Genomic DNA, 57,671 nt, shown 5'->3' with positions numbered 1-57,671 from the left:
GCGCCAGATAATCTTTACACAGCTCTTCCGCAAGATCCTCCAACTGTGCAGAACTGCTTTCATTCAACGCGGACATAATCTTCACTGTCGTATCTGTAAACGTCAGGTTCTTGCAGCCGGAGAGCATATTTTTCATCGTTTTCGCGGCAAGCGGCGCCCAGGAACCGTTTTCTATCAGGCCGATTGTCCTGTTCTGGAAATTCCGCTCCGTCAGATGATGGATAAACTCTTTCATAAATGGGAAAATATCTGCGTTATAAGTAGTAGTAGCCAGAACAAGCCTGCCGTAACGGAATGCATCTTCTACCGCTTCCGCCATATCACACCGCGCCAGATCGCACACAACTACCTTCGGGCAGCCTTTCGCTTTCAGTTTTTCCTCCAGGACTTCAACTGCCCGCTTCGTATTTCCATAAACCGAAGTGTAGGCAATCACGATGCCCTCGCTCTCCACACCGTATGATGACCAGGTATTGTACAGGTTCAAATAATATCCCAGGTTCTCTGTCAGCACCGGGCCGTGCAATGGACAGATTTTCTCAATCTCAAGACCAGACGCCTTTTTCAGAAGCGCCTGCACCTGCGCGCCGTATTTCCCAACGATTCCGATGTAATACCTTCTCGCTTCGCACGCCCAGTCTTCTTCCACATCGTTCGCCCCGAACTTTCCAAATCCGTCTGCGGCAAACAATACTTTGTCCGTACTGTCATACGTCACGATAACCTCCGGCCAGTGTACCATCGGCGCCGCTACAAACGTAAGCGTATGCTTTCCGAGACTCAGCGTGTCGCCCTCTTTCACCACGATACGCCCGTCGGCAAAATCCGTCCCGAAAAAGTTCTGCATCATCACAAACGCCTTTTCGCTGGAAACAACCGTTGCCTCCGGATAAATTTTCATAAAATTCGCGATATTCGCAGAATGATCCGGCTCCATATGCTGTACAACCAGATAATCCGGCTTCCTGCCGCCAAGTACGGCCGCTATGTTATCCAGCCATTCATGCGTAAAATTGCGGTCAACCGTATCCATCACCGCAATCTTCTCATCCAGAATCACATAGGAATTGTAAGCCATGCCATTTGGCACCACATACTGCCCTTCAAACAAATCCACTTCATGGTCGTTCACACCCACATAACGGATGTCCTTTGTAATCTCCATATTCCGTCACCTCTCTGTTTCATTTATAGTATTTCCCTGAAGAAATCTTCTTCCAGTCCACAAGACCAGACTCTCATAAGGATTATACTACAAACCCTGGAAAAAGTATATTGATTTTCCAACTTTTATGCCCTCTTTTTATTGAATAAAGTCCAACATTCGCTCAATAATTCCTTGTTTCTCCGTCCGGCTCATGATAAAGTATTACCAAAGATAATATTTTCAAGCTTTCATTACCACTACATCCAAAATTATGCAAACCTATAAAGAGGGAGGACTAAAAATGAAGAAAAAATTCATGCTATTTACACTTGCGTTCGGAATCATCCTGAGTGCATTCTCGTTGAAATCCTTTTCAGCAAACGCGGCGGAAACAACGCCTGCAACAGAATCCGCCGACGTCGCTATTGATGCTGAAAACTTCCCGGATGAATATCTCCGAAAAGATATCCAATCATTTGACCTTAACAGGGACGGCGTATTGGATGAGGCGGAAATCGCAAAAGCCACCATGATTTCTATCCCCAATGAAACTTCCACAGTAAAGGGACTGGAATATTTTACTGCCCTGGAAGATTTAAGCGTCTGTCTCAATGACAATCTCTCTGCCCTTGACCTGAGCGATTTCGTCTCTCTGCAGAAATTATATCTTTCAAAAGTTCCCAACCTGGTTTCCATCAATCTGAACGGCTGCTCTTCCCTGCAAAGGTTAGAGCTTTATCATATGGACGGACTGTCCTCCGTTGAATCAAACGGATGTTCTTCCCTGAAAGAACTGAATATTCAGACCTCAACTCTGGCTTCCCTGAATCTGGAGGATACCCCCGCTTTACAGCATCTAGCGATCTATGCTTCAACCATAGGTTCCATTAACCTGCCAAACTGCGCCGCCCTGCAATCTTTAACGCTCTCCGGCGTGAATATAACTTCCCTTAATATGAGCGGCTACACTTCTTTGCAAACAGTAGATTTTGAGAAAGTCACGAACCTGGCTTCCCTCAACCTAAGCGGCTGTACCTCTTTGCAGGAAGTATCCCTCTACTACGTTACAAACCTGACTTCTCTCAATCTAAGCGGATGTACCTCCCTGCAGGAAGTATTTTTCTTAGAAAGTGACGTGATTTCTTTCGATCTAAGCGGATGTACCTCTCTGCAGAAGTTATCTCTCTGGTCGGCTTATCACCTGAACTCCCTGAACCTGAGCGGCGATACCTCCCTGCAGGAATTAACTGTTCACGAAGCAGAGCTTGCTTCCCTCGACCTGTCCGACAATACCGCCCTGGAAAGACTCCAGCTTGACAACTGTGGGCTTCTCTCCCTTGATGTAAGCCATAACACTGCTTTGCAGCATTTAAATTACTACTCCTCAGATATATACCTCCGTTCCATTAACCTGCGTAACTGCACTGCACTGACCGATTTACTTATCTCCAGATTAAACACATTTTCCCTGGATTTAAGTGATAATACTGCCCTAACAACACTAATGTTCGAAGACTCAAAACTCGATGTCCTGGATTTAAGGTCTAACACTTCCCTGGGCAGCCTGACTTTATATGACACAAGCTTAAATTCTCTTGATATAACCCCTAACGTTCCCCTGGCCAGCCTGGATTGTGACGGGACAACTTTAACTTCCCTTAATCTGAGCAACTTCACCAGCCTGTTAGGGCTTCGCCTGGCAGATAAAGAAATTTTAACCTCTCTCAATCTCAGCGGATGTTCTTCCCTGCAAGAACTTTTCATAAGCCGCAATGTGATTTCCGCTGACCTGAGCGGATGCTCTTCTTTGAAAAGCTTGTCTGTCTCACACTCAAACATGGAATCCCTCAACCTCAATGGCTGCTCTTCCCTGCAGTCTTTCACTTGCGTCTATGCTCCCCTGTCTTTTCTCGATTTGAGCGGATGTTCCTCTCTCCAGTACCTGGAATGCATGGAAACAAATTTAACTTCCCTTGATTTAAGCAGCAATACCGCCCTGTTATCCCTGCGCATCACCAACGATGAAATCGCAGACCTGCAGTGGGGGCTGCGCGCAAGGTTTCGGATTGACCCTCCGGGTCCAACGGCGGAAGAACTTTCTCAGGTATTACCTTATCTTCTTATTGGAGATACGCTTTCTGAAGCTGAGCTGCAGCAGCTTAAAAAAGAGTTCGCTGAAGCCCAGGCCGCTTATGATGCATACGAATCTTTCTCTTCCCTTGATTTGAGCAACTGTACCGCTTTACAGTCCTTTGAGTGCCACGGCGCGAAGATTTCAGAGCTTGACCTGAGCCACAACACTGCCTTGCAGTCCCTGTCGCTCTCCTTTACAGGCATTAGTTCCCTTGACCTGAAAAACAATACTGCTCTGCAGTCCCTGAGTATCCTGAATTTAGATAATCTTGTCTCCCTCAATTTAGCTGACTGTTCTTCTCTTTTGGACGCGGAAATTTCATCCAATATAAGCCTTTCTTCTCTTGATTTCAGCGGCTGCTCCTCTCTGCTGGACTTGACAGTTTCAGATATGAACGCCCTGACTTCCCTTACTCTGAACTGTCCTTCCCTGGTAGAGCTGGACATTATCCATAACATGGGACTCACTTCCTTTAACCTGGGACATTGCCCGTCCTTGCAGAATTTAAATGTTACACAAAATTTCTACCTGATTTCTCTTGACGCCAGCAGCTGTCCTGAACTCCGCACATTATCTTGTGTAAACAGTTCCTTGGTTTCTCTTGACGTCAGCAAATATACGAAGCTCCACAGCTTAAACTGCACCTATAATTCCTCTTTGGAGTCTCTTACCCTGAATCCCGGCCTTGAGAAATTAACCTGCTATGAAAATGCTTTAGCTACCCTCAGCGTGCCCGACGGATGCCTGTATGATTCTGATTCTTCCTGCATCCAATCGGTAAGAGCCCGTCCATACCAGCAGGACACCCAGTGGAAATTAAATTTGTCCGGTATCGTTGGACCAGAGAACCTTGACAAAATCACAATCACATCAGATAACGCCCAGCTCTCGAACGGAATCGTCCTGTTTAAGAGCGAAGAAAAGCCCGCTACTTTATCCTATCTATACGACGCCGGTCTGGTTCGGAAATCTGATGTTATCACAGGCTATGATACTGACGGCGCCCCAATATACGGAACAGAAGATATTCCTCTAAAGGTCACTGTTTATCTTGCCTACCCCGAAAGCATCCCGGATTCCATGCTTGCCACAGCGCCTGCGCATGGCAATACCCCCGGTACGCGCCTGTCCGATTTTAGAACAGCCGCATCCTACACCATCGACCCATCAGGGAAAGGCGTCATTTTCACAGGAACTGCCAACAGGAAAGCTTCTTCCATCCGCGTCCCGGATACTGTTACTCTCTCCGGCGTGACTTACAAGGTAACAGGAATCTCCGATAACGCTTTTACTGACCACAAGAACCTAAAGTCCGTAGCCATCGGCAAAAACGTAACCTCTATCGGAGCAAACGCCTTTGCTAAATGTAAGAAACTGACGAAGATAACGCTTCCGGCCAAAATCAAAAAAATAGGGAAAGCCGCATTTTCCGGGTGCAGCAAGCTGAAAACCATTACGATAAAATCTACCAAACTGACTTCTAAAAATGTAGGCGCAAAAGCATTTAAAGGAATCTCATCAAAAGCCACGGTAAAAGTACCCAAGAGTAAGAAAAAAGCCTACGCCAAGCTGCTGAAAGCAAAAGGCGCAGGAAAGAAGGTAAGAATCAAGTAACAATCCCTTGATGGGTAACTGATAAAAGCCAGTCAGATTTTTGTAATCCTGACTGGCTTTCACTATATCAAAAACATTACCTCCTATATCCGAAAACATCCCCCTCCAACAAACTCCCGCAGCAGGGAATCCATCGGGATACTGTCTGCCGGAATCCCCACGAAATAGTCCAGAAACTTCAGCAGCCGCTTAGCTTCCTGATATTCCGGATCGCTTTTTCCGATGCCGAACAGCAGAGGTTCCGCATAGATTTTCAGAGCTGCAAATTCATAAATCAGCGCCGAATTGAACATCACATCCGCTTCCTCCTGGAATGGGAAGATGTAGGACTCCTCGCCTCTTCTCACCGAGTCCCACATGGCAATCGTATTTTTCGCACACGTCCCCCTTGTACGGGCGTCCCGGACAATCCGGCGGAGCAAACGGCCGTCAGTGGTCGGAATCCGGTTATGCTCGTCAATGTTAAGCTGGGTAAGCGCGCTGATATAAATCTTAAATTTGCTTTCATCTGAAAGCCCCTTTGACATCGCAGGGTTCAGGCAGTGAATCCCCTCGATAACGAGAATATCATCCGCTCCAAGCTGTTTGTATTTTCCAAGGTATTCCCTTCTGCCTGCCTTGAAATTATAAGTAGGCAGACTTACCCTTTCCCCGGCAAGCAGCGCCGTCATATCCCGGTTAAACAGCTCTACATCCAGAGCCTCCAGGCATTCGAAATTATAGTTTCCGTCTTCATCTCTTGGTGTAACTTCCCGGTCTACAAAGTAATCATCTACTGCAATCGGATGCGGCTTCAAGCCATGCGCCGAAAGCTGTATGGAAAGCTTATGGGAAAATGTCGTTTTTCCCGACGACGACGGTCCGGCAATCAGAATCAGCTTTTTCTCTCTGTCTTCCGCAATTCTCCTGGCAATCTCTGCAATCTTCTGCTCCTGAAGCGCCTCCTGGATTAAGATTAAATCATGAATATCTTTATGGACAATATAATCATTCAAAGCCCCCACGGTAGGAACTTCCAGCATCTCCCCCCATTTCATGGATTCTCTCTGCACCTCAAAAATCTTGCGCTGGGGAGCAAATTCCGGTATCACCTCCGGTTCTTTTTGGGCAGGCAGCAACAGTACGAATCCCTCGTCATATAATTTCAAATCAAAATATTGAAGATAAGACGTATTCGGCACCATGAAGCCATAATAATAATCCTCAAAATCATCAATGCTGTAAATGTTTACCCTTGATACCCTTCGGTAACGGAAAAGCTTTTCCTTGTCTTTCATCCCATATTTCTGAAACAGCATGATAGCGTCATCTGTATTTACGCTCTTCTTTCTAATCGGAATCCTTTCTTCCACCAGATGACGCATATATCCTTTTACCTGTTTCAGAAACTCCTCATCCGGCACAAGGGAACCTTTTACTGTACAGTACACGCCTCCGCTCACTGCAAAATGCACGCCTACCCTCTCAATATTCTCATGGCCGCCTTCATGGTATACGGCTTTCATCAGCAAATGAACCATACTTCTCCGGTATGTCTGGAAACCAATCTTATCTGCCGTAGTGAGAAAACTGAGATAGCAGTCGCTGTCCACGCAGTTTTGCAGCTCCCGCAGACGCCCGTCCGCCCATGCCAGCACGATCTTATGCGTCATTCTTTCCTGGTAGTCTTTTGCAACTTCTTCATAGGAAATGCCCGCCGGGTATTCCCTCACCTCTGAACCAATCTGTACGGAAACGATTTTACCCTCTTCCATCTGTAATCTCCTGTCCTGTATAAAATGATATCTTCCTATCTAAACTACCCAAAACGGGTTTTCATCCTTCTCTGTATACACCGTCAGCCCTGTAAACGTTTCCCTGATATACCCTGCCATCTGGGAAACAAAGATTTTCTCTATCCCGTAATGCCCGGCGTCAATCACTGTCAGCCCCCTCATCACCGCATCGATCCCGTCATGATGCCCGAAGTCTCCGCTAATCATCACATCCGCGCCCGTTCTCAGCGCCGCATCCACCAGGCTCTTCCCCGATCCCGGCAAAACAGCCGCACGGCTAACCTTTTGTTCCGGATTTCCAAAAAGCCGCACGGTATCCAGCCCAAAAACCTGCTTTACATACCTGCCGCATTCTGCCAGGCTCATTTCACCAGGCAGTTCCCCCGTGCGCCCAAGCCCTTCCTGCCGACTGCCATCGTCATAAGTAACTTCCATAATCTCCGTATCGCGAAGCCGCAGCATCTCTGCCGCCTGCTCCCCCATCGTCACTACATCATAATTTGTATGCATGGCATAATAAGAAATATCACCTCGTATCAGCTCCACAAGCCTTCTTCCGATAAAATCATCTGTATTTACTTTCTTTAATGCCGAAAACACCATCGGATGATGGGTAAGCAAAAGGTCTGCGCCTGCCTTTTCTGCCTCCCCGATAACCCGATCTGTGGCGTCCAGAGCGATATATACTTTCCGCACTTCCTTCTCCCTGCGTCCTGCCAGAAGCCCCGGATTATCCCAGGGCTCCGCCATGAAAAGAGGATATTTCTTCTCCAGCTCTTCTATGATTTCCCCACACTTCATAAAGCTTCTCCTTTCGCACTGCCCTATTTATGCTTTCGCAAAACCGCACACAGCGCTTCTTCTATCTGCCGCAGCCTGTCCTGAAGTTCTGCCCGGCGCTCCTGCGCCTTCTCCGTTCTGTTTTTTGCCAGTCCTTCTTCTAGCCGGCACAGTGTCTGCCTCTCCCTCTCAAGACAAAGCCGCAGACATTCATCCCTGCAGCGCAGAAGGCACGGTCCATACATAGCTTCTATATCAGAAAGCGGCTCCATCTTCCCATGTACCACATGCATCATAGGATAGAACTTCCCATCTTCCAAAACAATCCGCTCTGTATCAATACGGTATCCATTTTCCTGCAGAAATCTCCGCACGTTACAGATATCCGACTGGGGCTGAAGCACCAGCTCTTTCACTGTCTCCAGCACCTCTTTCCCTTCTTTCAAAATCTTCACCATAAGGCTTCCGCCCATTCCGGCAATCACTACACTGTCCGCCTCACCGGGGCGAAGCTCTGCCACTCCATCGGAAAGACGCGTTTTGATTTTTTCTTCCAGCCTATGCCGCCGGATATTTTCCTGCGCCCGTAAAAGCGGCCCCCGATTGATATCCATAGCGACAGCGCTGCGGATTGCGCCTTGTTCTGTCAGCCAAATAGGTATGTATCCATGGTCTGTGCCCACGTCTGCCAGACGGGAGCCGTAAGACACCAGACCTGAAACTTCCAATAATCTTTTTGATAACTGCATGATACATTTACTCCAAATAATCTTTCAAAACCCGGCTCCGGCTGGGATGCCTCAGCTTTCTGAGCGCCTTCGCCTCAATCTGACGGATACGTTCCCTCGTCACATGAAACTCTTTCCCGACTTCTTCCAGGGTTCTGGGACGCCCGTCGCCCAGTCCATACCTGAGGCGTATCACCTTCTGCTCGCGCTCTGTCAATGTTTCCATAACCTCTTCTAATTGTTCCCGCAGCAGCGTGTACGCCGCCTCTTCTGCCGGAACAGGAATATTGTTATCCTGGATAAAATCTCCCAGATGGCTGTCGTCCTCCTCGCCTACCGGAGTTTCCAGCGATACCGGTTCTTGGGAAATTTTCAAAATTTCCCGTACTCTCTCTGCCGGAAGCGACATTTCTTTTGCAATTTCCTCCGGCTTCGGCTCGCGCCCGTACTCCTGGAGCAGCTGCCTGGATACCCGGTGGGTTCTGTTAATCGTTTCTACCATATGAACCGGAATCCTGATTGTCCGGGCCTGATCGGCAATTGCCCTTGTAATTGCCTGGCGTATCCACCAGGTCGCATAGGTGCTGTATTTAAAGCCTTTACGGTAATCAAATTTCTCCACTGCCTTGATAAGCCCCAGGTTTCCTTCCTGAATCAAATCGAGCAGAGCCATTCCCCGTCCCATATAACGCTTCGCAATACTTACTACAAGGCGCAGGTTCGCTTCCGCCAGCTTCTTCCTCGCTGCTTCCTTCTCCTGCTCATTCCCTTCCTCCATCTGTCTGCCCAATTCGATTTCCTCTTCCGGGGAAAGCAGCGGGATTTTTCCGATTTCTTTCAGATACATACGGACCGGATCCTCGATTCCCACCCCCTCAGGAACAGATAAATCCTCCTTTGTGATGTCGATTTCCCCATCATCCGGCGTAAAATCCTCTTCATTCTCATCACTGAGCAGAATATTATCCTCTTTCTCTGACATATCCAGGATATCTATCCCTTTTTTCTCCAGACATTCATAAACCGCATCATACTGCTCTTCCGTGAGCGGCTCATTCTTGAAAAAATCGGCGATTTCTTTATATTCCAAAACGTCTTTCTTCGTCTTTGCATATACCAGTAATTCCTTTAATTTCGTTTCAAAGCCTGCTGCATTCTGTCCCATCCGGTTTCCTGCCTTTCATCCATCTATAAACGTAATTCCTTTTTCAATTTTTACCTTATTCAATGGAAATATGCAGATTTTTCAATTCTGCTAATTCCCTCTCTTCCACAATGCTTCTCTGCAGCCCTGCAATGTCAGTCGGCTCCAGCATCGCGCGCCTGTGGGCAATCCCATGATTCCTGATTCGATACACTGTTTCCCTCAGCGCCTTCTCCATCTCTGCCGGAGTATCCGTCTGAAGGCTCGCATTAAACAGTGCGGCGGCTTCCCGCTGCTGCTCCGGCTCCGTAAAGTGATTGATAATCTTTGCCGGAATCACGCTGCCTTCCTCAAGCTGGGCAAACAGCAGCTCGGCAGTCTCATAATAAAGCCCCTCTGTAAAATCTTCCGTACTGATACGCCCCTTTATCTGCCCATACAGCTTCGGCTTTTCAATCAGCCAAGTCAGCAAAAGTTTCTGAGACTTCTTTATTCCTTCCTCTTTCCCGGCTGCTTTCTTTCCCCTCCTTGGCTCCGTCCGCACTGGCACTGCACCTTTCATGGCGGCACGGTTTACCAGCTTACGCAGACTGTCAAAAGCGATATGATATCTCTCCGCCACTGCTTCAATATAGTTCTCTCTCTCCAGCTCCACTTCAAATTCCACCAGCTTTGCCGCCACGCCATTGTAGAATGCTGTTTTCCCCTCCGGGTCTTTCATATCATACTCTCGTTCCAGCATGGAGATTTCAAACATAAAGCTGTTCTCTGCCTTGTCAATTCGCTCCTGAAACTTTTCAGCCCCCAGCGCCTTAATGAATTCATCCGGGTCTTTATAGGGCTGCATATGAAGCACCTTCGCCGACAGCCCTGCGGCTTTCACGATAGGAATCGCCCGCATCGCCGCCCGTGTTCCCGCATCGTCGCTGTCATAAGTCAGCACTACTTCATCTGTATAGCGTTTCAGAAGCCCCGCATGCTGCGTGGTGAGCGCTGTACCCAGGGAAGCTACCGCATTCCGGAATCCTGCCTGATGCAAAGATATCACATCCATGTACCCCTCACATACCAGAATATTCTTCTTCCTGGAGGTGCGTGCTACATTCAGCCCGTACAGGTTCCGGCTCTTATCAAAAATCGGCGTCTCCGGTGAATTCAGGTATTTAGGCTTTCCGTCCCCCATCACCCGTCCCCCGAAGCCAATTACCCGGCTGTTTACATCCATAATCGGAAAAATCACACGGTTCCAGAACTTGTCATACATCCCCTTCGCTTCATCCACATTCATCAGCCCTGACTCCCTCAAAAGCTCATCGCCGATGCCTTGCTTCTTCATGTAGTTATACAAATCATTGCTGTACTTATTGGCAAATCCCAGGCCAAAACTTTTAATCGTCTCATCCGAAAGCTGCCTGCTTTTCAGATATTCCAGCCCCTGCCTGCCATTTTCCGACCTGAGCTGGTAATAAAAATATCGCGCCGCCATCTTATTTAATTCCAGCAGCCGGGACTTTAAATCCTGCTGCTTCTTCTCTTCCTGGGAATACTCCCGCTCCGGCAGTGAAATCCCCGCCCGGTCGGCAAGCGCCTTGAGCGTCTCCGGAAATGTATAATTCTCATATTCCATCAGAAACGTAAAGACATTCCCGCCCGCGCCGCACCCAAAGCAATAATACATCTGCTTTCCCGGGCTCACGGAAAAGGAGGGAGATTTCTCGTTATGGAACGGACACAGCCCAAAATAGGAGCTTCCCTTTCTCTGCAGTTTCACATAGCCGGAAACCACATCCACAATATCATTTCTTGCTCTTATTTCTTCCACTAATTCTTCAGGATATAACACAACTTACCACCTCTATTTTACTTGCCAGGACTTTGGGATATACAATTCCGAAAACCTGTCCATGGAATACTGGTCCGTCATCCCGGCTATATAGTCACAGATTACCTGTTCCCTCTGCTCCCCGCGCTCTGTCAGGCTCACATACTCCATCGGCATTTCTTCCGGATGTTTCTCATAATGGCGGTACAAAGCCTGTATCATATTCCGCGCTTTCTCCTCTTCTGTTTTTGCTCTGGGATTTTTATAAACATGCTTAAACATAAACTGCCGCAGCTCCGACATCGCCTGTTCCATGTGTGGAGACATCACAATGTCCGGCCGTCCTTCGCTGTTTCTCACGATATCATGAATGATAGAATTCAGCCTCTCTTTCGTGCTGAATCCCAGCACTTCCCGATAGCGCAGCGGAATCTCCGACTCCATCAGTATCCCCGCCCGCTCCGCATCATCAATATCATGGTTAATGTATGCAATCTTATCCGAAAGCCGCACGATTTTCCCCTCCAGGGTAGAAGGTTTTCCCGACGTCCTGTGGTTTGCAATCGCATCCCGGACTTCCCAGGTCAGATTCAGTCCCCTGCCTTTATTTTCAAGCACCTCTACCACGCGGACACTCTGCCGGTAGTGTGCAAATCCCAGAGGACAGATTTCATTCAGAGCATGTTCCCCGGCATGTCCAAACGGCGTATGCCCCAAATCATGCCCAAGTGCAGCCGCCTCCGTCAAATCCTCATTCAGGCACAGCGCCCTGGCAATCGTGCGTGCAATCTGCGCCACTTCCAGCGTATGCGTCAGCCGTGTGCGGTAATGGTCGCCTTGAGGACGGAGAAACACCTGTGTCTTGTGCTTCAGCCTTCGGAAAGATTTCGCATGGAGTATTCTATCCCTATCCCTCTGGTACACCGTCCGTATATCACACAGCGCTTCCTCACGCTCACGCCCTTTTGTCTCAGTGCTGAAAGATGCATAAGGGCTGAAAAACTGCTTCTCCCTCAATTCTGCCTTTTCACGTATCGTCATTGAAAATCCCCCTTTCTGCGCTGTTATCACCTCTAATTATTATATTCTGCATAAATTCATTTTTTTCCTTTATTTTTTACAGATTTTCAGCAGATTTCTCTTTTTACGGCAGGCAGCCCCGAAAATCCCCGGCAAACTTTAAAAATTATCCCAAAAGCACCTCACTTCGAATCCTTTTCCCTCTGATGCTACTGTGACCGCGCCGTTTTCCATCGTCTTATAAACCACGCTCCCGGCGGCTTCCAGTCGCTGTAAAAGCTCCGGCGATGGGTGCCCATAAGGATTCTCCCGTCCACAGGATACGATTGATACTATGGGACGGGTCTGCCTCAGAAAGCAGTCCGGCGTAGAATTCTTTGAACCGTGGTGCGCCGCCTTCAAGACAGACACCTTTCCCGCCCTGCCGCTTTCTATCAACCTTTCTTCTCCTTCGCCTTCCACATCCCCGGTCAGCAGCGCCCGAAATTCTCCATACTGCACGGCGAGCACCAGAGAGTCCGCATTCTTATCTTCTCCCCTCGCCCCTTCTCGCGGAGCCAGGCATTCCAGCCTCGATTTTCCTGTGTCAATTTCCATCCCTTCATGAAACCGTACCACCGGAATTCCTCTTTTTTCTGCAGCAGCTATCACCGAACAGTATCTTCCATCCTGCTTTACAATCTCCGGCATCACCAGGCATCCTACAGATATTCCGGTATCCCCCTCCAGAATCTCCTCTGCTCCATTTACATGGTCGCCGTCCATATGGCTCAGAAACAGATAATCCAGCTTTGAAATCCCCTGGCATTTCAGAAATGGAATAATACGGTATTTCCCCACTTGTTCTACACCGCTGCTTCCGGCATCGCATAGAAAGTTTTTTCCATCTGCTCTCCAAAAAATGCTGTCTCCCTGCCCCACATCCAGGAACACCATTTCCAGCCCCTTTCTGTCATGGACAGAAAGCCCAAAGACAGCCGCAGACAGAGAACATCCATATAGCACTGCCCCGAAAATTTTCTTACTCTTGTCCCGCCGCTGCAGCGCAGCAAATACCAAAACTAAAATTCCATAATACAGAAAAATGCTTACAGCTTCGGGTTTCCCCCATATCTGCTCCGCCCCCGGTATCTCCAGGCTCAGCCTGCATAGCCTCTCCACAAACCACAATATATAATGGCAGGGCGCAAATACAAGAATTCCCGCTGCCGGAACGAAAATCCCCAACGCACTGCCTGCCAGCCCCGCTAGAAGCAGCACGGACATCAACGGCAAAACCAGAAGATTCACAAAAATCCCGGTCCATGAAAACTGATAAAAATGATATAGAATACATGGAAAAATCATAAGCTGTACGGACATGCTGATTAGAAGCCCGTCCGCCGCCTTCCCTTTTATTTTCACACGCTTTTTCAACACTGGATATAAATACGCCAGTCCCGCAACCGCCAGCACTGAGAGCTGGAACCCGCCCTGAAACAGAAGCTGCGGATTCTGGAATAAAATCAAAATCACTGCCAGCGATAAACTGTTTTTCAAATCATACGTCCTCCCAAAGACCTGCGCCCCCAGATAAACCAAAAACATCACAAATGCCCGGACAGCCGGAACACCCAGTCCCGTCATCATGCAGTAAATACCCATCACGCCTCCGGCAATGGCTCCTCCTGCCCCCATAGAAAGCCCCAGCTTCCGAAGCAGCCCGAAAAGCAACATCCCAAGCATAGAAATATGAAGTCCTGAAATTGCCAATATATGCGAAATCCCTCCATCCTGATAAAGTTTTTCCACCTCTTCATCCAGGTCATTCTTATCCCCCAAAAGCATCGCGCACATCAGAGAAGCTTCTTTCGGCTCCGCAATTCCATAGAGACTTTCCCTGAGCCTTTCCCGGATATCGACAATTAACTGCATCCAAAAGCTGCACTTTCCGTCAAGCAAAGCAATCCGGCATTTCATCATCAGCATTCCGATTTTTTGAGACTGATACCACTTCTCCATGTCAAATTGCCCGGGATTCCCCGCGCGTTCCGGTTCCTTCCACTCGCCGCTTACTTCCACGATATTTCCAATTTTTAAGGAAATTTCTTCCTTTAGAAAAATAATGATATTTGAATCAAACGATTCCTGATTTCCCTTTGATAAAATAGAATTGTTTTTAAGATATATCTGATTTGTTTTCTTCTTTTCCTGCCTGTAAATTTCTCCCCGCACCCGTATCCTGCGGCTTTCACCGGATTCCGTCAGGCGGGCTTCTAATCCCCCGCCTTTTTCCTCCAGGTTTCCCACCTGTGTGCACAGAATCCAGAACACGAAGAGCAGCGCCGCCAGGCATAGTGGCCTTCTGCCCATCCATCCTCTCCTTTCCCTCCGCGCCTTAACCAGACGCCCCCGCAGCCGTTATTCTTTGAGCGCCGGATCCACTCCGACGCCCGGCGTTATTGTTCCGTTCTCTTCCGGCTGAACCACAATTTCTTCATTTCTTGTAAGCCCCTGGCTTAAATCCACAGCGTCACGGAACTTTACTTCCGATTCCCCGTCTATCTTTATCTGTACCTTGTCAATATCGCAATTTTCACAGATAGAATTCACCACCGCATAAACGGCTGCTTCCGGAGTGACGGCCGCCGCGCCTGTCTGTCCATATGCTTTATCCAGGCTGATGATGCAGGTATCCTTTTCTACCGTCACGTCCAGGATCTTTGTGTCGGCCGGAACCGCGCTGCGAAGTTTCTCATTTTCCGGCCCTTTCACCAATTCCTCCACAACCAGCCGCTCCAGGGATTCATTGCTGGAATAATGAATATTCCTCATTTCTTTCACCAGCTTTTTCCCATCCTTATCTGCAAAATACAGGACAAGGGAAGCGGAATGATACGAATTTATCCCTTCTCCCTTTGTGTCAATAAAGCTGTCGTCACCCATTACACCAATAGGATTTCCCTGTACATCCGCAAGTTCCTGTCCGTTTACGGTAAACTCCACTGTTTCCACACCCGGTATCTGCACCAGTGTCTTCACAACCGCCGCCCGGCAGAATACTTCTGTAATATTATCCATCTTACTGTAAGTTCCGTTAAAATCCACTCTCAGATTCTGCTCCGTGCGCTTCACTGAAGTAATCCCGACCCCGTCAGGAATCGCCTTTTTATGTCCTACCTGCGCAGGAACCTCCCCCAGCTTGTCAACAAATTCCTGAATCAGCGCATCTCCCCCGGATGCCTGAGGCGTGTAATCCTCTGGTTCCAGCACAGTTCCATCTGCATTTACGCGGTAAATCTGATATCCTGATATCTCTGTCTGCTCTTTTTGGCATCCCGCCAAAACCAGAGACAGAAAAAGCACAAAAAAGATTTTTCCTGACTTTTCCATACGCACTCCCCCTATTCCACATGAACCAGCGGGATACGCACGGTAAATGTCGTTCCCTCGCCTTCTTTGCTGTAGACACGGATCGCCCCTCGGTGCAGAAGGATTGCGCCCCGGGTAATCGCCAGGCCCAGCCCTGTTCCGCCAATCTCCCTGGAATGGGATTTATCTACCCGGTAAAACCTCTCAAAAATATGCTCCTGCGCCTCCTGGGGGATGCCGATACCGGAATCTTCTACTTTCACATAAAAATACTTATGGTCAGAATTCAGGGACACATGCACCCAGCCTTCTTCTTTATTATATTTAATCGCATTTTCTATCAGATTCGAAAGCGCCAAAGCCAGCTTCGTCTCATCTACCTCCGCACGTACCGGCTTAAAGCTCTCCAGCACAAGCTCAATATCCCGCTTTGCCGCAATCGGACGCAGGCGTTTCAGAAGCCTTTCCAGGATTTCATTAATGCCGGTCTCCTGAATATTGACGTCCGCTGATTTCCTATCCATCTTCACCATGGAAAGCAAATCATTGATAATCTTATTTTCCCTGTCGATTTCTTCTGCAATGTCCGACATAAATTCTTTATACAGTTCTACTGGGACATCTTCCTGCATCAGCAGAGAATCTGCCAGCACCTTCATAGAAGTAATCGGCGTTTTCAGCTCATGCGACACATTCGACACAAACTCCTGCCTGGAATCATCCAGCGTTTTCATCCTTTTCAGCATACGGTTATAAGCATCCGACAAAAGCTGCGTCTCCTTATAATCCAAAATCGAAATATCCTGCTCCGCAAAGCCTCCCGTCATTTCCTCCAGGGATTTTGTCACTTTTTCAAAAGGCTTTACCAGCATACGGGAAGTATAAAACGCTATACCCAGAATCACAAAGACCATCCCGACCTGCAATAAAAACACCTGCTGGCTGAGCGCATTGCGGCTTTCCTGAACATCCTCTGTCGGCGTGCTCACAATCATCACGCCTTTTACTTCCCCGGTGGACGGATTCTTTACCGGAACCGCCATCTCAATAAAACGGCTCTTTTTATTCACTTTCAGGATATCTTCTCCCTGAAAGCATTTCACGACTTCTTCTGAAATAATTGTCTTATTCTCATCCAGCCCAAACGTATCTTTCACAATCATAAACTGGCTGTTTACAATTACAATACGCCCGTCGTAAAGATTCGCAAGCTGATTCAGTTCATTTTCAATAATTTCGGAACCCTTTTTCTCTATATAGCCGGAATCTACCAGCTGCTCCGCAATATTCATACATTGCCTCTGTACCAGGTTCCCCCGCTGCAGAATAGACTGATCTTCAAAGTTCGTCAGAATTCCATATTCTACCGCAAAAATAGGCAGGATACCTACCAGAAGCACGATGATAAAAAAACGGAACCGCAGGCTCTTTGTAAGAGTCAAAATAAATCCATTCTTTAGAAACTTTTTCACCGCCCGCTAACCTCTAATACTGGAAATAATAGCCTACGCCCCATTTCGTGTGGACATACTTCGGCTCGCTGGGATTCGCCTCAATCTTCTCCCGCAGCCTTCGGATATGTACATCAACCGTCCGCACATCGCCCAGGTATTCATATCCCCAGACAATATTCAGAAGGTTTTCCCTGCTGTACACTTTCTGCGGATTCTGCACCAGAAGCTCCAGCACGTCAAATTCTTTTGCTGTCAGATTAATTTCTTTTCCATCTACATTCACGCGTCTGCTCTCACAATCTAAAACCAGATTCCCTGCCTCGATGACCTGGCTTTTATTCTGTACATTTTCCTTTGGGGTAGTCCTCCTGATAATGGCTTTAATCCTCGCCTTTACTTCAAGGATATTGAAAGGTTTGGTAATGTAATCGTCTGCTCCATATTCCAGCCCCAGGATTTTATCCATATCGTCTCCCTTTGCAGTCAGCATCACTACAGGCACAGTAGAAAATTCACGAATCTGCTGGCAGACTTCCAGTCCCGTCAGTTTCGGAAGCATGATGTCCAAAAGCACAATATCGTACTCTTTTGCCTGCACCATCTCCAGCGCCTCCTCACCGTCATACGCACAGTCCACTTCCATGCCGTCCTGCTCAAGACTGAAACGGATCCCCTTTACAATCAACTTCTCATCATCAACAACCAAAACCTTCTTCGCCATTTTCCATTCTCCTTATACTGCTATTTTGTCCTTTATCTTCTCAAAGACAGCCTCACCGATTCCGCTCACATTCTTAATCTCTTCAATACTGCCAAATCTGCCTGCGGACTCCCGGTACTCCACAATACTCTCCGCTTTTGCCTTCCCGATTCCCGGAAGGACCGTCAGTTCCTCTGCAGCTGCCTCGTTAATATTAATTATTTTTTCTCCGGAACTCTCTTCCGCTCTGGCCGTCCGTGCATCCCGCTCCGGCTCCCAGCCGGAAGCTTCTTCCTTCGTTGGCACCGTAATCTGCTGCCCATCTTCCAGCGCTGCCGCCTGGTTCACAGCAAAACCCGCCGCCTCCCCGGACAGCCCGCCTGCCTTTTCAATCGCCTCAAACACTCTGGAACCTGCCGGAAGCTCTACTACGCCCGGGTATTCCACCGCGCCGCAGACATACACATATAGCACGGAACTCTCCGTTTCTTCCGAAGACGGCACCACTTCTGTTTCCCTGTCAGACAGCGTCACGCTCTCTGACTCTATGCCCGAAATCCGGTCATAAATCTGCACATTTTTGTCTCTTTCACATCCTGAAACGCAAAACAGCACTGCCAAAACAACAAATACCGCAAAATATTTTCTTCCTTTCATACCGTACATTCCTCTTTTCCCCGTTGGGCAAAGAGTCCCCTTATACAGTCAACTTTATTTTAACGGAAATACCCCACAATTACAACACATTTTTCACTTTTTGTCATATTTCTGTCATAGTTCCGTTATGGCGTTCCCCATTCGCATCAATTTGTAAAAATCTATTAGAAATTACCTGCCCTTACCATTTAAAAATCACAATCCCTATGATCGCCAACAGCATCCCGCCTGCCTTACGCCACTCAAAGGGCTGCTTATCCATACCAAACATCCCAAACAGCTCTATCAGGTACGCCACAATCAGCTGAGTAATTACAATTAGCATCGCTGCCTTTGCCGGTCCCAGGCTGCCCATAGCCTTTATCACAGTCACGGTGATAAACGCTCCCATCACGCCGCCCAGCAGCGTATATTTATCCGGTACCTCCAGTATACTCGAAAAGCTGTGCCTATCCGCAAAAAACCAGATAACCAGGCACACTGCCAGCGCAGAAAACTGCACAAAACTTGTGGAAACCCAAAGGCTGGTATTTTTCGTAACCTGTGTATTAAAGACCCCCTGAACGCTCATCAGTGCACCGGAAAGCATTGCGATTAAAATCCCTGTCATATAAAAACTCCCTTTGCATTTTTTGTTAGTATCTGCAAAGGGAGTTCTTTTATGCCAAACTCTTTTCCAATTTTTCAATCATCTCATCAATGTGTTCTTTTTCAATGACAAGCGGAGGCACCAGACGCAGCACATCGCTGCCCGCTGAAATCACCATCAGCCCGTTTTCCAGGCTCTGGTTCACGACTTCCCCCACAGACCGCCCTGTAACCACCAGCCCCTGCATAAAGCCTTTTCCTCTCCGCACACTCAGGCAATCATATTTTTCCACCAAAGCGTCCAGCCTTTCTTCCAGGTACGGCGTCAACGCTTTCACATGTTCCTGGATACCGGCTTTCTCAAAAATGTCAAGAACTGCTGAAACTGCCGCGCATGCCAGCGGATTTCCGCCATAAGTAGTCCCATGATCACCAGGAACCAGAGATGCGGCAGCTGTCTTTTCATTCAGCACAAACGCCCCCACCGGGATGCCGCAGCCCAGCGCCTTAGCACAAGTCATAATATCTGGCTCAACGCCATACTCCTGCCACGCAAACATGCTCCCTGTCCGTCCCATGCCACACTGGATTTCATCAAGTATCAGCAAGATATCCTTTTCCTCACAAAGAGCTTTTACTCCTTCCAGAAAAGATTTTTCTGCCGGATAAATACCGCCCTCGCCCTGAACCGTCTCAAGAATCACCGCACAGGTCTTTTCATTCACCTGCGCCTTAACGCTGTCCAAATCATTAAAGTCTGCAAACTTCACGCCTCCCATCAGCGGCCGGAACGCTTCCTGATAATGGAAATTTCCTGTTACGGACAGCGCGCCTACGCTTCTGCCATGAAAAGAATGGTTCATGGAGACAATCTCATGATCCGTACTCCCATCTTTCAGGTATGCATATTTCCGCGCCGCCTTAATAGCGCCTTCGATGGCCTCTGTCCCGCTGTTTGTAAAAAATACCTTTGACATTCTGCTTGCCTTGGCCAGTTTTCCTGCCGCGTCTGCCAGCGGTACATGATAAAACAGATTGGATGTATGGATGACTTTGTCAATCTGCTCCTTCAAAGCCTCGTCATAACCAGGATAATGGTATCCCAGTCCAAAAACGGCGATTCCCGCAGCAAAATCCAGATATTTTTTCCCATCCGTATCATAAAGGTATACGCCGTCGCCTTTTTCCAATACAATCGGAAAGCGGTTATACGTATGCAGAACATGCGCTTCCGCTGCTTCCATATAATCATTCATTGGCTTCATAGTACCGCTCCTCCTCATCTCCGATAATCGCCGTCCCTACGCCGCGGTTCGTAAAAAACTCTAACAACAGGCAGTGGGCAATGCGTCCGTCCAGGATATGTACCCGCGAAACCCCTGCCTTGATAGCATCCACACAATTCTGAATCTTTGGCAGCATCCCGCCGCCTACATTTCCGCTGGCAAGCAGTTCTTCCGCCTCCTTCACTGTCAGCTCTGAAATCAGGCTGGATTTATCCAGCGGGTCACGGTATACCCCCTCAATATCTGTCAGAAATGCCAGTTTCGCAGCGCCTACCGCCGTAGCAATCGCACATGCCGCATCATCCGCATTAATATTAAACGAATGGTAATTATCATCAGAGCCAATCGGGCAGATAACCGGAACAAAATCATTGTCCAGCAGCGTATTCAAAAGCCCTACATTAACTTCTTTTACTTCTCCCACATAGCCGATATCCTTTCCCCCTGAGAGCTTCTTATCCACCCGGAGCACGGAGCCGTCCTTTCCGCAGATACCTGCCGCATGTACGCCTAACTTTTCCATCATAGATGCCAGGCCTTTGTTCACCTTATTCAAAACCATTTCTGCCACTTCCATAGTCTGCTTGTCCGTCACACGCAGCCCATTTACAAAGTTTGTTTCAATCCCCAGGCGTTTTGTCCATTTCGTAATTTCTTTTCCCCCTCCATGGACAATAATCGGCCGGAATCCTACCAGTTTCAAAAGCGCCACGTCACGGATGACACTCTTCTTTAAATCATGGTCAACCATAGCGCTTCCTCCGTATTTCACCACGATTGTTTTCCCGTGAAACCGCTGTATGTAAGGCAGCGCTTCAATTAAGACACCTGCTTTTTGCAGCCAATTTTCCATTGATTCCATATCTTTTCATCTCCTCATAAAATATATATTGCTGTTCGCTCTGCTGTTTATGAGCGGTAATCTGCATTAATTTTCACATATTCATATGTAAGGTCACAGCCCCAGGCGGTCGCGTGCGCATCCCCCATCTTCACATCCGCAATGGCAGTTACTTCCTGTTCCGAGAGAATCTTTGTAGCCTCTTCTTCACTGTATCCCGTAGACACACCGTTTTCAATAATCTTCAGCTTCCCGGCTGCGCTCTCAAAGTACAAATCCACCTGTTCCGGGTCAAACTGTGCCCCGGAATATCCCATTGCACACAAAATACGTCCCCAGTTAGCATCATGCCCGTAAATTGCCGCTTTCGTAAGGCTGGACGTCACAATGGATTTGCTCAGCGTTACCGCCTGCTCTTTCGACTCCGCACCGATTACTTTTACTTCAAACAGCGCCGTAGCCCCCTCGCCGTCCCCCGCTATTTTCTTTGCAAGTTCTGTGTTAACATGATTCAGCGCTTCTGCAAATTTACGATAATCCTCCCCTTCCTCTGTAATTTCCGGATTTCCCGCCACGCCATTTGCCAGCAGCAGCACCGTATCATTCGTGGATGTATCACCGTCCACCGATACCATATTATAAGTATCTTTCACACTTTCACTCAGCGCTTTCTGCAGCATCTTCTTCGAAATCGCCGCATCTGTAGTTACAAAACTCAGCATGGTGCACATATTCGGATGAATCATACCTGAGCCTTTACACATACCGCCAACGGTAACCGTCACACCGCCAAGTTCCACCTGAACTGCCGCCTCTTTTTTTACAGTGTCTGTGGTCATAATCGCCTCTGCCGCCAAAACACCTGCCTCTTTCGTATCTTCCAGAAGCGGTATCATTCTTTCAATCCCCTGCTTTATCGTATCCACCGGAATCTGCTGTCCGATTACTCCCGTAGAACCCACCAGCACTTCTGTTTCGTCAATCCCCAAAAGCTTGGCCGCTTTCCCGGCTGTTTCCCGGCAGTACCCATAGCCTTCCTCCCCGGTACATGCATTCGCCACTCCGCTGTTTACCACAACTGCATGCGCTGCGGGATGGTTGTATACAATCTCCTGATCCCATTTCACCGGAGCCGCTTTCACCACATTTGTCGTAAACGTTCCTGCTGCTGCACATGGAACCTTACTGTACAGCATTGCCATATCCTTTTTGTTCTTTTTGATTCCGGCATGAATACCGATTGCCTGAAATCCTTTCGCCGCAGTAACGCCGCCCTCTATTACCTGCATTTTCATCCTCCTTTATTTCCGCAAACACTGAGCCAAACGCCGTGCTCGCACAAGCATTTGGCAAATGCCGCAATCCAAAACAGGGTTTCCTATGGGAACATAGGCACCTGGCAGAGTCCCATAGACTCCTCCAGTCCAAACATCAGATTCATATTCTGCACTGCCTGCCCGGCCGCTCCCTTTACCAGATTATCCATAGCTCCCATCATGATGATACGGTTAGTACGGAAGTCCAGTTTAAAGTTTACATCTACATAATTGCTTCCTTCCACCCACTTCGTCTGCGGGCATACATCTTTATCCAGTACCCTCACAAACTTCTCTGTTCCATAATATTTATCATAAACTGCCTTAACCTCATCATAAGTAACTTCTTTTTTCAAAGACGCATAAGCCGTCACCAGGATTCCCCTGTTCATAGGAGCCAGATGCGGAGTAAAGTTCAGCACAACCTTTTCTCCCGCCGCATACCCCAGCTGCTCCTCAATTTCAGGTGTATGCCTGTGGGTAGATACGCCGTACGCTTTCATATTTTCATTCACCTCACAGTAAAGGTTGTCCACCTTTGCCCCTCTTCCCGCGCCGGAAGTTCCTGATTTCGCATCAATAATAATCGTATTCGGATGAATCAGACCTTCCTTCACCATCGGATAGATAGACAAAGTACTGCAAGTTGGATAACAGCCGGGGTTTGCCACCAGCCTTGCCTTTTTCACGTCCTCCCGGTTAATCTCACACAAGCCATAAACTGCCTCGTCAATAAACTGTGGGGACTTATGCGTTATCTTATACCATTCCTCATAAACCTTCACATCCTTGATGCGGAAATCTGCACTCAAGTCAACAACTTTCACCTTCGACAGAATTTCTTCATTGATAATAGAGGCACAAAATCCCTGGGGTGTTGCTGTAAAAATCACATCAGCCTGCGCCGCCAGTTCCTCCATATTATCATCCAGGCATTTACTGTCCACAATCTGGAACATATTCTGAAATACTTCATAATACTTCTTATCTATGTAGCTTCTCGAGCCATACCAGACAATCTCTGCCTGCGGATGCCCCATCAGCAGCCGGACAAGCTCGCCTCCCGCATACCCCGTCGCTCCGATAATTCCTACCTTCATTTTTTCATTACTCCTTTTTCATTCCTTTTTTCAAACTGTAACCATCATAATACAATCGTCTGTTCAAGTAAAGTTCTTTTCAAAAATTGCGGTTTGTATTCTGAACTCTAATTTCTTGCATTCCGCTTTACGCACGCAAGAATAATTATACATTTTCTTTGTATATTATGCAATATTTTTTTTCGGTTTTTATGTTTTTTACCGTATTCATCCTGAATACATGCATTTTTATTCATTTCTTCCAAATTTATACTTGCATAATCCCGGCGATTGCTGTATAGTAAGGGATAGTCAGGCATGGGAAGCTTACCAAACTGTTACATGCCAATTGAACATTTACTATATGAGGAGGAATTGTATATGAAAGAAAAAGTTATTTTAGCCTATTCCGGCGGATTGGATACTACTGCTATCATACCGTGGCTGAAAGAAAATTTTGATTATGAAGTTATCTGCTGCTGCATCGACTGCGGGCAGGGAAATGAATTGGACGGCCTGGAAGAGCGGGCGAAACTTTCCGGCGCTTCCAAATTATATATCGAAAATATCATCGACGAGTTCTGTGATGATTACATCATGCCATGCGTAAAAGCAGGCGCTGTATATGAAAATAAATACCTGTTGGGAACCTCTATGGCACGTCCGGTTATCGCAAAACGCCTGGTAGAAATCGCCCGCAAAGAAGGCGCTACTGCAATCTGCCACGGCGCTACCGGAAAAGGAAACGATCAGATCCGTTTCGAACTCGGCATTAAAGCGCTGGCTCCTGATTTAAAAATCATCGCTCCCTGGCGTATGACAGATGTATGGACGATGCAGTCCCGCGAGGATGAAATTGAATACTGCAAACAGCACGGCATTGATTTGCCTTTCTCTGCTGATTCCAGCTACAGCCGCGACCGTAACCTGTGGCATATCAGCCATGAAGGATTAGAGCTGGAAGAACCTGGAAACGAGCCAAACTACGAACATCTCCTTGTACTTGGTGTTTCTCCTGAAAAAGCTCCGGACGAGGGTGAATATGTCACAATGACTTTTGAAAAAGGTATTCCTACCTCCATTAACGGGAAGGCAATGAAAGTATCTGAGATTATTACCACACTGAACGAACTCGGCGGCAAACACGGCATCGGTATCGTAGATATCGTAGAAAACCGCGTAGTAGGCATGAAATCCCGGGGCGTTTATGAGACGCCAGGCGGAACGATTCTGATGGAAGCACACGAACAGCTTGAAGAGCTGGTGCTTGACCGCGCTACCATGGAAACAAAGAAGGATATGGGTAACAAATTTGCTCAGATTGTATACGAAGGAAAATGGTTCACACCACTGCGTGAAGCTATCCAGGCATTTGTAGACGTGACCCAGGAATACGTGACCGGAGAAGTAAAGTTTAAACTTTACAAAGGCAACATCATCAAAGCTGGAACTACTTCCCCCTACACTCTGTATAATGAATCTCTGGCAAGCTTTACCACCGGAGATTTATATGACCACAATGACGCCAGCGGCTTCATTACTCTGTTTGGCCTGCCGCTGAAAGTCCGCGCTATGAAAATGGCGGAAGTCGAGACTCAGAAAGAAAATTAATGTATTTAGAAAAGGATGAAATCCGGCAGATTGGATTTCATCCTTTTTTGTATATCCTCCGCTTTTTCAAAAAACGGAGCCACTGCTCCTGCAGGCTGTCTGCCTGCCCTCGCAATAGCCCCGTTCTCATTTTTCACTTTATACAGCCATATCTTACAGCGCCATAACTATTTTACTTTTGTCTTCTTTCCTGCGCCTGCTTTTTTCAGCTTCTTAAGCAATTTTACTTTATCCTTTTTGCTCATCTTTTTAGCTCTTACTACCAGCTTCGCAGATGTTTTCTTGAATGCGCCGCTCTTGATATTCTTCAGCGCTTTGCCCTTGAGCTGAACGCTCTTCAAATTCTTACAGCCCATAAATGCCTGTTTTCCAATGGTAGTAACATTATTACCTAAAACTACTTTTTTGAGCTTAGTGTTTCCGCTCATCACTTTGTCTCCGACCTGAACAACTTTAAATGTCACTTTATTCAGTTTAACGCTTGCCGGGACATTCAAGCTCGATGCTTTCTTATTATTTACTGATACAAGAGCCGCAGTTTTTTTCTTTGCATCAAGTACCTTGTAACGTCCTGCCCCTGCTTTAATCACATCACCTGGCTTTGGCGCCGGGGTTGGATTCGGTGTTGGGTTTGGTGTCGGGTTTGGTGTTGGGTTTGGTGTCGGGTTTGGTGCCGTCCCTTTTTTCACCAGCTCGTTTTGTGCTTTTATCAAGTCAGCCAAATACCCTTTAAGCTCATCTGCCGTTGCATTATTCAGGTTTTTCTCCAATGCCGCGATTGCACTCTGCAGTTTCGCATAACTTTCCGGCGTATACAAACTGCCATCCACACTTTTCGCTGCCGTCAATTTCTGGGATGCATCCGCTTTCTCGGCTGCTGAAGCTGTGCGCAGTAATGTATATGTCTTCGTTGTCTTGCCATCTTCAGAACAAGTAATAATCATCATAACATCATCAGAGGGCGACAATATCGTTACAGCTGCGTTTTCAGGGTTTTTCACTTTGATATCTGCCAGGGAATCTACCCGATAAGTCAATACATCCGGAGCAAATCCTGCAATCTCTGCGCCTCCTACCGTAATACCGCTCAAATCAGCCGAGGTGTTCTCTTTATAGGAAACCGTTGTCTCTATAATCTCAACTTCTGTCAGGCCGGTCCATTTGCCCGTATCACGTCCCAAAGAAATCCTTATGGCAATCGGATTTATTGCCTCTTTTAACTGGAAACTGTGACCGTTTTCTACCTTTCCGGGTTCTGACGGCAGTTCTTCCAGTTCTTCATGTTCAATAGGAACAAAATCACTGCCATTCAGTGAATATTCGAAAGCAACACTGGTCGGGAACTGATAAGTAGCAACATCCTCATAATAGTAATACAAATTAACCTGATCCACCAAATGCGCAGTATCCCATGCCATAGTTATAGTAGCCGCACCTGCGTTATTTCTTTCGGGCCAATTTGACCAACGTTCACTCTGCCCATTTGTAGGTGCATATTTAACTCCATTTGTTATTGCCGCCAGAGTATCACCCGTCGCATTTGACTGCAAGTCGCTGGCATCCGGTGCAATATTCTGCCTTGTTCCATATACAGGCTCCGCCACACGAATCCTTGCTGTAACCGGGTAGGTCTTACCAAGTATACTAACACTTCCTGCAATTTCTACAATTTTTCCAATTTCAGAAAAATCTGCTGCGCTGATACCGGATGTATTCCAGGTAACCTGCGCTTCCTCAAAAGCAGCCCCATCTGCATAATAGGTCATAAGTGTTGGCGGAAGCGTTGGCATTACGCCCTTCGGAGTGATTCCTGAATAATTCTTAGCTCCCTTAATCTCTCCATATACATGCACTGTCATAGACACTGCAATTTCCTGCCCATCATTTGATATAGAGCCGTTCACTTTAAATAATCCTGTCTTTTGCAGATTCGCTTTGTCATAAGAATCCCATTCGATACTTAAATTCTTATTTGTTCCGTCTGCTAACGTAGCAGCTACCGTAACCGGTAAGGTAATAGAAGCAGTTCCTACACGTGCATAACAATGTTTTGACATCTGGTAGCTTACAATTCTATTTTCCACCTGTCCCTCCGGCAATTTTGTATTTACCTCGACTGCGGCTCCGGTTAAACCTGATGAAGAAATATTTACTGTAAACCCGCCTGCCTTCGTTGTAGATCGTACGATTACCAGCGCTTTACCCGCATATGCTTTAATATGCGCAGAAGTTTTGCTGGTAAGGACGGAAGCCTGCTGATACTTATCTACCGTTGCCTGATCCCCATTGTCCACGCCCATGATTTCTCCATTGCCTTCCAGTTCAAAAACAATGTCATTTTCTGCGGCAGTATCCAAAGTCCCTGCGGCATCCTGCACATCTACAGAAATATATGTCAGGCTCCTGCCGTCAGCTGCAATCTCTTCCTTGTCGCATTTTATTCCCAGCTTACTTGCCGTACCTGGTGTAAGCACCTCTCTATTTCCCTGACAGGTATCTGTAATTTCCTTTCCGGTCTCGTCGAAAGCTTTTGCTGATATAGTTCCAGCCTCATATTCCACATCAAAAACCGAATATAGCGGGCTATACATTTCACTATATAAATCACTGCCGCCGCTGAGAGAGCTTGCATTGTCACTTGTCACGGCTGTACACAATGTACTTCCTGTCGCCGTGTAAGTATAATAAATATGACCTGCCTCTGTAATATTTACTGTGCGGGTTGCTGTTCCGATTTCTGTCCCATTGCGATACAGTTTTACCGTCGGCGCATTACTGTAAACTGCAACCGGTGTCTTGCCCGAAGTAGAATTCAACATATTATCGCCATCCCATGCAGTAACCAGATGCAGTGTATTCGCATTTTTATTCCACTGGCTGCGATAAAGATAATAATTATCCTTCGGAAAACCTGATGTCTCTACGATTCCAAAATAACTGCTGTTCGGCTTTGCGCCGCGTCCGCCGTCTCCTGTTCCTGTTCCGTTCCAGGGAGTCGGCTCACCTATATAGTCAAAACCTGTCCATACACATTCCCCTGCAAGCCAATCCCTGGTATAAACATTATAAATAGATTCATGTGCTGTTTTCCCCCAGCCTACCCTGGAATTTTGCAGATGTCCTCCAGGCAGCATCTGTCGCAAAATGGCTTTGTCCTGGCAGTACACACATCTCTTCCATGATAAACCAGGCGGTGGCAGAAATCACTGCCCTCCTCCGGCGGGATAATTTTCCACAACGCCATTTCTACCTTTTTCGGCTCTTTGATCCCATCCACAAGCCCCATCCTGTTTGTCAGCCGGATGCAGTGGGTATCTGTCACAATCGCCGGCTCGCCAAATACATCCCCCATAATCAGGTTCGCGCTTTTCCTCCCTACACCCGGAAGTTTTAAAAGCGCATCAAAATCTTTCGGTATGTTTCCGCCATACTCATCTTTCAGGATTTTCATGCAGGCGCTGATATCCCGCGCCTTGCTCTTTCCCAAGCCGCAGGGGCGCACGATTTCTTCAATCGCTTCCATTGGAGCTTCTGCCAAAGCTTCTACATCCGGATATTTTTCATATAGTTTCTCTACCACCACATTTACCCGGGCATCCGTACACTGCGCCGCAAGCCTGACACTGACCAGAAGTTTCCACGCCTGGTCGTAATCCAGCGTACATCCTGCGTCCGGGTACTCTTTTTTCAACCGTTCGATAATCTCTAACGCCCTCTGCTTCTTTGTCATTTTGTATCTCCCCTGTCTCTAAAAAAATCTGGCTCCCATATATCCAACCATGCCGTCCACACGCACTTTATACCAGCCGCCTACATCCTCCAGGAATTCTACCGTTGTTCCTGTCCAGTATTCACCGATGATTTCTCCTTCCATACTCGGCTCTGCCCGCAAATAGCAGCTCCCCTGCATCGTCAGGTACACCGGCTGCGGCTCTGTCTCGGACTCCGTCTCAGATTCAGATGGAGGTTCTGTCTGAGATTCTGTTTGAGGTTCTGTCTGAGATTCCGTTTGAGGTTCTGTTTCTTTTTGAGTCTCCACAGGCGCCTCTGTATTGTTCTTGTTTGTTTCCGTATCCTGCGCATCTTCTGCGGACTCCGTGGTTTTTTCCGATTCCACCGTCTCCCGCGCGCTCTCGGTTTCCGTAATCTTCACCGCTTCTGTGTGCTTCGCCGCTTCCTTCTGTCCCCTTCCGTCATTTACCACTTTTGAATAAATGCTGACCCCTAGAACTGCCGCCCCCATAATCAGCAGTACAATCAATGCCAGAAGAATATATCTCAGATTATCGGAAATCCATTCCTTAAAACCATTCATCTTTTGTCTCCCTTCATTCCCCATTTCCTCATATTATAACACACATCCCTTCCATTGTGAACTGCACAAAAAACGAATCTGCCCATTTGATAATTTCGTTATTATTCACAATAACCTGACTGCCATAAGAAAAAGGACTGCCCGTTCCGCAGTCCTTTCTTATATGAAGTCAAAACCCCCGCTGCAAGCAACGGGGCATCAAACTTGAAGCGCCCCAAGGGGCGGGGTATTTGACCCTCGCGGCAGTCGCCAAATGCCTGCAAACAGTCACTTGGCTCGTTGCTCGCGGGAATAAAATCATGCACAAAGCTCGTTTCCGTTCTTCCTGCCCTCCACAAATGCCTGCGCATTGTCAAGGGTCGTACGGCTGATGGCCTCCAATGCTTCTTTCGTGAGGAATCCCTGATGGGAAGTTACCATTACGTTGGGGAATGATAAAAGCCGCGCCATCGTCGAATGACTCAAAATCTGTTCGGACATATCCTCGTAAACACTGCCCGTTTCCTCCTCGTACACATCCAGACCTACTGCAAAGAACTTACCATCACGGATTCCCTGCACCAGATCCGCCGTTTTAATCAGCGCCCCCCTGGACGTATTTACCAGAATCACACCATCTTTCATCTTGTCGATGGCCTCTTTATTAATCATATGATAATTTGACTCGAACAACGGACAGTGGAGCGAAATCAAATCCGACTCTGCCAGGATATGGTCGAAATCCACATATTCCACAAAATCCAGAGACGGATTCTGATGCGTATCATAGCCAATAACCCGCATCCCAAATCCATGACAGAGCCTTGCCATCGCCGCGCCAATCTTTCCTGTTCCTATGATTCCCGCCGTCTTTCCATATAAATTAACTCCCATCAACCCACTAAGGCTGAAATCATTTTCACGCCCTTTTACATATGCCTTATGCATATGGCGGTTTGCAGTCAGCACCAGCGCCATAGCATGTTCCGCCACCGCTTCGGGTGAATAGCTTGGCACGCGCATAACTGTGATTCCCAGTTTTGCCGCTTCATCCAAATCCACATTATTATATCCTGCACAGCGCATCAAAATCAGCTTCACACCGCATTCGTGGAGAATATCTATCGTAGCCGTCCCCAAATCCATATTTACAAATGCACACACCGCTTCATATCCGTCTGCCAGCCTGGCTGTGTCCGCTGTCAGGTTAGGCTCGATAAAATGAATCTCCAAATCATGATAATTCTCTTTCTCCAAAAACTCCTTAAAAAACTTCTCATCATAGCTCTTTGTCCCAAAAAATAAGATACGCATAAAATACCTCCTTTTCTGTCTGCCAGAATCTGCTTCTCCAGGCAGATTCCTGCATAGTTCTCCGTACAAGGAAAGTATAACATGCGTATTTTCAAAAAGATAGGCTCTTTTTTATAAAATCAGCGCCTGGTAAACTCTTTCAGTTTCTGGTACAATTTCGCGACAGGAAGCCCCACCACATTGTTGTAGTCGCCGCAGATTTTTTGGATATAAACCGCAGCGCGCCCCTGGATTCCATACGCTCCTGCTTTGTCCATGGATTCTCCCGTATCAATATATTCCTGTATCTCTTTTTCCGTCATTGGGTAAAACGTAACATCTGTTTTCTCAGCAAAAACTTCTAATCTCTCCTTCCCTGCTTCTTTTGCTATCAGCGCCACGCCTGTATATACCTGGTGGGTCTTTCCCTGCAGCATAGAGAGCATGGAAAATGCCTCTTCTCTGCTGTGCGGCTTTCCAAGAATATTCCCTTCTGCCGCCACAATCGTATCAGCGCCGATGACCAGTGCATCCTCTTCTCTCTCTGCCACTGCTTTTGCTTTTAAAAACGCCAGTTCTTTCACGATTTTGTCCGGCGCATTCTCTGTAACAACTTCTTCTGCATCGCTGGCTTTCACTGTAAATACAATGCCTGCCTGCGCTAAAAGCTCCCGCCGCCTCGGCGATGCGGAAGCAAGTACAATCTGTTTCATATTTTGCCTCCCATATATTATTTCCAGGACGGCCAAAACAGGCTGTCCTATTTTCAGGAGGCCGACTGCTATCCTGCTATTGCGCTTCTCCGCATATGCCTCCTGTTGTATTCCCGGATTCCAATCTGTACAAATTCTCCATCTGTAGGGAACTTGTAAGAAATCTTTCCATATTTCTGCCGTGCCTCATTTCCTTTCCCAAGTACCAGCAGCACCGTTTTTCTTTCTACCTCCTGAATTGCACGCTGAATAGCCTGTCCCCTGTCCTCTATGTATTCATAAGGACATCCTGTAACTTCCAGATATCCTCCAATCTCCCTTGCAATATCCTGTGGAGACTCTATCCCCGGATCGTCTGCCGACAGATAAACCTTCTCAGAAAAAAGCCCTGCAATAAGCCCTAAATCTCTCCTTCTGTTAAAAGCTTTTCCTCCGGGACAGCCAAAAATAGTCACAATTCTGGCGTCCGGATGCTCCATCAGCACAGAATCAAATAATTTTTCAAAACTCAGACGGTTATGGGCAAAATCTACAATAACCTGCAGCCGCCCGTCCGCGCTCACATACTCTTCCATCCGCCCCTGAACCTTTGTCTTTGCCAAACCTGCCGCCATATATTTCACCGGAATTCCCATAGCATAAGCCACGGCAATGGCAGCAAGCGCATTTTCTACATTAAACATGCCGTGCATAGCAAGCGTAAAATGCTGCCGGAACTCCCTGCATTCCACATCAAATGAAAGCGTTCTGTCTTTCATGCAGATATTGCTTCCGAGAATATCAGGATTCCCTTTTGTCCCAAAAGTAATTACCTGATCAGACATTCTTGCCGCAGCCAGCACTCTTTTCGCCTGGTCAGAGTCCAGATTTACACACGCTGTCTTTGTCTGTTTAAAAAGCGAAAGTTTTGCACTGAAATAGTCTTCAAAATCCTCATGCTCCGTCGGGCTGATATGATCTTCTGATATATTTAAAAATACTCCCACATCAAACTTAATTTTTCTTACCCGATGGTATTTGAGCGCCTGGCTGGACACCTCCATTGTCATATGGCTTATTCCTGCATCTACAGCATTTTTTAAATGCCGGAAAAGTTCCGGTGACTCCGGCGTCGTTAGCTTTGATTCCTCGCAGGACATTCCATCGCAGGTTTCTATGGTAGAAATCAAACCGGATGCCTTTTCCTGCTTTGCCCGCAAATATTCATCCATAATCGCCCGGATATAATAAACTGTCGTAGTTTTCCCCTTCGTCCCGGTTACTCCCGTAAGGAAAAGTTCCTCATCCGGATTTCCATAGAACGCTTTTGCCAGTACGGGCATAGCTTTTCTCATGCTCTTCACCCGAATATAAGGAACTTCCTCTTCCGTGCCGTAATACTGCTCACTCACATACGCCACAGCTCCCCTTTGCAGCGCCTCCAGCAGATAATCTTTTTTAAACGCAGCGCCTTTGCACAGGAATAACGTATCTTCCTTCGCATCTCCTGAACCATAAGTCATATGATAAATGGGTGATTTTGCTTTCTGGTACAGATTATATGATACGACCAGTCCTTCCTCCATCAACAAATCCAGATACTGTTTTATATTCTTCATCTTTATCCCCTCACTTACACTTACCCTTTATCTATTAGAGTCCGCTTTTCGTTAAAAAGTTTCACTCTTTTCAAAAATAAGTATAAGCTTTTGGGCATTCCAAAATAAACACAGCAGTGTAAACATGTTGTAAACGAGAACTGAAGATTTTCTTATATTCCTCTATACCATTTTTGATACAACTCTCATCTTCTGTCACTGCGCATCGGAAACTATCCGTCTGGCACAATGCTATTCTCAATAAAATCTCCCGCTACCGGCTCTCAATTTTTCCAATATTTTTAATCAGCATAGAAATTGTCCCGTCAGGATTTGTAATAAATTCAATCGTATCTTTATTATCATAGGCTTCCATCGGGATTTTAATCTCGATCCCTGTATCTGTCATCAGATGCTGTTTCTCAAACTTCCGGGTAGTGGCTGGGTTTTGCGGCGCTACCGGAGTGTCCGCAATGTTCCATTTATCCAGCTTTTCCAGCACTTCCTCTTCCATTTCTGTCTTTCCTTTGAAAATCTTTCCCAAAACTGCCGGAACATCCAGACTTCCTTTCTCCGCCAGCTCCTGGCTGATAATACTCTTTGCCTCCATCTGAACTTCAAACTGCTCAGACTCGTCATAATATTTTTTCTGTACATCGGCAACTGTCCGGTTGAGAATTGCCAATCTTGTCTTCGAGGACATGGAACCCTTACATTTCAAAAAAACTGTAGAAAAGTAATTAGTTTTTACACCATTTACTTCGTACTTTTTTTCCAGCAGACGGATAGAATAATCCTCCAGGCTGATTAGCGCTGCCTCCGAAAGCTTCTGTTTCTCTCCCGGAAGGATTGCTTTGTATTTCAGAACGTCATTCTGATTCCCCCACGGGTCTGAATTCGTCATATGGGTATATTCCGTCTTATAATTCATCTTCAAAAGCGCCAGGTAAGGATGTCGTTCTACCGAATACTGCACCACCAGAAGGTCTGCGGCCGGAATATCAATATTTGCATTCATCACCTGATAAAGCTCCACCGCAATCTGCTTTGAAACATCTACGAACTTCTCGTCTTCCCAGGAAGCAAGAAGCGGATATACCGCTGATTCCTCTTTATCAAAACTACAGCTCTTAATATCATCGCTTCCCGCAATTCGCAGGATATGCCCCCGAAGAAAATCCCCGAAATCCGAACCATGCTCCAGCTCTTTATCTGACAGCACCGGAACCCCTACACTGGAATCTAAAATATGTATAATTGACCGGGCAATACGTATATCTTCATTTTCCATATCAATCTCCTTCCTCCATATCCATCTGCCGCCGCCTGGCAAGCATTTCTGCCACAGACGGAAACTTCTCCAGATCGGTATGGGGGAGCGCCAGCGCCGCTGTCATCATCTGAAGAAAATCCTCCACGGCTCCGAACTGAATGTATACCATTTTATCCAAAATCTCATCAATTTCGTCCAGAATACTTTTGTCCAGTAAAACTTCCACCGCACCGTCCAGAGAGGTATTCCCGGGACTTATTAAACGTGTTCTGTCTATGTCGGGATACATGCCGATAGTAACTGCCGACTCTTTGGATACATGCTTTCCAAATGCGCCTGAAACATAAACTTTCAAAATCTCATCCAGAGACACTCCGGATTCCATAAGCATGTATTCCACCATTGTATAAGCTGCCGCTTTTGTTCTGAGGAATTCGTCAATATCCTCCTGGAAAAAAAACAGTCCCGGCGCGTATTCTACCGCTAAACTTCCGCCTTGCCGCTCAATCAGAGGGCTTTTCTCCGGATCCAGTTTCCCCCGCAGATCTATCCACCCATTCTTAAACAGCTCCGCCAGCAAATCTACAATACCTGAGCCGCAGATTCCCTCTGCCTTCCCTTCCCCCAAAACATGGCTGTGAATCTCCCCGTTTTCTATACGAACCCTATCAACAGCGCCCTTTACCGCCCGCATCCCGGTTCTCACCACACCACCCTCCAGAGCCGGGCCTGCCGCCCCGGCGCCGCACAGAAGAAATTCCCTGTTTCCAATAACCAGCTCGCCATTTGTCCCGATATCGAAAAAAATACACAATTCCTCTTCCTTATATATCTTTACAGCTGCCAGGCCGCTGGTAATATCTCCTCCCAGATAGTTAGATTTACCCGGATAACAGAACACATAGCCATTCACCGGAATTCCAATCTCTATTCCCTTCAGAAATCCGGGCTGGTCTGCCCAAACCGCATAAGGGGCAGCAAACACGCAGAACGCATCCAGCCCTAACAGGAAATGAACCATCGTCGTATTTCCTGATACCGTCATCTGGATGCATTCTTCCGGCCGAATCCCCACCGTTTCCTCTATTTCTTTTAGATTTTCCAAAATCGTATCTACAGCTGCCGAACGCATCTTTTCTAACGCCTCAGGAGAATCTTTACAATAAAAAATCCTCGTCAGGATGTCTGTTCCATACGCAATCTGCCGATTGTAATGGCCAGACTCTGCCAGAACCTGCCCTGTACAACAGTCCACCAGTCTTGTCACCACTGTTGTGCTTCCCAGGTCCGTAGCCAGTCCATAATGCTTTGCACTGGTATCTCCTGCCTCCAGACGAGTCACCATCCACCCGCTTCCTTCCCATGCAAGGGAAACCGTCACTTTCCAGCCTTCCGTTTCACACAATAGATAAAGTTCCTTCAACGACGCCAAAGACATGCGCGCTTCAATTCCTTCGGCACGCAGTCCCTCTATTATCCTCATCTGGCCAGAGCGGTTATCCTCTTCCGTAGGTTCATCCAGTTCCAGATAAATTTTTCTGCTGATTCCTTTCATCTGAATCCTCCCGGTTTTTAAATTTACTGCGCTTTCCTACGCTCCGGACGCAGCCCTCTCTGCGGATTCTGCGCCGGCTGCCCTGACACATTCTCTGCCGTCTGGAACTCAATCTGTTTCGAAACACTGAGAGCCAGAGCCATCTCTACCATCAAAAACACAATAGACGTCCCGCCATAGCTCACAAATGGAAGCGTGATACCTGTGGTTGGAATCATGTTTAATACCACTGCAATATTCAGAACCACCTGAAGCGCAATATGCGCAAAAATCCCGGTAACAATCAGTGACCCCAAAAGATCCGGCGCATTCTGTGCAATAAACATCAACCTGTACAGCATAAAAATAAACATCAGTGTCAGCATCGCCGCACCAAAAACCCCCAGCTCTTCACAGATAATCGCAAAAATCATATCATTCTGTGCTTCCGGCACTGCTGACAATTTCTGAATACTATTTCCCAGTCCTTTTCCGAAAAATCCGCCGGAACCAATGGCATACAGCCCTTGCATAACCTGATAGCCGCCCGCTGAAGAATAAGTCTCCGGATCTACCCATACCAGGAGCCGGTTCAGACGGTTCTGCAGAGAACCTCCGCTTTCCAGGCTTCCTACAAAATGAGCAAACCACTCAGACTCCGCAAATCTTCGTACAGCGTATACGGCAGCTACGATAGCCCCGCCTCCCAAAATAGCAAACCGCTTTGCTCGCGGATGCGTCACCCCCAGCAGAACAATCGTGATTCCGGCTATAATAATCGCCGTGCTCAGGTTACTCGTAAAATAAAGCGTACAAATAGAAGTAACTGCCCCCAGGAGAAGCACCATCGCCGGAGCCTTAAAACCTCTTATTTTCCTTCCCATCTTCACAATTACCACAGGCAGCAAAAGGATAATTGCCACCTTGCCAAACTCAGCCGCCTGAAAAGACACGCCGCCTACATAAATCCATCTGGTCGCACCATTCGCGGAGCGCCCGATAAATTTTGTAATAATGATTAAAAAATTTGCCGCCAAATATGCAATCCCTGCAAATTTGGCATAAAAATGATAATCAATCTGAGATGCAATCAACACGCCGGCCAAACATACCGCACAAATTTTCGCCTGTTTGCCGAAATACTCCATGTCCTTCGCGGCTTTTTCTGTTATCTGTGCCCGGTAGGCGCTGGCGCTGTACAGCATAATCAGTCCAAAACATGTAAGCAGAATCACAATTGCCAGCAGATTATAGTCATAATACCGCCGGCCTCCGCCTTTTACTCTCTTTTCATGGGATTTCCCTCTTGCTTGATTCATTCCAAAACTCCTATATCCGGCAGATATTTTCCATACCCTCAAACAACGCGCCAAACATCCATGCCTGCACTGCAAAATCACTGCTCTTTCAAGGTACGGACGCTTAACTTCTTTCCGGATTATCATAACACACTTTTTCCAAAAAGCAAACTGCTTATATCATAACCTTTCCGCACTTGAAAATCAGTGAAATATCAAAAGGCCTCCTTATGATAATTTATTTCATCATAGAAGACCTTTGATAACGCCTGACAATAAAACACCTTATTATTTTTCAACATATTTCTGTTTCTTTTCAATCTCTGTAAGATAGGACACCCTCATGTCGTGCCGCCCACCTTCATACTCTGTCTCCAGCCAGCCGTCCACAATCGCTTTTGCCGTCTCGATTCCGATGATACGTGCTCCGAATGCAAGCACATTGCTGTTATTATGCTGTTTGGAAAGCCGCGCTGTCACCGGCTCGCTGCACACGCAGGCACGGATGCCGTTCACCTTGTTTGCCGCCAGCGAAATCCCTACGCCGGTGCCGCAAATAAGCACTCCATAGTCTGCTTCTTTCGAAGCTACAAGGTTCGCAACCTTTTCGCCATACTCTGCATAGTTGCAGCTCTCATTTGTATCTGTTCCCACATTTATTATCTCATACCCCTTTCCCTCCAGATATTTGACGATTTCATTTTTCATTTCTACTGCCGCGTGGTCATTCCCGATTGCCAGTTTCATCCTTTATCTCCTTTCTTTCTAAATCTTCTTCCAGAATTGATGTACAATGCGGACACCTTACCGCCTCCAGCGCTATCTCGCTCCTGCAAAACGGACATGTCTTCGTTCTGGGCGCCGCTGTTTCTTCCCTGGGCTTCATCCTTGATGACGCGGCGTTCATAGCTTTAACAATACTGAAAATCACCAACGCCATGATAAGGAAATTAATAATTGCCGTGATAAATTTCCCATAGTTCAGTGTCACTTCCCCCATAAGCGTAACACTCAGCTTGTCAAAATTCAGCCCGCCAAACAGTCCCAGAACCGGAGAAATGATATCCTCTACCAGCGATGATACGATTCCCGTAAAAGCGCCTCCTATAATGATACCAACTGCCATATCCATGACATTCCCCCGACTGATAAATGTCTTGAACTCCTTCCAGAATTTTTTCATTCCGCCTCTCCTCTTCTTATGTATTTTCTGAATCCTTGCTTTTATTATAAAGTATTTTTTTCTGTTTCGCAATTTTTTTCCTGCATTTTCGTCACAAAAGTCCTCACTGTATAGACCACATGGAAATGCCCCATGTGTACAAAAATCTTTTTTCCCATTTAATAGATGTCTGAACTGTAAAATAAAATTTATTTTTTCCAAAAAAACACTGACATTTTTATCAACAATGTGATATGCTTAGAATATATAAAAAATGCAATTGTCCGGAACTTAACAAATCTATACAGAGCCTTCCTGGTTTTAAAGTACATTACCGGACATCTGCTTAAGGAGGGATAAATATGTTTCATGTAGGAGAATTTGTTGTCTATGGCTCACAGGGCGTATGCAAAGTAACTGACGTGGGATGCCTGAACTTACCAGGCGCTCCCGATGACCGTCTCTATTATACGCTGGAGCCGTGCCACATACTAGGTGGGAAAGTTTTCACTCCGGTAGACAACCAGAAAGCGATTATCCGCCCGGTTATCAGCAAAGACGAAGCTATAGCGCTGATTGACGATATGACAGATATCGAGACACTGTGGGTTCCCGATGAAAGAAAACGAGAATCTTATTACAAAGATGCCCTCAGGAAATGTGACTGCCTGGAGCTGGTCAAAATCATAAAAACCACGTACCTCAGAAAACAATCCAGGGTGGCTGCCGGAAAAAAAGTGACTACAGGGGATGAAAAATATCTCCATCTCGCTGAATCAAACCTCTATGGAGAGCTTGCCGTCGCCCTGGATATGGAACAGGAACAGGTAAAGCAGTTCATCATAGACCGCATAAAAGACACTCAGGAAGCTGATGCGGAAATTAGCTGATCTAGAGACTTAAATGAGTATCCCATTTCTTCCCATTTTGTCAGAAGTTCATCAAGAATCTGTCCATTTGTGCTTGAAGTATTATGTAGGAGGACGATCGCTCCCGGATGGATGCGTCCAAGAAGTTTCTCAAAAGCTTCTTCCCGGCTCGGCTGTTTGTCCTGATACCAATCCACATAGGCAAGGCTCCAGAAAAAGGTATGGTATCCCAAATCTTTTGCCATCTGTAGATTATCTGTACTGTATTTCCCCTGTGGGGGCCGATAGTATTTAATCATGTCCTTACCCGTGAGTTCCCTGTAAATCGACTCCACATCCTGAAGTTCTTTTGAAAATGTATCCAGTGTGGAAATTTTTGACATGTCTGGATGATGGTATGTATGGTTACCGACCGTATGTCCCTCTTCTGCCATCCGCTTTACCATGTCAGGCGAATCCCGTATAAAAGTTCCTACCACAAAAAATGTGGCGGGTACGTTATGTTTTTTCAGCGCATCCAGTATCAGGGGCGTATTGCCGTTTTCATAGCCGCAGTCAAAGGTGAGGTAGAGCACTTTCTCTTCCGTATCCTCGGCATAGTAGGCGTCATACTGCTCCAGTTCTTGGACAGATGCATTTGCTATGGGCGGCTGTCCTTCCTCCTGAAAGCTCAAGCCCCAGTTGTCTGCTTCAGGCTGCACCCTGGAACTCGCTGCAGGTGAAAAGCGGCTTGCCGCCAGCCGTCCGGCAAAAAACGCCAGCAGGAAAATCAGGGCAATTTTCGTTAGTCCGAGAAGTTTTTGTTTATTAACCATAGAAAAATCTCCAGATTTTTTTCCTTACAGTATATTATCTCCGACTAAAAAACATGTATAAAAAAAAGTACTTGCAAAATGCCGTAAAAAAAGATATAATAATCCAGTCAGCAGTTACATGGTACTGCAGGACAGGCTGAAATAGCTCAGTTGGTAGAGCACTTCACTCGTAATGAAGGGGTCGAGGGTTCAAGTCCCTTTTTCAGCTTTTTAAAAAGTCTTGGTTTTCAAGGCTTTTTTCATTTTCTGCATAGTGAAAGCCGCCCATTGTGCCAATTGGTTGGCACGGGCGGCAGTTACTTTTTCCCTTGGCTGCCCCGCTGCATGGCAGCCGATAAATGGCATACGGCAGCGGGCAGAGAAGGGAACGGATATTGAAGAATATTGAATCCAAACGCTATATTGACGGACAGCTTAAGCTTTGCACAGGTCTTCTCTGACCTGCGTACTCGATTTGGGTACTCAGCTTATCTTCATCATTCCCGCTGCGGGAAATTTTCCCCTGAGTGGATGCACACTGTTAGATATCCAGTCCGGCGAAGTTGATACAGAATCCCGGATAAATAGTAAACAGGTCAACGGCTATTTTTAGGCCTAGCTGATAGCACTGTTTCCATGCACTCGACCTTATTATACCGGAAAATTCAGCATCAAAAGGTAGAAGCAATCATTCTACTTCTTCGCATTCTCTTCCAATTCCAGCATGTACTTATCAAAATCGGACATGAACAATCTGTCCTGAACTACACGATATTTTTCAAACTCAGTTTCAGCTTTTGCCTTGGCACTCTCTGCTGTGATTTTGCCTGCATCTTGCAAAACTTCTCTGTCATCTGCCATAAGGAACAAATTAAGTCGCTTCGCCCAATCTTCCATTGTCATAGGGATATGGCGCTCTGCACGATCTTCTGCCAAATCCAGATATGCAGACGATACGCTCTAACGAACGCATTTCCGGTGCTGCTGCCCATGTGGTCAGTCCCATATGCGGCTTATCTGCATCCGCACGCTCGTAAATCAACTCTGCTGCCGTATGTCCGCGCACCGCATAGTGCATCTTGTTCTGTACCTTTGCAAAGAACTGCTTTGTTGTTTTTGCAGTTCGGTCATAAATTTGCCCACTTGCGAAACTGTACAGCTCGCTCATTGTTCACCTTAAATCCAACAGCAATAATCATTTGAAGATTATAATGCTTCGTATCACGAGTAACCTGACGTGAGCCTTCCGTCTGAACTATTCGAAAATTCCGAATAGTTGCCGCCTCTTCTAATTCACTGTCTACATAAATTTTTTAATATGCTCATTTATGAGTGAAACCAGATAAGGAGAAAACTAAAAATTGTGTTTAAGACAACAGACACCATAATGTGGAGTGAATATCTTATTTGGAGGAAATAGAAAATGACAAAATCATTATTTGAGGAACTGGGCGGCAGATACGAAAGGAAAGGCGATTATTTAATACCGTGTTTGACTGTACCCGCCAAAGAAGAACAGCCCATAGGCATATGGGGACAGCGGCATTTGGATTATCTGAAGCAGTACCGAAAGGTTACATATACCAATCTTCTTACAATCGGCAGGCAGGGCGCTTATCTTGCCGACATTGACAGGCAGGCGCAGGAACACTTTGAAAGGCTCATAGAGGGCATGAAACAGGCACAGGGTATCACAGAACAGCTAAAGGCAGAAAACGCCTTAGAATGGACAGGAAGAATGAATAACATAAGGGCGTGTGCTAGGGAGATTGTATATGATGAAATTATTTACACATAGACAGCAAGGCGACAGAGGGGAAAAGCTCTGTCGCTTTTCTTTCGGGAAGCATCTGAATTTAATAGTGATTTTTTTCAGAATATATTGACATGGCAGTAATGAGTTACTATGCTATTCGGCAGGAACTTGTTACTACTAAATACGAAGGAAAAATAGATGAAAATGGACGAACTCTTTGAAGAATATGACTGTAATACCGAACACAGAGTACAAGCGATATTTTCATGTATCTTTATACTACAAAATTGCATGCAGACAGCGGGTGAAAAACTTCAAACGGAAATATCCCTAAAGCAATGGTTATTACCTGCAATAACAGCTTGCTGCCCAGAGCCACGAACATTAACAAATATCGGAAATCTTATGGGCTGTTCCAGACAGAATATAAAAAAATTAGCTTTAACTCTTGAAAAGAAAGGATTTGTCCGTTTGCTATTAGAGGGAAATAATTCTGTCCGTATTGAGCTAACCGATAAAGTAGGTCAATATGCCGAAGAAATAGGAGAACGCCATTCACAGTTTTTGAAGTTGCTATTTACAGATTTCAACAAGGACGAAATAGATTTGCTTTTCCGTCTTTATGTAAAATTATTTGCTGGCATAGGGCGGGGAGAAAAATATGCGGAGAAATTAGGCTAATAAACATTGGTAATGGGTAAATGATTTTCATCATCACGCATAATTTGATTGCCGCAAACCGATTTAAGGATTATTTAATAACTTCTATGCTACAATCGAATCACAAAGCGAAAGGAGCAACGGAAATGTATTTACAAATACTGAAAAAAGACCTTAAGCGCAAAAGGGCGATGAACGTGATACTACTAGTATTTATTATACTCGCGTCGATGTTCATGTCCTCCGGCGTGAGTAACATCATCACCGTGACGACTGCGCTGGACAGCTATTTTGAAATGGCGGACGTGCCCGATTATTTCGCATTTAGCGAAAACAAATCCTCCGACCAGGATATTTGCGGGACACTTGAAAACGCCTCTGCGATAGACGAGTTCCGTATCGAGGAGTTTGTCTCGATGTCCCAGTCCAATATTACGCGAGTCGGCGAACCGCTTAACGCTTCCAACCTCAGTCAGAAATTAGTATTACAGAGCGACAGAGATATGGGGATAAATTATTTTCTGGACGACGAAAGTATTCTTAAAAGCGTGCCGAAAGGGGAAATTTACGCTACCCGTTTCATAGAGAAAAACATGGGACTTAAGGTAGGCGACAAAATTACTGTCGAAATAGAGGGCGTAAGCCGCGAATTTACCTTTGCGGGTAGTTTCAGGGACGCTGTCTGCGGCACGGAATTGATGGGCATTAAAAGGTTTATCCTGAACGGCGAGGACTTTGACGAATATATGTCCGATGAGACGATAAAAAATACGTATGGCGGAAAATTCTTATACATACACACCGCCGACCTTGACAGAACCCTGTCCCAGATCGCGGATCTATCCGATGGCTTTACCTTTTCGGGCGATGCGGAGATGGTGGATCAAGCCTATATTTTTGATATGATAATCATGAGTTTTATCCTTGCAATAAGCCTTATTCTCATAATCATATCCTTTGCGGTGCTGCGGTTCACCATAGCCTTTACCATCTCCGAGGAGTTCCGCGAGATAGGCGTTATGAAAGCAATGGGCATACGCAACATAAAAATTCGGGGACTGTACCTTACAAAATACGCCGCTATTTCCATTGTCGGCGCAGCACTCGGCCTGATACTTAGCTACCCGTTTGGGAAAATGCTTATCAATCGTTCCACGGAGTTTATTATAATAGACAGCGGCAGTAACGCTTTTGTCAATATCGGCTGCGCGGTTCTGGTAGCGGCTGTCATTCTCCTGTTCTGTCTCGGCTGCACGGGTAGGGTGAGTAAAATGTCCCCGATCGATGCTGTAAGAAACGGGCAGACGGGGGAACGCTTCCGCAAAAAGAGCGTTATGAGCCTTGGAAGATCGCGGCTTGGCACGACGGCTTTCCTTGCCGCAAACGATATTGTAAGCAGTCCCAAACGCTACGCTGTCATTACCTTTACGTTTTTTCTGTGTATGTCGCTGCTGATCATGCTTTCCAATGTCACGGCATCTCTTAAAAGCGGAAAGCTGCTGAAATATTTTGGGATGGCGGACTGCCACGCCGTTACGGACATTGGCGACGAAGCTATGAAATTTATGGCTGAGGACGGACATGAAAGGGTTGAAAAATATCTTGAGGACATGGAGCAGACCCTTGCGGAAAACGGTATGCCCGCGGAATGTATGACGGAATATTATATTTATACGATGATAAGATACGGCGAATATGAAAGCAAGACAGCTATACTTCAGGGTACGGGAACAACAATGGATATGTACGAATATTTAGAGGGTACTCCTCCCCAAAACAGCGGCGAAATTGCAGTGACGACCCTTTTGGCAAAACAGCTTAAGGCGGAAATAGGCGATACCGTTACCTTGTCCTACCCAACAGGTGAAACGGCGGAGTTCATCATAACCGCTCTGTATCAGTCAATGGTCAATCAGGGCATATCCGTAAGGGTTCATACCGACTGCGATATCAACTATATCGCAGCAAGCGGCTCCCCCGGTACACAGATAAAATTTACCGACGGCCCCGACGATAAGGAAGTATTAAGCAGAATTGAAAAGATCAAGGAGCTTTATCCTAAGTTTTCAAGCGTTAAAACAGCGGGCGAAACCGTAAAGGACAACACCGGAGTCGGCGACGCCATAGACGCGGTTAAAAAAATGTCCGCCGTCCTTACGGTAATTTTAGCCGCACTTATAACCGTGCTTATGGAGCGTTCCTTTATCGCAAAGGAGCAGGCGGAGATCGCCCTTTTGAAAGCCATCGGCATTAGGAACGCCAAAATATACGGACAGTACACGTTAAAATTTTTCATTGCGGCAGCGGCGGCTGTACTTCTTGCGGAGTTTTTGGGTATGCCCCTTACAAAGCTTTTCTTCGACCCTATTTTCGGGACGATGGGGCTTGAAATGGGCGTAGAATATATGCAAAACCCTGTGGAGATATACGCAGTATTCCCCGTTATCGTCCTTACCGCCACAGCCGTAAGCGCGTTTTTGACCTCTCTATACACAAGAAAAATCAAATCCTCCGATACGGCAAGCATTAAATAATGAAAGGAAGAATCAATTATGAATATTCTCGAAGTAAAAGACCTCTGCAAAACGTATATCGTAAACAAGCGGCAGAACAACGTATTGAAAAACGTAAATTTCACGATTGGCGAGGGAGAAATGGTCGCCGTTATGGGTCCGTCAGGCTCTGGAAAATCCACGCTGCTGTACGCAGTTTCGGGCATGGATAATTTTACCGCAGGAGAAGTGAGTTTCTGTGGGAAAAATATCGCAGGGATAGGAGAAAAAGAACTTGCAGACCTGCGCCTTGACGAAATGGGTTTTATCTTTCAGCAAATGTATATGCTGAAAAACCTCACCATATTGGATAATATCATACTTCCTGCAACGCAATCCAAAAAACAGCGTGAACCCCGCAGGGAAACGGCGCGGCGCGGCCAGGATTTCATGCGCAGACTCGGCATTATCGACATTGCCGACAACGACATCAACGAGGTTTCGGGCGGTCAGCTTCAGCGGGCATGTATCTGCCGCAGTATGATAAACGACCCGAAAATGATTTTTGCCGACGAGCCGACAGGGGCTTTGAACCGCGCTTCCTCCGACGAGGTAATGGAAGAGCTTGTAAAATTAAATTCTGAGGGAACAACAATCATGCTCGTTACTCACGATGTTAAGGTCGCGGCAAAATGTACAAGGGTCATGTACATTGTTGACGGAAACATAAAGGGAGAGTACGACTTAAGCGACTGTTCCACGCAGATAAGAGAACGGGAGCGCGCATTGAATAACTGGCTTCTGGAATTAGGGTGGTAATATGGATATTCTCATTGTTGAGGACAACAAGGAGCTTGCCGACCTGCTGTGTGATTTTCTCCGTGCGGAAAATTATACGGTATCGGCGGTTCAAACAGCCGAAAAAGCCTTGCTGCTGTACGAAAGATACGGCGCAAGGCTTGTCGTGCTTGACATCATGCTGCCCGATAAGGACGGATTTTATGTTCTGGAAAAAATTCGCAGGTCGAGCAACACGCCCGTATTGATTGTAAGTGCGAAAACGGAAAAGGATGACAAGCTGAACGGACTGAATCTCGGCGCAGACGATTATATAGAAAAGCCATATGATATTGATATTATGCTCGCAAAAATAAGCGGGATTTTTAAGCGACGATACGCTCTTGACGAAATTACTGACGGCAATATACGCATAAATAAGGCGAGCCGTGCCGTTTACAAAAACGAAAAAGAACTCGAAATGACCGCGAAGGAATTTGAGCTGCTCCTGCTTTTGATGGAGAATAAGGGCAGGGCTTTGAGCAAGGAATACATTTTTGAACAGGTCTGGGGCAGCGACAGCTTTTCAGAACAACAGACACTGACGGTACACATAAAATGGCTGCGGCAGAAAATAGAGGACGCCCCTAAAAATCCTAAAAAAATAGTGACTGTATGGGGGGTGGGTTATAAATATGAAAGCGTTTAACAGATTTTTTTCGGCAGTTACAGTTGCTATAATCCTATTGTTTGCTGTCGTGAATATGATTCTTGCTGCCGACAAAACCGATGGGAGCAGGCAATATCGGGTGGAGATAAGCCGTCTTGCCCGTGAAATAGAAGCAAATGGTTCTGCCTACATTTCCGAATGTGAGTATGTAACAAATATTGAGCGATACGGAGAAAAATTTTACAGCACGGACAGCGACTATGTTATCTGTGAAATAAACGGAGAACTTTATCGTTTTGATTACAATACAAACAGCTACTCCGAAAAAACGCAGCTTACAGGAATTGTAAATGCCGTTCTCGTTGTTATGGCGATTTTAATCATAACGGTTTTACTTTATATAAAATTCGCAATTCTTATGCCCTTTGAACGTCTGAGCGGTATCCCTTACGAGCTTTCAAAGGGTAATCTCGCCGCGCCGATAAAGGAAACGAAAAACCGTTTTTTCGGAAAATTTCTTTGGGGGATCGATATTCTCCGTGAAAATATAGAACAGCAAAAGCAGCGCGAACTGGAAATGCAGAAAGAAAAGAAAACACTGCTGCTATCGCTCTCGCACGATATTAAAACGCCGCTTTCCGCTATAAAATTGTACTCGGCAGCACTGTCGAAAAATTTGTATTTGGACGCGGAAAAGCAGCACAAAATCGCTGAAAACATCAACGAAAAAGCGGACGAGATCGAGGGCTATGTTTCACAGATTATAACGGCTTCAAGAGAAGATTTCTTCAGCCTTGAAGTGAACATGGGCGAGTTTTATCTTTCGGAACTTGTTGAAAAAATCGCGGGATATTACAGGGAAAAACTGGCGCTTATCAAAACAGATTTTATTATTGGAAAATATAAAAACTGTCTGCTATCGGGGGATTTGAGCAGGAGCGTTGAAGTGATGCAAAACATTATTGAAAATGCCCTCAAATACGGCGATGGCAGACGTGTGGAATTGATTTTCCCCAAAGACGACGAATGCGTCCAAATTGCAATCATGAATGGCGGTTGTACGCTTGAGAAGGACGATTTGCCACATATTTTCGAGAGCTTTTGGCGCGGAGCAAATGCGGGAAACATTGGCGGCAACGGGCTGGGGCTTTACATTTGCAGACAGCTCATGCGCAAGATGAATGGCGAAATTTTTGCGAAGATCGACGATGACATCATCACTGTCACCACAGTTTTCGCAAGAGCGTAAATGCTATTCCTATGTCGGGATTGTGGACATCCCAACGGACGAGGAAATGCGGGAAATGGAACAGGAATATATGCAGCGTACCACACGTCAAACCGCCTGAATATAGGCGTGGCAGGAGAAAATCTATGCTCCTGCCAGTACATATCTATTTTTATCCCTATCTGGTTTAACCCATAATTAATTATACTATAGATTGCGGACTCTTCGGAGCCCGTTTTCTGTTTTTGGGGTATAAAAATGGAGCTGCTGCTCCAGTAGATTATTCATCTACTTTTGCAACAGCCCCTTTCATTTTCTGCATAATGGAAGCCGCCCATTTTTGAGCGGCTTTTTCTGATTTGACTACCGAAAGGCTGCCAGACTTTCATCTGACCGCCTTTCTCATTACTTCCATTCCCCTATTTCACGCTTATATCCACAAAGAAATCATATTCATGTTCATCTAAGCTGTTAAAGTTCAGATACATATTGCCTGTCATATCCTCGTCTACCACATAAAGCACCGTATATTCCAGTGTCTCCCCCGGCTGTATATCACGGTAGAAGAAATGGTTTCTGTTCTCTCCGGTATGCTGCGGCTTATCTACCCAGACCGGAGAAGCCTCTGACTGTATCAGGCCATGATCCCGATCCACTGCCTCTGTGTAGAAATCAGGATATTTGTAAGTACCGTCAGCCTGTGCTTCCATCCGGCTCAGCCTGCCCGCGCCCATCCAATAATCTACCGTTTTCTGTGACTGGTTTTCCGCTTTAAACTTCACCTCAAGAATTTTCTGTCCTGTTGTCTCCCGTGAGACTTCCTCCATACTTTCCTGAGCGCAAGTCATTCTCTCATAAGCCTTCAATGTCCCGTCCTCATTTACCCAATAGGACATCTCTCCGTCATAATCAAAGAAATTCTCTTTTGCATAGCCTTCTACAGAATCTACCAAGCGCGCACTCACAACTGTCGTCTCCACGCCGCTGTGAATCTTGTTCTGGAATACCTCTCCAATCTGAGCCACCTGATCTGCGCCTGCTCCTTTTGCCCGGGCTGCTTTCTGCCGTGCTTCATACTCTTCTTTAGCTGCATCCTCTTTCGCTTTCAGTTCCTTATCTACATATTCCAGCGGCTGGCTCTCGTCTACTGTTACATCCAGATTGTCTGCCACCTTCTTCAGCTCATCCATAGGAATATCATTTCCGCCGTACACAACCACGATATAGCCATCTGTCGGATTAAACAGATAAATCCTCTTATCAAATCCATACTGAGTTCTGCTGCTATCAAAATCCAGTGTGAGCACATGGGCTTCCATATTTGCCAGTGTAGTTTTTTCCAAATCTTTCAGATTCTCCACCTGTAGGAACTCTGCTTCTGCATTCAGCCATGCCGCATTGACCTCACATATGGAAATCCCGTTTTTGTGCTCCCCATCCTTATCGTATTTTCCCTCTCCATACTCTGTATACCCCTCCGGGATATATCCCGGAACTGCTTTCACCTCACAGGGAGTCAGTTCATAATTCATCTGAAAATCATAGGAAAGTTTGTTCTCCTGCTCTACTGTTTGTTTTGTAAAAAATCCGTTTGCTGCAAGCACTCCCAGAGAAGTCACTGCAAGCATAGCTGCAGCCGTTCCCACCAGAAGCCATTTCCTGTAGGAACGTGTTCTTGCCGGCCAGTATTCCTGCCCGCTCAGGCTACTGTACGCACCGTATACTTTATCATTCACTTCCTCTGGAAGTACCAAATCCTGCCTCAAAATCCGTTTCATTTCTTTTTCGCTATATCCTTTCATACGTTCTGCCCCCTACGATAATATTTTCACCTTGATATTCCTTTGCAAAACTCCTTCTCGCCCGTACAAGCCGCGTTTTTACAGTATGCTCATTCAACTCCAGAAGCTCTGCAATCTCCCGGGTATTAAACCCCTCCACATAGTAAAGAATCAATAGCGTCCGGTACTTTTCATCCATCGATTTCAGAAGCTCCATAAACTCCAGATTCTCCTGTTCCATATCTCTTCCCTCTGCTTCGGGCAGTTCATCCATCAGGCAAAGTTCCCTGTTCTTTCTAAGAATATCCTTACATTCATTAATCAGAATCCGTATCATCCATGTTTTGAAATACTGCGGCTCACGCAGCGTTGCCAATTTTTCATAACAAATAAGTATCGTATTCTGCATAGCATCTGCTACATCCTCTTCATGGTGCAGATAAGACTTTGCCACTTTGTACATCCCCTGCTTATTCATCTCCATTAGCTGCACAAAGGCTGCTTCATTCTTTTTCTGCGCCTTTACCACCAAATACCTCAACCGGAAAACACCCCCTTCCTATTTTGTTTTTCCTTACACCTATTAGACGGTATACATTCGAAAAAGGATTCACGAAAAACAAATTTTTATCAAAACCCACGGAACCGCCAACAACCTTTGCTTTCTTTTTCAATTCATTCTGCAGGATACCCGGCCTCTGTTATATATTTACGATTTCCTACATGTACCAGCTGTTTTCACCCATCTTTCCCAAATCATTACTTAAATGAATTTCATTTTCTTCAGACACAATACGGTCAATTTCACAGAGGAATGAAATCTTCAAAATGCAGTGGTAATTGAACTGGTTCATAATATAATCTTAAGTAGTAACCGCTCTCCATTTTTTGCAGAAAAAAGAGGGCAATCCCTTAAGTCACTTCATGACTTTTGAGACACCCTCTTCCTATGCTTCTATAGCATTCACTGCTATTCTAATCATATAAAAATCGGAGTGACAAGATTTGAACTTGCGACCTCTCGGCCCCCAGCCGAGCGCGCTACCAAGCTACGCCACACTCCGATGCAAATAATTATATCAAAATCTCCGTCAAATAGCAAGTGAAATTTTGTAGGATTACAAATGCGGAAAGAGGAGCTGATGCTCCCCTCTCGAATATCTTCTATTATTATTTTCTAATTTACGCATATTTCCTGTTCCGTTTCCGGCTCTAGCCACCATTCCGGCTGCTCTTCCGTTTTCACCTGAGACTGCATTTCCAGCACCTTCTGCGTTTCAGGCTGCGACGGCGTCTCAGGCTGTGTTTCAGGCGGCATTTCAGGTTCCGGCACTGGCAACGGCTCCGGCTCCTCTTTCAGCGGTCCCAGCAAATCATTAAGAACCTGCTCCGCCGTCATTTTCTGATAACCGTCCGGGTCTGTCATAATCGATTTTCCGCTTACATTCCAGCGCATTTGACAGAAATGGCTCAGATACTTTTCGTCTCTCAGCCGATGGCTGAACTTTTCACTCCACTTTGGAAAATACTGCTCCATATATTTCTGCGCCAGTTCTGCTGCCTCGCTTTTCGTCCTTCCATCCGGCGCCACCGTTCCTGACAGCTGAACTCCCTGGCTTGAGGATGAATGCAGCGCTACTACGCTGCCGTCTTTACACTCACCAATCACAATCCAGACATGTCCGCAGTCACTACAAGCGCTGCTCATGATATCTCCAGGCTTGTAATCCTTCACACTTGCCCGCTTGATATATTTCCCCCAGCCCCTGGAAGCATAATTCCGCGCCATATCTTTTGCCGACATCACATAGCCATTATTTCCGCTTTTGGTATTCATGATATTATAAATCGTCCAGCCCACATACCCTGAGCAGTCCAGCCCGTCATGCCGTTGATACTGCGTATTGATATAGTTATAATCCTTTGTCTGGGCATTAAAAAATCTTGTCCATTTCTTGCTCACACCCATACTCCGAGCCTCTGTGCTTCCTCCCAGGCCGTCGGTGCTCCAACCGCCTCCCCACACATAAACTACTTTTCCCAAAGGCTGTATTGCTGACTTCAGGTATTTCTTAATCGTAGATACCTTTTTCGTCTTCTGCTTCTTTGTCCGTAACTGAAGCCTTTTACTATACTTGCTGTAATAAGTTTCCCCTCCAATTTTCCGATAAGCCTTCACTTTAAAACGGTACAGCGTCCCTTCCGGCAAGCCTGACATACTATGATAGTTTTTTCTCGTTGACTTTACTCTGATGTACTGTCCCGCTGTACTGCTGTAACGGTACACCACATATCCCCTTGCCTTCGGCACTTTCTTCCAGGTAAGTTTTATATAATTTTTGTCATAATCCGCTTTCAGCCCTGTCGGAGCCTTGACCTTTGCCGCCAAAACCGGCTGGCCTATACAAATGGCAGCAAAAAATACCAAAACAAATAAAAACCCCGTTTTCTTTCGTCTCTTACGCATACTCCCATTCCTCCTCTTAATGATAAGGCACAGCACTTCTATCCCCGAGCAGCAGTCGTACTCCCCAAACCGCCATTACGGATATCTGTCACCTCATCATCCACTGTAATCCCATATTCCACAAAAATCCCCTGCATAAAACCCGTTCCCTTTTTCACGCACACTGTCTTGTTTTCATTCGTGTCATTTGTAAGCTTTACAAAAATATGGCCTTCATTATCTGAATAAAAATAATCGCTGTCAATAATACCCACCGTATTATTAAGCTGAAGGCGGAATTTGAATCCCAGTCCACTCCTCGGGTAACATTTCAACACCCAGTCTTCTTCCATCTCCACCCGGATTCCTGTAGGTATCTTTATCGTTCTTCCAGGTGCCAGCACAAAATCTGACGGGGCAAAAAAATCATACCCTGCCGAACCGACAGTCGCCCGACGCGGGAGCTTAATTTCTTCATAAATCTTCCCGGCTTCTTCTCTATTAGAATCCGGAAACTCTCCCAACCACCCTTCTGCAAACTGCTCAAAACTGACTTTGTAGAATTTTGCAATCCGTTTCATCTTTTCCCCTTTCTGTTGCCGGGTCTGGAAATCTATTTCCAGACTTACTCTCCCATTAATCACAATATAGCACTGCTTCGCCTTTTGCCAAAGACTTTTGCACATCTATCACCCTTTGGTTTGCGCTTCCTCTCCAATAAAGCTGCGTATTTCTTCTGTCTCTTTCATACTCGCCATCCACCATAACATCCAGGTACTTCACCAGGGGATACTTATTTTCTTTTTCCCAGAGTCCTCCTGTATACAGCCAGATGGTCTTATCCGGAAATTTTTCCTTTACTTCCCTTACCAAGCCTTCTACATCCAAGCGGTTTCCCGGATACAGCGGGTCTCCCCCGCTAAGCGTCAGCCCGGAAACATAACTTTTCTCCAGCTCGTCAAATATCTCCTGCTTCGCCTTCCTGCCAAAATGCAGCCCTCCATTAGGATCCCAGGTAACCGGGTTATGGCAGTCCTTGCAGCAATGGCTGCATCCGGCCACCCACAAAACCACCCGCAGGCCATCCCCATTCAGCATATCGTCCTTCGTTATATTATGATACCTCATTTCTATCTGTCCTTTCAGCATGAAAACTCAATCCCTATATTTAGTATTTAACCGCAGGGATAGCACATGATATTGTAGTGCCGTTTCTTATCTTATCATCTTCCATTTGCCCCGTCAACCCAGAACAGATAAATATTCAGGGAAGACTGCAGAATTCTCTCCGCGGCCGCTCCGGCAGGGTATGATGCATAAAGATTTCCCATACTAAAGTTGTCATTTGCTCTGTGCCAGGTATTATATCAAGCATGATAGCCTCCTCTATAACTTCTGATTGTAAATGTATCTTATGCCAATAAATCACACTTAACTTTTACATTGGTTTTAGATTTTTATTGAGCCTGTCCACCATCCAGGCAATCCGTTTTTTCGCACCCGGCTTCAGTCTTTGCGTCAAAATATCCATTTCTCCCAAAATGAAATAAATTTTTATACTTCTTGTTTCTCAAAACGGTACATGAAGCGTTCAACCAACTTAACAAAAAAAGAAGGCCGCTTTCCCGGCAGCCCTCCCTTTCCTATTCTTTTCAAAAATCCGCTTCTTATAAGTTTGCTTTGAAGAATGCTTCCATCTCTGCACATGCTGTATCTTCATCATCGCCGGATACTTCCACTGTCACTTCTTCACCGCATTTTACGCCTAATCCCATCAGAGCCATCAGCCTGGATGCGTCTGCTTTTTTCTCGCCTTTTACAATCATAATCGTTGAAGCGTATTTTTTCGCCTCCTTCACCAAAATCCCTGCCGGTCTTGCATGGATTCCAACTTCATCTGTGATTACGTAATTAAATGATTTCATGTCTTTCTCTCCTTTTCCTTATGTTTTCGATATCTCGGTATTTGGGAAATAGTATAGTTTCCCCTTATGTTCTGTATTATACATTGCCGGACAGGCAATTTCAAGACCCATTTGCCAGCTTTGGAAGGAAATGGACATCTGTGCCCTACTATTTTCATGGACAAACTACGATTCCCTCCACATCCCGGAATTCTTCCGGGCACTCATCCGTAAGAATAGTTTTCCCTGAAAGCCTGGCAAATGTTACCGGACTCACCACATGGAATTTCGTGTGATCACAGAGGACATAGGATTTCCGGCACTGCCCTGCCGCAGTCTTTTTCACAAGAGCCTCGTTTACATCCGGCGTTGTAAACCCGGCAGACCTGCTCACCCCGTTCGCCCCAAAAAATCCCACTGTAAAATGATAGTCATGCAGCATCAGAGCTGCCGTCGTTCCTACGACCGCTTCTGTAGATCCTTTCAGCGTCCCTCCCACCAGAAGCACATGAATTCCCCTGGCGGCAAGCCTCTGGGCATGGGATACCGCATTTGTCACGAACGTAGCGCCTGTTTCTTCCAGAAAATCCAGTATATAGCCCGTAGTCGTCCCTGCATCCAGATAGACAAAATCTTCCCCGCGAATCAGCCTGGCGGCATACCGGGCAATCCGCATCTTCTCTTCCCGGCAGACTTCCTCTTTCTGAGCCACGGTGGGCTCCCTGGACAGCACATTGTTCTCCACTGCCACCGCTCCCCCAAATACCTTCACCAGCTTTCCGGCCCTGTCCAATACTGTGATATCCCGCCTTGCTGTAGATTCTGAAATATCTAAAAGTTCCGTCAGCTCACTCACCATAATGCCGCGCTTTTCTTCCAGAAACTTTAAAATCATCTCCTGCCTTTGTTCTGATAACATCCTTTTCTCCTTCTAATGCTGCAAAATGCCAAAGAATCCAGCCCCCGCCACAAACGGTTTACAGGCTGGAATCCCTGGATATTTATGTTTTACGCCGCTTCTCTTTTCAATACCCCAAGCAATAAGGCAGATACTGCAGTTCCTGCTGCCAGCGCCACCACATACATCGGTGCATTTCCTACTACCGGGAACACAAAGATTCCACCGTGAGGCGCCATCAATGTACAGTTAAACAGCATAGACAGTGCACCCGCAATTCCTGAACCTGCAATACAAGCCGGAAGCACACGGAGCGGATCAGATGCTGCAAACGGAATCGCCCCTTCTGTAATAAATGCCAGCCCCATGATAAAGTTTGCCGGTCCTGACTCTCTTTCCTCTTTTGTGAACTTCTTCTTAAAGAGAATCGTCGCAAGTGCAATCGCGCACGGCGGGGTCATTCCTCCAATCATCACGGCTGCCATGATATCATAGTTCCCTGCCGCAATCGCTGCAGCGCCAAATACATAAGCTGCTTTGTTGAACGGACCTCCCATGTCAACTGCCATCATTGCGCCCAAAATCAATCCTAAAACTACTTTACTTGAACTTCCCATCCCTGTCAATCCATTATTTAAAGCCGTATTAATACCGCCCATGACAGGCTCAACCACAAATGCCATCAAAAGTCCCATAAGCAGAATACCGACTAGCGGATAAATCAGCACCGGAGCAATTTTCTCAAGAAATTCCGGCAGATTGTCACAAACTTTACGGAGCAAAATAATTATATATCCCGCTGCAAAACCTGCCACAAGCGCGCCCAGAAATCCGGATTTCCCATTTGCCGCAATCATTCCTCCCACAAACCCAAGCGCCAGCGCCGGCCTGTCTCCGACTGCTATCGCGATAAATCCGGCAAGCACCGGAAGCATGAACCCAAACGCCACGCCGCCCAGATTTTTAAACCATGCAGCCAACGGCGTAATTGTACCGAAATTTCCTCTCTCTGCTACATCCAACGCATTCATATCCACATTCAGGCTGTCAATCAGAAATGCGATTGCAATCAGGATACCGCCTCCCACAACAAACGGAAGCATATGGGACACTCCATTCATTAACTGTGTATAAATCTGATGCCCGATACCGCCGCTTTTTTTTGCTGCCTGCGGCGATGCAGACGTTTTCGAAGCACTGTGATAAACAGGTGCATTTCCTGAAATGGCGCGCTCAAGAAGTTCTCCTGCTTTACTGATTCCATCAGAAACCTGGCACTCAATCACTTTTTTCCCGTCAAAACGTTCCATCGGAACCTGTGCGTCTGCCGCTACGATAATACAGGCCGCTTCTTCTATGTCCTTTGCTGTGAGAACATTCTTCGCACCCCCGGAACCGCGCGTCTCTATTTTCACATAACAGTTCTTTTCCTTTGCGGCCTTTTCAAGCCCTTCTGCCGCCATATAGGTATGGGCAATGCCCGTCGGGCAGGAAGTAACCGCTAAAATCTTCACCTGCGAATCGTCTGCTGTCCCCGTATCCGCAAGACGCTCGTCAATACTTGCTGTTTCTGCATCTGCCTTATCAATGATTTCCAGAAATTCCTCGGGTGTCCCCGCGTTCCGAAGCGCTGCCTGGAACTCTTCATCCATCATCATCACAGACAACTTACTCAACATATCCAGGTGCACATTATCCTTCGTGTTCGGCGCCGCAATCAGGAAAATCAGTGTAACCGGCTCCCCGTCCAGAGCATCAAAATCCACCCCGCCTTTCACAACCATCGCCGCCAGCCCTGGTTTTTCTACCGCATCACAGCGCCCATGAGGAATTGCAATCCCCTCACCAATTCCAGTTGTCCCCTCTTCCTCCCTCGCATATACCTGTCTGCGGTATGCTTCTTCATCCTTAATCTTTCCGCTTTTCAGCATGAGAGCAATCATCTGATCCAGCGCTTCCTTTTTATCCTTCGGCCTTCCCCCAATCTCTATGCTCCTCTTATCCATCAGTTCCGCAATTCTCATATCCTGTTCCCTCCTTATTTATCTGTCATCTGCACATATATATGCTTAATCTCTTCCCGCGTCGCTAGCCGTTCCGAAAATGCACTCGCACTCCCCGCGGAAACTCCCATGTAAAATGCATGCCTAAAATCCTGTTTCTCCATCCATCCTGCCAAAAATCCTGCCACCATAGAATCCCCTGCGCCCACTCCATTTACCAGCGTTCCCTCCGGCGCAGGAGTTTCATATACTGTCCCGTCCTGTGCCGCCAGCACTGCTCCTTCCCCAGCCATAGACACCAGCACATTCTGTGCGCCCATTTCCTGAAGCTTTCTTGCATACGAAACCACAGACTTCCTGTCCCAAAGTTCCACCTGAAAGATTTCTCCCAGCTCATGGTTATTGGGCTTCACCAGAAACGGACGGTACTCCAACACATTCAGCAGCAGATCCTTTGTCGCATCCACCACAGCCGTTACGCCTCTGCCCTGCAGCCGCTTCAGAATCCGTCGATAAATATCATCTGGCATAGAGCTTGGAATACTCCCTGCAAGCACAAGCACATCCTCTTCTCCCAGTACTTCCAGCTTCTCCATCAGCTCTGCCACCGCCGCTTCGCTGATTTCAGGACCGCAGCCGTTAATCTCTGTCCCGTCAATAGACTTCAATTTCAAGTTGATTCTCGAAATGCCATCCGGCACCATGATGAAATCCGAACGGATTCCCATATGTTCCACTTGACGAATAATCTCTTCGCCCGTAAATCCCGCCGCAAATCCCAGAGCGGTATTTTCAATTCCGAGATTCCCCAGCACTGTCGAAACATTAATTCCCTTACCTCCCGGCAACATCAGCTCCGAACTCGTCCGGTTCGTTATCCCCAGTTTAAAATCCTCCACCGAAACGATATAATCCAGTGACGGATTGAACGTGACTGTATAAATCATTTCATTTCCTCCTGTCTTATTTGTAATTGTATTATATAATCAAATTCATTCAAAGTCAATCATACTATTCCACAATTTTCTTGATTTCAACTTGTGCACTCTGCATAATTTTGATTTATTTTGATTGTTTTTGATTTATTTTTATATGTCCAAAAATTTATTATTTTTTAATATCCTAACTCAAACTTCCCACACCGATTGGTGTGCTGAACCTTGAAAAATCAATACTTTAGTCTATAAAAAAGGCACAAACCT

General features: G+C 46.4%; 51 protein-coding genes, 2 tRNA genes and 1 pseudogene (1 of these 54 running past the window's edge). 10 read left to right on the top strand and 44 right to left on the bottom strand.

The features are described from left to right. Window positions 1–1,165, bottom strand: partial view of a flavin reductase gene (locus NFR99_RS05425; protein WP_251353116.1) — the 5' portion only. 626 nt of this gene lie to the left of the window's left edge; 1,165 of the gene's 1,791 nt are visible here — the first part of the coding sequence; it begins with the start codon at window positions 1,163–1,165; the stop codon falls past the left edge of the window. A gap of 283 nt (window positions 1,166–1,448) precedes the next feature. Here NFR99_RS05425 and NFR99_RS05420 point away from each other — a divergent pair, with 283 nt between their 5' ends. Then, the gene (locus NFR99_RS05420; protein WP_251353114.1) at window positions 1,449–4,895 is read left to right on the top strand and encodes a leucine-rich repeat protein; all 3,447 of its coding nucleotides are present in this window, start codon (window positions 1,449–1,451) and stop codon (window positions 4,893–4,895) included. An 83-nt stretch (window positions 4,896–4,978) separates the two neighbouring features. On the opposite strand, the gene NFR99_RS05415 is transcribed toward NFR99_RS05420, so the two are convergent. From NFR99_RS05415 to argC, 16 genes are all read right to left on the bottom strand, one after another. Continuing rightward, the gene (locus NFR99_RS05415; protein ID WP_120483660.1) at window positions 4,979–6,649 is read right to left on the bottom strand and encodes a nucleoside kinase; all 1,671 of its coding nucleotides are present in this window, start codon (window positions 6,647–6,649) and stop codon (window positions 4,979–4,981) included. Window positions 6,650–6,688: 39 nt separating this feature from the next. Further along, the gene (locus tag NFR99_RS05410; protein WP_251353112.1) at window positions 6,689–7,471 is read right to left on the bottom strand and encodes a Nif3-like dinuclear metal center hexameric protein; all 783 of its coding nucleotides are present in this window, start codon (window positions 7,469–7,471) and stop codon (window positions 6,689–6,691) included. A gap of 23 nt (window positions 7,472–7,494) precedes the next feature. Further along, on the bottom strand, window positions 7,495–8,199 hold the full coding sequence (locus NFR99_RS05405) for a tRNA (adenine(22)-N(1))-methyltransferase (protein WP_120483662.1): 705 nt from the start codon (window positions 8,197–8,199) through the stop codon (window positions 7,495–7,497). Between the two features lie 7 nt (window positions 8,200–8,206). Beyond that, window positions 8,207–9,343 carry an RNA polymerase sigma factor RpoD gene (gene rpoD, locus NFR99_RS05400; protein ID WP_120483663.1) on the bottom strand — a complete coding sequence of 379 codons (1,137 nt, stop codon included), beginning with the start codon at window positions 9,341–9,343 and terminating at the stop codon, window positions 8,207–8,209. Between the two features lie 55 nt (window positions 9,344–9,398). After that, the gene (dnaG, locus tag NFR99_RS05395; RefSeq protein ID WP_120483664.1) at window positions 9,399–11,165 is read right to left on the bottom strand and encodes a DNA primase; all 1,767 of its coding nucleotides are present in this window, start codon (window positions 11,163–11,165) and stop codon (window positions 9,399–9,401) included. Window positions 11,166–11,177: 12 nt separating this feature from the next. After that, on the bottom strand, window positions 11,178–12,185 hold the full coding sequence (locus NFR99_RS05390) for a deoxyguanosinetriphosphate triphosphohydrolase (RefSeq protein WP_120483665.1): 1,008 nt from the start codon (window positions 12,183–12,185) through the stop codon (window positions 11,178–11,180). 138 nt (window positions 12,186–12,323) lie between these two features. Beyond that, window positions 12,324–14,516: a DNA internalization-related competence protein ComEC/Rec2 gene (locus NFR99_RS05385; protein WP_251353104.1), complete on the bottom strand. Its 2,193-nt coding sequence runs from the start codon at window positions 14,514–14,516 to the stop codon at window positions 12,324–12,326. A gap of 48 nt (window positions 14,517–14,564) precedes the next feature. Further along, window positions 14,565–15,536, bottom strand: coding sequence for a GerMN domain-containing protein (locus NFR99_RS05380; protein WP_120483667.1), 972 nt, complete (start codon window positions 15,534–15,536; stop codon window positions 14,565–14,567). Between the two features lie 11 nt (window positions 15,537–15,547). Further along, complete coding sequence (locus NFR99_RS05375) at window positions 15,548–16,987, bottom strand: sensor histidine kinase (RefSeq protein ID WP_120483668.1); 1,440 nt, start codon at window positions 16,985–16,987, stop codon at window positions 15,548–15,550. A 13-nt stretch (window positions 16,988–17,000) separates the two neighbouring features. After that, a complete protein-coding gene (locus NFR99_RS05370; RefSeq protein WP_120483669.1) occupies window positions 17,001–17,690 on the bottom strand; it encodes a response regulator transcription factor in 690 nt (229 codons plus the stop codon). A 12-nt stretch (window positions 17,691–17,702) separates the two neighbouring features. Next, window positions 17,703–18,326 (bottom strand): helix-hairpin-helix domain-containing protein, encoded by a 624-nt coding sequence (locus NFR99_RS05365; RefSeq protein ID WP_251353102.1) that lies wholly within the window; start codon window positions 18,324–18,326, stop codon window positions 17,703–17,705. 181 nt (window positions 18,327–18,507) lie between these two features. After that, the gene (locus NFR99_RS05360; RefSeq protein WP_120483671.1) at window positions 18,508–18,936 is read right to left on the bottom strand and encodes a DMT family transporter; all 429 of its coding nucleotides are present in this window, start codon (window positions 18,934–18,936) and stop codon (window positions 18,508–18,510) included. Window positions 18,937–18,985: 49 nt separating this feature from the next. Then, complete coding sequence (locus tag NFR99_RS05355; RefSeq protein ID WP_120483706.1) at window positions 18,986–20,170, bottom strand: aspartate aminotransferase family protein; 1,185 nt, start codon at window positions 20,168–20,170, stop codon at window positions 18,986–18,988. Beyond that, the gene (argB, locus tag NFR99_RS05350) at window positions 20,163–21,062 is read right to left on the bottom strand and encodes an acetylglutamate kinase (RefSeq protein WP_120483672.1); all 900 of its coding nucleotides are present in this window, start codon (window positions 21,060–21,062) and stop codon (window positions 20,163–20,165) included. Before argB ends, NFR99_RS05355 begins: the two co-directional genes overlap by 8 nt. 47 nt (window positions 21,063–21,109) lie before the next feature. Beyond that, window positions 21,110–22,330 carry a bifunctional glutamate N-acetyltransferase/amino-acid acetyltransferase ArgJ gene (argJ, locus tag NFR99_RS05345; RefSeq protein WP_120483673.1) on the bottom strand — a complete coding sequence of 407 codons (1,221 nt, stop codon included), beginning with the start codon at window positions 22,328–22,330 and terminating at the stop codon, window positions 21,110–21,112. A gap of 89 nt (window positions 22,331–22,419) precedes the next feature. Further along, a complete protein-coding gene (argC, locus tag NFR99_RS05340) occupies window positions 22,420–23,457 on the bottom strand; it encodes an N-acetyl-gamma-glutamyl-phosphate reductase (RefSeq protein ID WP_120483674.1) in 1,038 nt (345 codons plus the stop codon). Between the two features lie 360 nt (window positions 23,458–23,817). On the opposite strand from argC, the gene NFR99_RS05335 reads away from it, so the two are divergent. Then, window positions 23,818–25,047, top strand: a complete 1,230-nt coding sequence (locus tag NFR99_RS05335; RefSeq protein WP_251353100.1) for an argininosuccinate synthase — start codon at window positions 23,818–23,820, stop codon at window positions 25,045–25,047. 167 nt (window positions 25,048–25,214) lie between these two features. Here the strand turns inward: NFR99_RS05335 and NFR99_RS05330 are convergent, their stop codons facing one another. The 11 genes from NFR99_RS05330 to mscL all read right to left on the bottom strand — a co-directional run bounded on the left by NFR99_RS05330 (window position 25,215) and on the right by mscL (window position 38,212). Further along, the gene (locus tag NFR99_RS05330) at window positions 25,215–28,181 is read right to left on the bottom strand and encodes an Ig-like domain-containing protein (protein ID WP_251353170.1); all 2,967 of its coding nucleotides are present in this window, start codon (window positions 28,179–28,181) and stop codon (window positions 25,215–25,217) included. Further along, on the bottom strand, window positions 28,145–28,777 hold the full coding sequence (locus NFR99_RS05325; protein ID WP_251353098.1) for an endonuclease III domain-containing protein: 633 nt from the start codon (window positions 28,775–28,777) through the stop codon (window positions 28,145–28,147). The genes NFR99_RS05330 and NFR99_RS05325 overlap by 37 nt, the downstream gene beginning before the upstream one ends. Before the next feature lie 18 nt (window positions 28,778–28,795). Further along, on the bottom strand, window positions 28,796–29,362 hold the full coding sequence (locus tag NFR99_RS05320; RefSeq protein ID WP_158604848.1) for an SH3 domain-containing protein: 567 nt from the start codon (window positions 29,360–29,362) through the stop codon (window positions 28,796–28,798). A 297-nt stretch (window positions 29,363–29,659) separates the two neighbouring features. Continuing rightward, window positions 29,660–30,655: a 2-hydroxyacid dehydrogenase gene (locus NFR99_RS05315; RefSeq protein ID WP_251353096.1), complete on the bottom strand. Its 996-nt coding sequence runs from the start codon at window positions 30,653–30,655 to the stop codon at window positions 29,660–29,662. Window positions 30,656–30,774: 119 nt separating this feature from the next. Continuing rightward, window positions 30,775–31,347 (bottom strand): Maf family protein, encoded by a 573-nt coding sequence (locus NFR99_RS05310; RefSeq protein ID WP_120483682.1) that lies wholly within the window; start codon window positions 31,345–31,347, stop codon window positions 30,775–30,777. 68 nt (window positions 31,348–31,415) lie between these two features. Beyond that, window positions 31,416–32,945: a Mur ligase family protein gene (locus NFR99_RS05305; RefSeq protein ID WP_251353094.1), complete on the bottom strand. Its 1,530-nt coding sequence runs from the start codon at window positions 32,943–32,945 to the stop codon at window positions 31,416–31,418. A gap of 253 nt (window positions 32,946–33,198) precedes the next feature. Continuing rightward, complete coding sequence (locus tag NFR99_RS05300; protein ID WP_251353092.1) at window positions 33,199–34,215, bottom strand: nucleoid-associated protein; 1,017 nt, start codon at window positions 34,213–34,215, stop codon at window positions 33,199–33,201. Between the two features lies 1 nt (window position 34,216). Then, window positions 34,217–35,752, bottom strand: a complete 1,536-nt coding sequence (locus NFR99_RS05295; RefSeq protein WP_251353090.1) for an ASKHA domain-containing protein — start codon at window positions 35,750–35,752, stop codon at window positions 34,217–34,219. Window positions 35,753–35,775: 23 nt separating this feature from the next. Further along, the gene (locus tag NFR99_RS05290; protein ID WP_120483686.1) at window positions 35,776–37,050 is read right to left on the bottom strand and encodes an FtsW/RodA/SpoVE family cell cycle protein; all 1,275 of its coding nucleotides are present in this window, start codon (window positions 37,048–37,050) and stop codon (window positions 35,776–35,778) included. Window positions 37,051–37,317: 267 nt separating this feature from the next. Beyond that, the gene (gene rpiB / locus NFR99_RS05285) at window positions 37,318–37,776 is read right to left on the bottom strand and encodes a ribose 5-phosphate isomerase B (RefSeq protein WP_120483687.1); all 459 of its coding nucleotides are present in this window, start codon (window positions 37,774–37,776) and stop codon (window positions 37,318–37,320) included. Further along, window positions 37,754–38,212, bottom strand: coding sequence for a large conductance mechanosensitive channel protein MscL (mscL, locus tag NFR99_RS05280; RefSeq protein WP_135975784.1), 459 nt, complete (start codon window positions 38,210–38,212; stop codon window positions 37,754–37,756). The genes rpiB and mscL overlap by 23 nt, the downstream gene beginning before the upstream one ends. Before the next feature lie 341 nt (window positions 38,213–38,553). Between mscL and NFR99_RS05275 the strand changes: the two genes are divergently transcribed. After that, on the top strand, window positions 38,554–39,081 hold the full coding sequence (locus tag NFR99_RS05275) for a CarD family transcriptional regulator (protein ID WP_120483689.1): 528 nt from the start codon (window positions 38,554–38,556) through the stop codon (window positions 39,079–39,081). Here NFR99_RS05275 and NFR99_RS05270 read toward each other — a convergent pair. Further along, window positions 39,054–39,875 carry a polysaccharide deacetylase family protein gene (locus tag NFR99_RS05270; protein WP_120483690.1) on the bottom strand — a complete coding sequence of 274 codons (822 nt, stop codon included), beginning with the start codon at window positions 39,873–39,875 and terminating at the stop codon, window positions 39,054–39,056. The two genes, NFR99_RS05275 and NFR99_RS05270, sit on opposite strands and share 28 nt — an antisense overlap. Before the next feature lie 135 nt (window positions 39,876–40,010). Here NFR99_RS05270 and NFR99_RS05265 point away from each other — a divergent pair. Next, a tRNA-Thr gene (locus tag NFR99_RS05265) sits at window positions 40,011–40,083 on the top strand. A gap of 464 nt (window positions 40,084–40,547) precedes the next feature. Here NFR99_RS05265 and rhuM (NFR99_RS15670) read toward each other — a convergent pair. The 3 genes from rhuM (NFR99_RS15670) to rhuM (NFR99_RS15660) are packed head-to-tail and all read right to left on the bottom strand — an operon-like array spanning window position 40,548 to window position 41,113. Then, window positions 40,548–40,751: a RhuM family protein gene (rhuM, locus tag NFR99_RS15670; RefSeq protein ID WP_330642117.1), complete on the bottom strand. Its 204-nt coding sequence runs from the start codon at window positions 40,749–40,751 to the stop codon at window positions 40,548–40,550. Then, window positions 40,726–41,022, bottom strand: a complete 297-nt coding sequence (gene rhuM / locus NFR99_RS15665; protein WP_330642107.1) for a RhuM family protein — start codon at window positions 41,020–41,022, stop codon at window positions 40,726–40,728. The genes rhuM (NFR99_RS15670) and rhuM (NFR99_RS15665) overlap by 26 nt, the downstream gene beginning before the upstream one ends. After that, the gene (gene rhuM, locus NFR99_RS15660) at window positions 40,982–41,113 is read right to left on the bottom strand and encodes a RhuM family protein (protein ID WP_330642116.1); all 132 of its coding nucleotides are present in this window, start codon (window positions 41,111–41,113) and stop codon (window positions 40,982–40,984) included. Before rhuM (NFR99_RS15660) ends, rhuM (NFR99_RS15665) begins: the two co-directional genes overlap by 41 nt. A 164-nt stretch (window positions 41,114–41,277) precedes the next feature. Between rhuM (NFR99_RS15660) and NFR99_RS05255 the strand changes: the two genes are divergently transcribed. From NFR99_RS05255 to NFR99_RS05230, 6 genes are all read left to right on the top strand, one after another. Then, entirely contained in the window at window positions 41,278–41,652 is a 375-nt protein-coding gene (locus NFR99_RS05255; RefSeq protein ID WP_251353088.1) for a TnpV protein, read from the top strand. 156 nt (window positions 41,653–41,808) lie between these two features. Then, window positions 41,809–42,291: a helix-turn-helix domain-containing protein gene (locus NFR99_RS05250; protein ID WP_120483692.1), complete on the top strand. Its 483-nt coding sequence runs from the start codon at window positions 41,809–41,811 to the stop codon at window positions 42,289–42,291. A 125-nt stretch (window positions 42,292–42,416) separates the two neighbouring features. Beyond that, window positions 42,417–44,804 (top strand): ABC transporter permease, encoded by a 2,388-nt coding sequence (locus NFR99_RS05245; protein WP_251353086.1) that lies wholly within the window; start codon window positions 42,417–42,419, stop codon window positions 44,802–44,804. Between the two features lie 18 nt (window positions 44,805–44,822). Continuing rightward, a complete protein-coding gene (locus NFR99_RS05240; protein WP_251353085.1) occupies window positions 44,823–45,581 on the top strand; it encodes an ABC transporter ATP-binding protein in 759 nt (252 codons plus the stop codon). A gap of 1 nt (window position 45,582) precedes the next feature. Further along, window positions 45,583–46,248 carry a response regulator transcription factor gene (locus NFR99_RS05235; protein WP_251353083.1) on the top strand — a complete coding sequence of 222 codons (666 nt, stop codon included), beginning with the start codon at window positions 45,583–45,585 and terminating at the stop codon, window positions 46,246–46,248. Next, window positions 46,235–47,458 carry a sensor histidine kinase gene (locus NFR99_RS05230; protein ID WP_135976871.1) on the top strand — a complete coding sequence of 408 codons (1,224 nt, stop codon included), beginning with the start codon at window positions 46,235–46,237 and terminating at the stop codon, window positions 47,456–47,458. The genes NFR99_RS05235 and NFR99_RS05230 overlap by 14 nt, the downstream gene beginning before the upstream one ends. Before the next feature lie 398 nt (window positions 47,459–47,856). Here the strand turns inward: NFR99_RS05230 and NFR99_RS05225 are convergent, their stop codons facing one another. The 12 genes and pseudogenes from NFR99_RS05225 to pfkB form a co-directional block, all read right to left on the bottom strand. Then, complete coding sequence (locus tag NFR99_RS05225; protein WP_251353081.1) at window positions 47,857–49,239, bottom strand: DUF4367 domain-containing protein; 1,383 nt, start codon at window positions 49,237–49,239, stop codon at window positions 47,857–47,859. Continuing rightward, window positions 49,226–49,759: an RNA polymerase sigma factor gene (locus NFR99_RS05220; protein WP_135976872.1), complete on the bottom strand. Its 534-nt coding sequence runs from the start codon at window positions 49,757–49,759 to the stop codon at window positions 49,226–49,228. Before NFR99_RS05220 ends, NFR99_RS05225 begins: the two co-directional genes overlap by 14 nt. Then, complete coding sequence (locus NFR99_RS05215) at window positions 49,722–49,892, bottom strand: hypothetical protein (RefSeq protein WP_251353079.1); 171 nt, start codon at window positions 49,890–49,892, stop codon at window positions 49,722–49,724. Before NFR99_RS05215 ends, NFR99_RS05220 begins: the two co-directional genes overlap by 38 nt. A gap of 316 nt (window positions 49,893–50,208) precedes the next feature. Beyond that, window positions 50,209–50,282, bottom strand: a tRNA-Pro gene (locus NFR99_RS05210). A 113-nt stretch (window positions 50,283–50,395) separates the two neighbouring features. Then, window positions 50,396–51,685 (bottom strand): fibronectin type III domain-containing protein, encoded by a 1,290-nt coding sequence (locus NFR99_RS05205; RefSeq protein ID WP_120483699.1) that lies wholly within the window; start codon window positions 51,683–51,685, stop codon window positions 50,396–50,398. 38 nt (window positions 51,686–51,723) lie between these two features. After that, window positions 51,724–52,245 (bottom strand): dCTP deaminase/dUTPase family protein, encoded by a 522-nt coding sequence (locus NFR99_RS05200; RefSeq protein ID WP_251353077.1) that lies wholly within the window; start codon window positions 52,243–52,245, stop codon window positions 51,724–51,726. A 55-nt stretch (window positions 52,246–52,300) separates the two neighbouring features. Next, complete coding sequence (nrdG, locus tag NFR99_RS05195) at window positions 52,301–52,792, bottom strand: anaerobic ribonucleoside-triphosphate reductase activating protein (RefSeq protein ID WP_120483708.1); 492 nt, start codon at window positions 52,790–52,792, stop codon at window positions 52,301–52,303. 310 nt (window positions 52,793–53,102) lie between these two features. Next, window positions 53,103–53,190 (bottom strand): annotated as a pseudogene (locus tag NFR99_RS15655) (YdeI/OmpD-associated family protein); the annotation flags it as partial. Window positions 53,191–53,331: 141 nt separating this feature from the next. Beyond that, the gene (locus tag NFR99_RS05190; protein WP_120483700.1) at window positions 53,332–53,589 is read right to left on the bottom strand and encodes an HPr family phosphocarrier protein; all 258 of its coding nucleotides are present in this window, start codon (window positions 53,587–53,589) and stop codon (window positions 53,332–53,334) included. Between the two features lie 154 nt (window positions 53,590–53,743). Next, complete coding sequence (locus tag NFR99_RS05185; protein WP_251353075.1) at window positions 53,744–54,487, bottom strand: DeoR/GlpR family DNA-binding transcription regulator; 744 nt, start codon at window positions 54,485–54,487, stop codon at window positions 53,744–53,746. Between the two features lie 89 nt (window positions 54,488–54,576). Beyond that, a complete protein-coding gene (locus tag NFR99_RS05180; RefSeq protein ID WP_251353073.1) occupies window positions 54,577–56,490 on the bottom strand; it encodes a PTS fructose transporter subunit IIABC in 1,914 nt (637 codons plus the stop codon). A 14-nt stretch (window positions 56,491–56,504) separates the two neighbouring features. After that, entirely contained in the window at window positions 56,505–57,416 is a 912-nt protein-coding gene (gene pfkB, locus NFR99_RS05175) for a 1-phosphofructokinase (protein ID WP_251353071.1), read from the bottom strand. Between the last annotated feature and the right edge of the window lie 255 nt (window positions 57,417–57,671).

This window comes from Hominisplanchenecus murintestinalis (assembly GCF_943193015.1).
Classification (GTDB): Bacteria; Bacillota; Clostridia; order Lachnospirales; family Lachnospiraceae; genus Hominisplanchenecus_A; species Hominisplanchenecus_A murintestinalis.
The sequence above is the reverse complement of the archived record's forward strand: the minus strand, read 5'-3'. Positions and strand labels throughout refer to the sequence as shown.

Excerpts from the sequence above, each read along its gene's own strand:
- pfkB (WP_251353071.1), bottom strand. The coding sequence starts at position 57,416 with ATGATTTATACAGTCACGTTCAATCCGTCACTGGATTATATCGTTTCG.
- NFR99_RS05250 (WP_120483692.1), top strand. The coding sequence starts at position 41,809 with ATGAAAATGGACGAACTCTTTGAAGAATATGACTGTAATACCGAACAC.
- NFR99_RS05335 (WP_251353100.1), top strand. The coding sequence starts at position 23,818 with ATGAAAGAAAAAGTTATTTTAGCCTATTCCGGCGGATTGGATACTACT.
- NFR99_RS05270 (WP_120483690.1), bottom strand. The coding sequence starts at position 39,875 with ATGGTTAATAAACAAAAACTTCTCGGACTAACGAAAATTGCCCTGATT.
- NFR99_RS05415 (WP_120483660.1), bottom strand. The coding sequence starts at position 6,649 with ATGGAAGAGGGTAAAATCGTTTCCGTACAGATTGGTTCAGAGGTGAGG.
- NFR99_RS05305 (WP_251353094.1), bottom strand. The coding sequence starts at position 32,945 with ATGAAGAATATAAAACAGTATCTGGATTTGTTGATGGAGGAAGGACTG.
- rpoD (WP_120483663.1), bottom strand. The coding sequence starts at position 9,343 with ATGGGACAGAATGCAGCAGGCTTTGAAACGAAATTAAAGGAATTACTG.
- NFR99_RS05240 (WP_251353085.1), top strand. The coding sequence starts at position 44,823 with ATGAATATTCTCGAAGTAAAAGACCTCTGCAAAACGTATATCGTAAAC.
- NFR99_RS05190 (WP_120483700.1), bottom strand. The coding sequence starts at position 53,589 with ATGAAATCATTTAATTACGTAATCACAGATGAAGTTGGAATCCATGCA.
- argC (WP_120483674.1), bottom strand. The coding sequence starts at position 23,457 with ATGAAGGTAGGAATTATCGGAGCGACGGGGTATGCGGGAGGCGAGCTT.
- NFR99_RS05200 (WP_251353077.1), bottom strand. The coding sequence starts at position 52,245 with ATGAAACGGATTGCAAAATTCTACAAAGTCAGTTTTGAGCAGTTTGCA.
- NFR99_RS05295 (WP_251353090.1), bottom strand. The coding sequence starts at position 35,752 with ATGAAAGGAATCAGCAGAAAAATTTATCTGGAACTGGATGAACCTACG.
- NFR99_RS05325 (WP_251353098.1), bottom strand. The coding sequence starts at position 28,777 with ATGACAAAGAAGCAGAGGGCGTTAGAGATTATCGAACGGTTGAAAAAA.
- NFR99_RS05300 (WP_251353092.1), bottom strand. The coding sequence starts at position 34,215 with ATGGAAAATGAAGATATACGTATTGCCCGGTCAATTATACATATTTTA.
- NFR99_RS05320 (WP_158604848.1), bottom strand. The coding sequence starts at position 29,362 with ATGAATGGTTTTAAGGAATGGATTTCCGATAATCTGAGATATATTCTT.
- NFR99_RS05360 (WP_120483671.1), bottom strand. The coding sequence starts at position 18,936 with ATGACAGGGATTTTAATCGCAATGCTTTCCGGTGCACTGATGAGCGTT.
- NFR99_RS05405 (WP_120483662.1), bottom strand. The coding sequence starts at position 8,199 with ATGCAGTTATCAAAAAGATTATTGGAAGTTTCAGGTCTGGTGTCTTAC.
- NFR99_RS05205 (WP_120483699.1), bottom strand. The coding sequence starts at position 51,685 with ATGCGTAAGAGACGAAAGAAAACGGGGTTTTTATTTGTTTTGGTATTT.
- argJ (WP_120483673.1), bottom strand. The coding sequence starts at position 22,330 with ATGCAGGTAATAGAGGGCGGCGTTACTGCGGCGAAAGGATTTCAGGCA.
- NFR99_RS05255 (WP_251353088.1), top strand. The coding sequence starts at position 41,278 with ATGACAAAATCATTATTTGAGGAACTGGGCGGCAGATACGAAAGGAAA.
- rhuM (WP_330642107.1), bottom strand. The coding sequence starts at position 41,022 with ATGAGCGAGCTGTACAGTTTCGCAAGTGGGCAAATTTATGACCGAACT.
- NFR99_RS05365 (WP_251353102.1), bottom strand. The coding sequence starts at position 18,326 with ATGAAAGGAAGAAAATATTTTGCGGTATTTGTTGTTTTGGCAGTGCTG.
- NFR99_RS05355 (WP_120483706.1), bottom strand. The coding sequence starts at position 20,170 with ATGAATGATTATATGGAAGCAGCGGAAGCGCATGTTCTGCATACGTAT.
- NFR99_RS05180 (WP_251353073.1), bottom strand. The coding sequence starts at position 56,490 with ATGAGAATTGCGGAACTGATGGATAAGAGGAGCATAGAGATTGGGGGA.
- NFR99_RS05185 (WP_251353075.1), bottom strand. The coding sequence starts at position 54,487 with ATGTTATCAGAACAAAGGCAGGAGATGATTTTAAAGTTTCTGGAAGAA.
- NFR99_RS05275 (WP_120483689.1), top strand. The coding sequence starts at position 38,554 with ATGTTTCATGTAGGAGAATTTGTTGTCTATGGCTCACAGGGCGTATGC.
- NFR99_RS05380 (WP_120483667.1), bottom strand. The coding sequence starts at position 15,536 with ATGGAAAAGTCAGGAAAAATCTTTTTTGTGCTTTTTCTGTCTCTGGTT.
- NFR99_RS05420 (WP_251353114.1), top strand. The coding sequence starts at position 1,449 with ATGAAGAAAAAATTCATGCTATTTACACTTGCGTTCGGAATCATCCTG.
- NFR99_RS05245 (WP_251353086.1), top strand. The coding sequence starts at position 42,417 with ATGTATTTACAAATACTGAAAAAAGACCTTAAGCGCAAAAGGGCGATG.
- NFR99_RS05230 (WP_135976871.1), top strand. The coding sequence starts at position 46,235 with ATGAAAGCGTTTAACAGATTTTTTTCGGCAGTTACAGTTGCTATAATC.
- mscL (WP_135975784.1), bottom strand. The coding sequence starts at position 38,212 with ATGAAAAAATTCTGGAAGGAGTTCAAGACATTTATCAGTCGGGGGAAT.
- NFR99_RS05235 (WP_251353083.1), top strand. The coding sequence starts at position 45,583 with ATGGATATTCTCATTGTTGAGGACAACAAGGAGCTTGCCGACCTGCTG.
- argB (WP_120483672.1), bottom strand. The coding sequence starts at position 21,062 with ATGGAATCAATGGAAAATTGGCTGCAAAAAGCAGGTGTCTTAATTGAA.
- NFR99_RS05385 (WP_251353104.1), bottom strand. The coding sequence starts at position 14,516 with ATGGGCAGAAGGCCACTATGCCTGGCGGCGCTGCTCTTCGTGTTCTGG.
- NFR99_RS05315 (WP_251353096.1), bottom strand. The coding sequence starts at position 30,655 with ATGCGTATCTTATTTTTTGGGACAAAGAGCTATGATGAGAAGTTTTTT.
- NFR99_RS05370 (WP_120483669.1), bottom strand. The coding sequence starts at position 17,690 with ATGGCGAAGAAGGTTTTGGTTGTTGATGATGAGAAGTTGATTGTAAAG.
- NFR99_RS05290 (WP_120483686.1), bottom strand. The coding sequence starts at position 37,050 with ATGAATCAAGCAAGAGGGAAATCCCATGAAAAGAGAGTAAAAGGCGGA.
- rpiB (WP_120483687.1), bottom strand. The coding sequence starts at position 37,776 with ATGAAACTGGCAATCGGGAATGACCACGCGGCAGTAGAAATGAAAAAT.
- NFR99_RS05330 (WP_251353170.1), bottom strand. The coding sequence starts at position 28,181 with ATGCTGCCTGGAGGACATCTGCAAAATTCCAGGGTAGGCTGGGGGAAA.
- NFR99_RS05225 (WP_251353081.1), bottom strand. The coding sequence starts at position 49,239 with ATGAAAGGATATAGCGAAAAAGAAATGAAACGGATTTTGAGGCAGGAT.
- NFR99_RS05410 (WP_251353112.1), bottom strand. The coding sequence starts at position 7,471 with ATGAAGTGTGGGGAAATCATAGAAGAGCTGGAGAAGAAATATCCTCTT.
- nrdG (WP_120483708.1), bottom strand. The coding sequence starts at position 52,792 with ATGAGGTATCATAATATAACGAAGGACGATATGCTGAATGGGGATGGC.
- rhuM (WP_330642117.1), bottom strand. The coding sequence starts at position 40,751 with ATGGAAGATTGGGCGAAGCGACTTAATTTGTTCCTTATGGCAGATGAC.
- NFR99_RS05310 (WP_120483682.1), bottom strand. The coding sequence starts at position 31,347 with ATGAAACAGATTGTACTTGCTTCCGCATCGCCGAGGCGGCGGGAGCTT.
- NFR99_RS05390 (WP_120483665.1), bottom strand. The coding sequence starts at position 12,185 with ATGACGATACGTGAAAAGGCAGAATTGAGGGAGAAGCAGTTTTTCAGC.